This window comes from Planctopirus sp. SH287 (assembly GCF_056500625.1).
This window is the reverse complement of sequence record NZ_CM151403.1, coordinates 2,471,708-2,529,378: the sequence shown is the minus strand read 5'-3', so window position 1 is coordinate 2,529,378 and position 57,671 is coordinate 2,471,708. Positions and strand designations below refer to the sequence as shown.

The 57,671-nt window shown below is 53.4% G+C and carries 41 protein-coding genes (2 of these 41 running past the window's edge); 17 read left to right on the top strand and 24 right to left on the bottom strand.

The features are described 5' to 3' along the window. The 6 genes from pgsA to SH287x_RS09445 all read right to left on the bottom strand — a co-directional run. A protein-coding gene (gene pgsA, locus SH287x_RS09470; protein WP_479518465.1) for a CDP-diacylglycerol--glycerol-3-phosphate 3-phosphatidyltransferase crosses the window boundary here: on the bottom strand, nt 1–50 show its 5' end (the start). 556 nt of this gene lie to the left of the window's left edge; 50 of the gene's 606 nt are visible here — the first part of the coding sequence; its start codon is at nt 48–50; its stop codon lies off the left edge, out of view. A 200-nt stretch (nt 51–250) separates the two neighbouring features. Further along, entirely contained in the window at nt 251–1,294 is a 1,044-nt protein-coding gene (locus SH287x_RS09465; RefSeq protein WP_479518464.1) for a DUF1559 domain-containing protein, read from the bottom strand. Continuing rightward, a complete protein-coding gene (locus tag SH287x_RS09460) occupies nt 1,291–1,632 on the bottom strand; it encodes a hypothetical protein (RefSeq protein WP_479518463.1) in 342 nt (113 codons plus the stop codon). Before SH287x_RS09460 ends, SH287x_RS09465 begins: the two co-directional genes overlap by 4 nt. Before the next feature lie 435 nt (nt 1,633–2,067). Beyond that, entirely contained in the window at nt 2,068–2,709 is a 642-nt protein-coding gene (locus SH287x_RS09455; RefSeq protein WP_479518462.1) for a TlpA family protein disulfide reductase, read from the bottom strand. A 419-nt stretch (nt 2,710–3,128) separates the two neighbouring features. Next, nucleotides 3,129–3,710: a hypothetical protein gene (locus tag SH287x_RS09450; RefSeq protein ID WP_479518461.1), complete on the bottom strand. Its 582-nt coding sequence runs from the start codon at nt 3,708–3,710 to the stop codon at nt 3,129–3,131. 60 nt (nt 3,711–3,770) lie between these two features. Further along, a complete protein-coding gene (locus SH287x_RS09445) occupies nt 3,771–5,141 on the bottom strand; it encodes a class I mannose-6-phosphate isomerase (protein WP_479518460.1) in 1,371 nt (456 codons plus the stop codon). A gap of 390 nt (nt 5,142–5,531) precedes the next feature. Between SH287x_RS09445 and SH287x_RS09440 the strand changes: the two genes are divergently transcribed. Next, a complete protein-coding gene (locus tag SH287x_RS09440; protein WP_479518459.1) occupies nt 5,532–7,109 on the top strand; it encodes an aldehyde dehydrogenase (NADP(+)) in 1,578 nt (525 codons plus the stop codon). A gap of 309 nt (nt 7,110–7,418) precedes the next feature. Here the strand turns inward: SH287x_RS09440 and SH287x_RS09435 are convergent, their stop codons facing one another. After that, nucleotides 7,419–8,438: a sigma-54 interaction domain-containing protein gene (locus tag SH287x_RS09435; protein ID WP_479518458.1), complete on the bottom strand. Its 1,020-nt coding sequence runs from the start codon at nt 8,436–8,438 to the stop codon at nt 7,419–7,421. A 546-nt stretch (nt 8,439–8,984) separates the two neighbouring features. On the opposite strand from SH287x_RS09435, the gene SH287x_RS09430 reads away from it, so the two are divergent. The 6 genes from SH287x_RS09430 to SH287x_RS09405 all read left to right on the top strand — a co-directional run bounded on the left by SH287x_RS09430 (nt 8,985) and on the right by SH287x_RS09405 (nt 15,466). Then, nucleotides 8,985–10,259, top strand: coding sequence for a valine--pyruvate transaminase (locus tag SH287x_RS09430; RefSeq protein WP_479518457.1), 1,275 nt, complete (start codon nt 8,985–8,987; stop codon nt 10,257–10,259). A 213-nt stretch (nt 10,260–10,472) separates the two neighbouring features. Next, a complete protein-coding gene (locus SH287x_RS09425) occupies nt 10,473–11,348 on the top strand; it encodes a biotin--[acetyl-CoA-carboxylase] ligase (protein ID WP_479518456.1) in 876 nt (291 codons plus the stop codon). Nucleotides 11,349–11,775: 427 nt separating this feature from the next. Next, on the top strand, nt 11,776–12,252 hold the full coding sequence (rbp, locus tag SH287x_RS09420) for an RNA-binding regulator (RefSeq protein ID WP_479518455.1): 477 nt from the start codon (nt 11,776–11,778) through the stop codon (nt 12,250–12,252). A gap of 485 nt (nt 12,253–12,737) precedes the next feature. Further along, the gene (locus SH287x_RS09415; RefSeq protein ID WP_479518453.1) at nt 12,738–13,643 is read left to right on the top strand and encodes a rhomboid family intramembrane serine protease; all 906 of its coding nucleotides are present in this window, start codon (nt 12,738–12,740) and stop codon (nt 13,641–13,643) included. Nucleotides 13,644–13,779: 136 nt separating this feature from the next. Continuing rightward, nucleotides 13,780–14,340: an RNA polymerase sigma factor gene (locus SH287x_RS09410; RefSeq protein WP_479518451.1), complete on the top strand. Its 561-nt coding sequence runs from the start codon at nt 13,780–13,782 to the stop codon at nt 14,338–14,340. A 331-nt stretch (nt 14,341–14,671) separates the two neighbouring features. After that, a complete protein-coding gene (locus tag SH287x_RS09405; protein ID WP_479518450.1) occupies nt 14,672–15,466 on the top strand; it encodes a hypothetical protein in 795 nt (264 codons plus the stop codon). A 112-nt stretch (nt 15,467–15,578) separates the two neighbouring features. Here SH287x_RS09405 and SH287x_RS09400 read toward each other — a convergent pair whose 3' ends face one another. The 6 genes from SH287x_RS09400 to SH287x_RS09375 all read right to left on the bottom strand — a co-directional run bounded on the left by SH287x_RS09400 (nt 15,579) and on the right by SH287x_RS09375 (nt 25,161). Then, nucleotides 15,579–18,200, bottom strand: a complete 2,622-nt coding sequence (locus tag SH287x_RS09400) for a DUF1549 and DUF1553 domain-containing protein (protein WP_479518449.1) — start codon at nt 18,198–18,200, stop codon at nt 15,579–15,581. Beyond that, entirely contained in the window at nt 18,197–19,585 is a 1,389-nt protein-coding gene (locus tag SH287x_RS09395; RefSeq protein WP_479518448.1) for a DUF1501 domain-containing protein, read from the bottom strand. Before SH287x_RS09395 ends, SH287x_RS09400 begins: the two co-directional genes overlap by 4 nt. Nucleotides 19,586–19,905: 320 nt before the next feature. After that, entirely contained in the window at nt 19,906–21,204 is a 1,299-nt protein-coding gene (locus SH287x_RS09390) for a hypothetical protein (protein ID WP_479518447.1), read from the bottom strand. Nucleotides 21,205–21,610: 406 nt separating this feature from the next. Then, nucleotides 21,611–22,618 carry a cytochrome-c peroxidase gene (locus SH287x_RS09385; RefSeq protein WP_479518446.1) on the bottom strand — a complete coding sequence of 336 codons (1,008 nt, stop codon included), beginning with the start codon at nt 22,616–22,618 and terminating at the stop codon, nt 21,611–21,613. A gap of 322 nt (nt 22,619–22,940) precedes the next feature. Further along, on the bottom strand, nt 22,941–24,146 hold the full coding sequence (locus SH287x_RS09380) for a Y-family DNA polymerase (RefSeq protein ID WP_479518445.1): 1,206 nt from the start codon (nt 24,144–24,146) through the stop codon (nt 22,941–22,943). A 133-nt stretch (nt 24,147–24,279) separates the two neighbouring features. Continuing rightward, nucleotides 24,280–25,161 (bottom strand): formylmethanofuran dehydrogenase subunit C, encoded by an 882-nt coding sequence (locus tag SH287x_RS09375; RefSeq protein ID WP_479518444.1) that lies wholly within the window; start codon nt 25,159–25,161, stop codon nt 24,280–24,282. Nucleotides 25,162–25,448: 287 nt separating this feature from the next. Here SH287x_RS09375 and SH287x_RS09370 point away from each other — a divergent pair, with 287 nt between their 5' ends. Further along, nucleotides 25,449–26,564: a GNAT family N-acetyltransferase gene (locus tag SH287x_RS09370; RefSeq protein WP_479518443.1), complete on the top strand. Its 1,116-nt coding sequence runs from the start codon at nt 25,449–25,451 to the stop codon at nt 26,562–26,564. Nucleotides 26,565–26,634: 70 nt separating this feature from the next. On the opposite strand, the gene SH287x_RS09365 is transcribed toward SH287x_RS09370, so the two are convergent. The 6 genes from SH287x_RS09365 to SH287x_RS09340 all read right to left on the bottom strand — a co-directional run bounded on the left by SH287x_RS09365 (nt 26,635) and on the right by SH287x_RS09340 (nt 37,392). Beyond that, a complete protein-coding gene (locus SH287x_RS09365) occupies nt 26,635–27,054 on the bottom strand; it encodes a Dabb family protein (RefSeq protein ID WP_479518441.1) in 420 nt (139 codons plus the stop codon). Between the two features lie 101 nt (nt 27,055–27,155). Further along, nucleotides 27,156–27,578 (bottom strand): secondary thiamine-phosphate synthase enzyme YjbQ, encoded by a 423-nt coding sequence (locus SH287x_RS09360; RefSeq protein ID WP_479518440.1) that lies wholly within the window; start codon nt 27,576–27,578, stop codon nt 27,156–27,158. A 9-nt stretch (nt 27,579–27,587) separates the two neighbouring features. Then, nucleotides 27,588–28,760, bottom strand: a complete 1,173-nt coding sequence (aroC, locus tag SH287x_RS09355) for a chorismate synthase (protein WP_479518439.1) — start codon at nt 28,758–28,760, stop codon at nt 27,588–27,590. 135 nt (nt 28,761–28,895) lie between these two features. Continuing rightward, nucleotides 28,896–30,788, bottom strand: coding sequence for a hypothetical protein (locus tag SH287x_RS09350; protein ID WP_479518438.1), 1,893 nt, complete (start codon nt 30,786–30,788; stop codon nt 28,896–28,898). 164 nt (nt 30,789–30,952) lie between these two features. Next, the gene (locus SH287x_RS09345) at nt 30,953–33,559 is read right to left on the bottom strand and encodes an ABC transporter substrate-binding protein (protein WP_479518437.1); all 2,607 of its coding nucleotides are present in this window, start codon (nt 33,557–33,559) and stop codon (nt 30,953–30,955) included. A 236-nt stretch (nt 33,560–33,795) separates the two neighbouring features. Beyond that, nucleotides 33,796–37,392 (bottom strand): outer membrane protein assembly factor BamB family protein, encoded by a 3,597-nt coding sequence (locus SH287x_RS09340; protein WP_479518436.1) that lies wholly within the window; start codon nt 37,390–37,392, stop codon nt 33,796–33,798. 640 nt (nt 37,393–38,032) lie between these two features. On the opposite strand from SH287x_RS09340, the gene SH287x_RS09335 reads away from it, so the two are divergent. Further along, a complete protein-coding gene (locus SH287x_RS09335) occupies nt 38,033–39,577 on the top strand; it encodes an alkaline phosphatase D family protein (RefSeq protein WP_479518435.1) in 1,545 nt (514 codons plus the stop codon). 288 nt (nt 39,578–39,865) lie between these two features. Here SH287x_RS09335 and SH287x_RS09330 read toward each other — a convergent pair whose 3' ends face one another. The 3 genes from SH287x_RS09330 to SH287x_RS09320 form a co-directional block, all read right to left on the bottom strand. Further along, complete coding sequence (locus SH287x_RS09330; RefSeq protein ID WP_479518434.1) at nt 39,866–41,797, bottom strand: acyltransferase family protein; 1,932 nt, start codon at nt 41,795–41,797, stop codon at nt 39,866–39,868. 314 nt (nt 41,798–42,111) lie between these two features. Beyond that, nucleotides 42,112–42,828 carry a zinc ribbon domain-containing protein gene (locus SH287x_RS09325; protein ID WP_479518433.1) on the bottom strand — a complete coding sequence of 239 codons (717 nt, stop codon included), beginning with the start codon at nt 42,826–42,828 and terminating at the stop codon, nt 42,112–42,114. Nucleotides 42,829–42,930: 102 nt separating this feature from the next. Further along, nucleotides 42,931–44,277, bottom strand: coding sequence for a protein-L-isoaspartate(D-aspartate) O-methyltransferase (locus SH287x_RS09320; protein ID WP_479518432.1), 1,347 nt, complete (start codon nt 44,275–44,277; stop codon nt 42,931–42,933). Between the two features lie 186 nt (nt 44,278–44,463). On the opposite strand from SH287x_RS09320, the gene dapF reads away from it, so the two are divergent. Further along, nucleotides 44,464–45,303, top strand: a complete 840-nt coding sequence (gene dapF, locus SH287x_RS09315; RefSeq protein WP_479518431.1) for a diaminopimelate epimerase — start codon at nt 44,464–44,466, stop codon at nt 45,301–45,303. 260 nt (nt 45,304–45,563) lie between these two features. Here dapF and SH287x_RS09310 read toward each other — a convergent pair whose 3' ends face one another. Next, the gene (locus SH287x_RS09310; RefSeq protein ID WP_479518430.1) at nt 45,564–46,361 is read right to left on the bottom strand and encodes an undecaprenyl-diphosphate phosphatase; all 798 of its coding nucleotides are present in this window, start codon (nt 46,359–46,361) and stop codon (nt 45,564–45,566) included. Between the two features lie 146 nt (nt 46,362–46,507). Between SH287x_RS09310 and SH287x_RS09305 the strand changes: the two genes are divergently transcribed. Then, a complete protein-coding gene (locus SH287x_RS09305) occupies nt 46,508–46,858 on the top strand; it encodes a hypothetical protein (protein ID WP_479518429.1) in 351 nt (116 codons plus the stop codon). 82 nt (nt 46,859–46,940) lie between these two features. On the opposite strand, the gene SH287x_RS09300 is transcribed toward SH287x_RS09305, so the two are convergent. Then, a complete protein-coding gene (locus SH287x_RS09300) occupies nt 46,941–48,212 on the bottom strand; it encodes a hypothetical protein (protein WP_479518428.1) in 1,272 nt (423 codons plus the stop codon). Between the two features lie 263 nt (nt 48,213–48,475). Here SH287x_RS09300 and SH287x_RS09295 point away from each other — a divergent pair, with 263 nt between their 5' ends. From SH287x_RS09295 to SH287x_RS09270, 6 genes are all read left to right on the top strand, one after another. Continuing rightward, nucleotides 48,476–50,251, top strand: a complete 1,776-nt coding sequence (locus SH287x_RS09295; protein WP_479518427.1) for a DUF1549 domain-containing protein — start codon at nt 48,476–48,478, stop codon at nt 50,249–50,251. 43 nt (nt 50,252–50,294) lie between these two features. Then, complete coding sequence (locus tag SH287x_RS09290; protein WP_479518426.1) at nt 50,295–51,578, top strand: DUF1501 domain-containing protein; 1,284 nt, start codon at nt 50,295–50,297, stop codon at nt 51,576–51,578. Between the two features lie 54 nt (nt 51,579–51,632). Continuing rightward, nucleotides 51,633–52,520, top strand: coding sequence for a prephenate dehydrogenase (locus SH287x_RS09285; RefSeq protein WP_479518425.1), 888 nt, complete (start codon nt 51,633–51,635; stop codon nt 52,518–52,520). 86 nt (nt 52,521–52,606) lie between these two features. Continuing rightward, nucleotides 52,607–55,504, top strand: coding sequence for a phosphoribosylformylglycinamidine synthase subunit PurL (gene purL / locus SH287x_RS09280; protein ID WP_479518424.1), 2,898 nt, complete (start codon nt 52,607–52,609; stop codon nt 55,502–55,504). A 403-nt stretch (nt 55,505–55,907) separates the two neighbouring features. Next, nucleotides 55,908–56,903: a helix-turn-helix domain-containing protein gene (locus SH287x_RS09275; protein WP_479518423.1), complete on the top strand. Its 996-nt coding sequence runs from the start codon at nt 55,908–55,910 to the stop codon at nt 56,901–56,903. 457 nt (nt 56,904–57,360) lie between these two features. Beyond that, nucleotides 57,361–57,671: the 5' portion of a DUF1559 family PulG-like putative transporter gene (locus SH287x_RS09270; RefSeq protein ID WP_479518422.1), read on the top strand. 724 nt of this gene lie beyond the right edge of the window; the window shows 311 of its 1,035 coding nt (coding positions 1–311); the start codon lies at nt 57,361–57,363; its stop codon lies off the right edge, out of view.

The following is a 57,671-nucleotide window of genomic DNA, read 5'->3' as shown; positions in this document are numbered from 1 at the left end:
CGGAGCACGGTAATCGTGTTGGGAACATTGAGTGTTTTTTCGCGAGGCATCTGAATCTTTGACCTCAACCGTGTATTTAATCCATATGCCGAAGATGTTAGATGATCCGTCCCTCAGATGCACCAGCATCACTCAGCATCAGTTCTTAATCTGCGGCATCTTAGCTGATTGATTGAGGCGATGCTGTTGAGCGGAGCCGTTCATGGCACCGTCAATCGGCGTGAGCCTTTTTCCGGTAGAGGAGGAGACATCAGAAGTCGTTGTCGCCAACCAGTTCTTGTCCCGATAATGTGGCCATCGCACGATAGACCCCCAGCGAGATATTTTCATTGAGAAACCGCACACTGCCATCTCCGAAGGCAAACTGCGATCCTTGAGGGTGGCGGCTGGAAAAACCGTTCTGCCCAGCCCAATCATCTGCAGCATAGGGCGAACCATCAGGTCTTCTGGCATTGATCGGCATGGCCGCACTGGCGGTGGCTTCGATTGTGTGCGCCCAGGAAAAGCCGATGCCATAACGATCAGGCCCGGCCAGTTCAGGACGGTATATACTTTCGCCAATAATCATCGTCGCACTTGTACCATCTGCAAATGATGACCATCTCACGGGCCTTAGCCAGGACATGGCGGGCATCGCGCCATCGCCGAATTCCCAGGGTTCGCAACTCGCACCATTAGCCGCAGGATTGGCCCAGTCACCCCAGCAGAAATTGGCCCCATGGACTCCCATATAATTGGTGGCTGCGACTGAGGTCTCTACACGGAAGTAATGTGATTGTTGAAGAATAACCGCTCGATCACGAGTGAGATCGGAAGGGCAGATAAAGGTGCTGATCGCAGTTTTAGAAACCTTACCCTGGTTAATTCTCGCTTCAGGAATGTTGCCGGTTGACCAGAGTGTTGATTGATCCAGCGATGGTAAAAGTGACGCCAGCCAGCTCCATGAACTGGAGTCTTCATAGGGGCCGTTCCAGAAATGACGGTAGCCGTAATCACCGAAACGATTGATTGGCAATGTTCCAAAGGTTGATTCATAGTTATGGACAGCGAGGGCCAATTGCCTGAGGTTGTTATTACATTCCATTCGCAAGGCCGCTTGTCGCGCATGTTGAACAGCGGGGAGCAAGAGAGAGATCAGCAACGTAATAATGGCGATGACAACCAGCAATTCGATCAACGTAAATGCAGCACGATAGATAGGGACTCTCTCCTGTAATCTCATCGAACCATCCATCTCTGGTTCTCGAGGAACATCAGTCCGAATGCCATCATTGCTGCTCTTGGCGAAGATCATGGAGAAAGCTCCAGGACATGCTCTTGATGGGCTGTTTCTGAAGAGACCTGAATGACCAGAGGTGTCATTTCGGGGTGAGAATAACGGGCAGCGACTGACGAAGGCCCCACCAGCGGGTGGGTGACTTCTTCCGAGAGTTCACTGGAAGAGGCCATAATCACCACCCGATAAGACCCGGCTGGCGCACCGGCTTGATACCTTGTAAAGACTTTGAACGTACCGTCCTTCTGAATAATCCCTGTCGGCTGTGGCCGCACGATCGCCAGATTAACGTTTGAATGGAACGCTTTCCTACCGGAGGTTCTGCTTTTTTGTGCCGAAGCTTTCTCAGTCAGCACGTTCAAATCTTCTGACCGCAGAGAGATTGAGCCCGAGTTGAGGGGTTTGCCATTGACAGTGACTCTTCCTGTTACGGGGAATAATTCAAGGTCAGCTTTTCCCTGGCATCCAGTCAGGACAAATGTCCCTAAAACTAATGCGAACTTAAACCACCTCAACGACAATAATGAGTCGATGAGTTTCCGATCTTGAAGAGGGTTCGTCCACTTTGTCAGTTTGTTGATTCCTGTTGCCATAGTCAGCCGTTCGATCATTAATCCCCATTTCCCACTCTGATATCGCTCGATACGGCTTTCAATCAATCGAGCAGGCTTTAACTTTCGTGAATCTGCTGAACTCATAAAGTGGGACTAATAGATAGGCTGGAAAGATCTTTCCCTGGATCACATGGGCATTCATGGTTGATTGGAAATCACCATGATCAGTAGTCAAGGCTATGGTTTTCGCAACAGCGATTCAACCAGCGGTCCGACATCGTTTTGATAGGTGAATTTGACGTCTTCGTCTTCATCTTCCTGAGGTTGACCGTTGGAAACTGGGACTGAAGTGGGAATATACTGTCCATCAAAACGTTTGATCAGCTTCCCTTTCTGGTCGAATACATAAACGGCGGGGATCGAATCGAGTCTCAGTTTTTCAAACAGTTCATCCGCTGGCTGGTGACATAAAAGATTTAAAATGTTGGACTTCTGAGATTGCAGGAACTCTTCGACACGCGGTCTGTAGTAGTCCACAGGTTTTGTCTTGGCGCCAATATAATCACAGTTGAAGGAGATGCAGACAATTTCCTTTTTCCAACGGTCTTGAAGTGCCAGCAATCCTGGAAATTCTTTCAGGCAGGGATCACAGGAAGTTGACCAAAGATCGATCACGACCACTTTCCCCTGGTGATCGGGGAGTGAGGCCATCAATTTGTCCCAATTACTGCCAACAAGCTCGGACTTGATGACGGATGGTGCCTTTTCCTTTCCTGACGGTTTGTGATCAGCCCTCTTTTCCTGCGCCGATGTTACTGTACAAGTCACACCGACCAGCAACATCGCGATTTTAAGAAAGGCCACTGATTGACCTTCCATAAGGCTCTCCCAAAGCAAGATTCGGATCCCGATGATTCTGTAAGGCATCGCTCCCTCCGGGGGAAAAATGAATCGGCAGACTTATCCCCAGTTTATCGTAGAACCCGCTGACAGCCAGAAAGGATTTGTCTGAATTGCAAACTTATCGCTCTGAATACTGAATAAGATGTGGCGTGTTGGAATTGGCCATCAAAGTTCCCCAGTCAAGGTGGTTACCGTTAAACAGAGGAAAGCTCCCTCATCCGCAAGCGGGGGTGGCCGTGGGTTGGGTGAAGGGAGTGCGTTGCCTGAGAACCTGAGATTCATCGGCCCTCTTCCCGGCTCTCTCCCGCAGGCGGAAGAGGGAGTTCAAATCCTTTACACCGGCCATTTTCCGCGAAGAGTTTCTTCGCAGAAGACATGACCGATGTGTCGGGTGATTACGCCCGAGGTGTTCCCAGGCATTTTAACGGGAGGAGCAACATACCACCGCGGAAGAAGAGGGTTTCATCGACGTATCCCTCAAACTCAATTCGTGCTGACGTCGGGACGTCCAGGCTGACAGCACGCGTGAGGACATACATTCGTTTTCCCGTGATCTGACTCCGGTGGAATTCCAGGTCGTAGATCCCCCCGATGCCAAAATTGATGTCTCTCGCGTTAAAAGCGTGCCGCTTCACATAATAGGCAGCCGCCTGGGCAGCCACTTCAATCCATCGAGGCCCTGCCTGAACGATGCCTGTTCCATTGGAGATGAATGGGTTTCCCTCCAACTGCTTGAACCCCAGAACTTCATGCCGGCTATCGTTCAGGGAAAGGATGCCATCAAGTTGGTGCATCTCAAAACGCTGAGGATTGACGTGATGAATCTCAGCAGGGCCCAGAAGAATGGGAAGCTCGTGCCAGCAACGAGGGTCAGGAAGCCCGGTCACATTCATTGCGGCGGGAGGGATTGTGACCGCACGATGATCTTCTGCCGTTTTTTCAATGGGCGTTGAATGTCCACTGACCGTTTGAATCATCACAATCGTCCTGACTACCCGGTAATTCAGTTTTCCAGATTCGTACGGAGCCAAAAACTGCTAAACCATCGAGTTTTGAGCCTCCGTCGTTGTGAGCAATATTGATGCCGTATCATGATGCGATCGGACAGTTATTTCCAGTAATGTGGCTGGAATCAGACGTAAATCTTGAGATTGCAAGGTCTCTTGCCCATCAGCCCAACTGAGTTGGACAGTGCCCTCCAGCACAATCAGGGCTGTCATTTCTTCAATTTTGATGGTCAGACCATTGGTAGACAGGGAACAATATTCAATTTGAAATGGGTCGTCGGGATGCGTCAACGACTGACTGATGATCGACCCTGCCGTCGGCTGGGCGGCCTGATGAATCGGCGAGCCAACAGTCAGATTGAGCAGTCGAGGTAAGGACTTCCCTGAAAGAATCGCTTCTCCGGCAGCAATGGGGTGAAGTTCACGCATTGATCCAGCGAAATCAGCCCGCTGCAGATCATCAATCCGATAGGTCACATCAACGGGAGTCTGAACTTCCAGCAAAGTGACCCCACGAATGGCATGGACGATTCCTGGCGGGAGCACCATCCACTGCCCTGATTTGACGGGGATTCGTTGAATTAATCCCGATTGCTCAAGCTGCGGCGCCATCAATCCATTGGCGACGGCATTGGCCAGTGGCTCGCGCTGCGATTCCTGTATCGGGCCGACTAGCATTTCTGCATCGGGAGTCGCATCAAGAACCAGCCAGCACTCGAATTTTCCCCCAGGAGCCAAAAACGGGGAGTCGTTTGATTGCTGAGGTGATTTGAATGAATTTTCCGTGGGATGAACCTGGCCCGTGGGATGAACTTGAAGAGAGACCCAATCCCGGCAATCCAGATACTTAATCAACCAGGGGAATTCAACGACACCCGCTTGACGATGAGATATTGTCTCCCACGCATTTCCGGCCAATTGCGGAGCAAGATCCTTCCAAATGTCGTGTAAAGTTTGGTGAGCATCATCAACAGAATTTTTAACATGCGATGAACGGTCGTCTATGCCAGAAAGTTCCCACGACTCCCCAATCAGAGTCTTGGGTTTCTGGGGAAAATCGCCAGCTTGTACTGAACAGAGCGAATTAAGATCGGCACGATGACAGAGATGAGTTCCTCCCCAGATTTTGGGGATCAAACGTGGCACAAATGCCAACGGTTGCCTTGGGGCCATCGCCTCGGCGGTCAGGGATGATTTCGTTTCGCTCACGTTCCCTGTTCCGAACAGATCCATGACGTTCACTGGAAAAGACCTTTCCTTCACATCCATCATATCGGCAAACAGGATCGATCGACCGTTGCAGATGAGCATACTGAAAACGACGTCGTGATGAGATGAAGCGAACACCAATCTCCTATGAAAGAATGGTGTACATTTTAAGAATACGACAGAAGCCAGCACAAAAACCTCTGAAATCTGGTGAGATCCACAATTTCACAACGTTCAAAAGTGTCTGCTGATTTGCTCCAGGTGATGGCTTTGCTATGACCGTCACAGCTCATATTGGTTTTCGTGAATTTGTTACAAACCGCGCCACGTGGTGTACAGGAAACGATTGTGCCCATTGGGTAAAGAATTGGACGTTGAGCATATTTGAAGCCCAGCTTTAACCAAACATCTGTTGAAAATCTGCAAAGCCACTTTGAGGCCGATTGTCGGCAGGTGATTTGCCGAAAGTTTGTCAGGCAGGGAATTTTCTCATGTGTGGTGCGGCCAGCGGTAGTCGTTCGCTATGCTTAATGTCGCGAGACGCTCTCAATTTCGCATGACTTGCCCCTGGAAGGACTACGCATGCCTCACGCCAAAGTGCTGATTGACGGACATTGGATCTCGAGCGAAGGCGCTGCCAGTTTCACCGCGATTCAACCAAAGACGGGAGAATCGCTGGAACTGAAGTTTCCTGTCAGCCCCTGGTTCGAAGTCGAAAAGGCACTTCATGCGGCTGACCGGGCCTATCAGGAATGCCGCAACTGGCCGGGAGAACGTTTTGCCGCATTTCTTGATCGTTATGCCGAACGCATTGAAGCCCGAGCAGAAGAGTTGATTGCCACCGCGCATTCCGAAACAGGTTTACCTGTAAAACCGAGGTTGGCTGACGGAGAATTGCCCCGGACAGTGAACCAGTTGCGTCAAGCGGCTCATTGGGCACGCGAAGGCTCCTGGATACGAGCCACGATCGATTCAAAAGCCAATATCCGCTCGATGCTGGCCCCGCTCGGGCCAGTGGCGGTCTTTGGCCCCAACAATTTTCCCTTTGCTTTCAATAGTATTGCGGGGGGGGATTTTGCTGCTGCTGTAGCCGCCGGTAACCCGGTCATTGCGAAAGCCCACTCGTCGCACCCGCGTACCACGATGCTTTTCGCGGAAGAAGCACTGGCGGCTGCTGATGAAATTCACCTGCCAAGCGGTTTTTTGCAGTTGATCTACCGGACTTCGCATGAGGACGGCGCCAAGTTAGTCAGTCATCCGCTTTTGGGAGCCGTTGGCTACACGGGCGGTCGCCATGCGGGACTTTATCTGAAGGAAGCCGCTGATCGTGTCGGGAAGCCCATTTATCTTGAGCTTTCGAGCGTTAACCCGGTGGTCATTCTTCAGGGGGCGTTAAACGAACGCGGCGATGCTTTGGGTGCTGAGTATGCCAGCAGTTGTTTGATGGGAGCCGGTCAGTTCTGCACCAATCCCGGCGTGGTATTTTTGGTGGCCAGCACTGAGGCTGAGAAATTTATTGATCAGGTCAAAACCGCGTTTGTCTCGATTCCTCTACAGACAATGCTGGGGCCATCAGTTCAAAACAGCTTTCTGACAGGAGTGAATACGCTGGTTTCACACGGCGCAACAATCCTTTGCGGCGGTCAGGCAGGGGAAGCTCCTCATACGTGTGAAAACACATTGCTTCGCGTGAGTGGGCAGCAGTTTATTGCCAATGCGGAAGGCTTTCAGGCAGAAATCTTCGGTAACGGAGCACTCATTGTTGTGTGTGAAGATCTTGTGACGCTGGAACTGTGTCTCAAGCATCTGGAAGGCAATCTGACAGGCTCCGTCTATTCTTCGACCACAGGGGAAGACGATGCGGCCTATGCCCACGTGGCAAACATCTTGCGTCAAAAGGTTGGTCGCCTCCTGAATGACAAAATGCCGACGGGCGTTGCTGTCTCTCCAGCGATGAATCATGGTGGGCCATTCCCCTCCACAGGTCATCCGGGCTTTACAGCTGTCGGGTTGCCGGCGGCAATCACTCGATTTGCTGCTTTGCACTGCTATGACAACATCAGGCCTGCCCGTCTGCCTTCAGCGCTTGCCAATGATAACCCGTTGAATCTCTGGCGTTTGCAAGATGGAGAATGGACGCGAAATCCTGTTTCGGCGTGATGACTTTTCGTGAGAACTGGTGCTGTGAACTAAGTGTCTGCCCGGAAAGTCTCAAATCCTTCTCACTGAGTGAGAAGGTGGCCGCTGGCTGGATGATGAGGGAGCACGTGGTTTCCGATAAGGCGTTGCCTATTGCGACGAGTAACACGGATGGTAAAACGGCCCTCTCCCGTCAACGGGAGAGGGAGTCTTTCCGGATAGCCTCTGAGTGCTTCAGAGCTGATTTGACGGGTTAAGTTGGAGGTTGTGAGCAGCTCAGCGAGCCTGGGGGCAAGTTCAGGAACCTGTCAAAACGGAGTGGTTGCACCACTATCTGGCTTCTGACTCCAGATTGTAGTCGGTGATTTTCTTGTGCAGTGTATTGCGGTTAATCCCCAATCGGGTGGCTGCTTTTGTCTGCACTCCCTGGCAGGTTCGCAGCACTTGAAGGATCAACTCTTTTTCCACCAGCGTGACAACCCGATCGTAAGCATTGGTGGCGTCTTCCCCGACATCCAGTAAACCCAGTGTGACCAGTTCACTACACATGGTTTCCAGGTTATTGGAACGAGAGCGATTCAGTCGGATGGGAGCCATTCCACGGACATGCGGCGGGAACAGATCCAGCGTCAAAACGTCACTGGAAGAAAGCACAATCGCACGTTCGACATAATTCTGCAGTTCACGAACATTCCCTGGCCAGGCATATGACCGAAGCGCGACGATCACATCATCCGAAAGCTTCGGAATCGGTCGGTTGTTGGCGATTGCATACCGTTTCGCAAAGTGAACGATCAGATCCGATAAGTCATCGGGACGGTCGCGTAATGGCGGCAAATAGATCGGAACAACATTCAATCGATAATAAAGGTCTTCACGAAAACGGCCGGCGTCGATCTCGTCCTGGAGATCCCGGTTCGTTGCAGCGACGATCCGGCAGTCGACGCGGATGGTTTTTGTATCTCCGACACGTTCAAACTCTTGTTCCTGTAGCACGCGCAGCAATTTGACTTGCAGCGTGTAACTCATGGAATTGATTTCATCGAGAAAAATGGTTCCGCCGTGAGCTGCTTCAAACCGGCCCGTCCTGTTTTCAAAGGCACTGGTGAAGGCGCCTTTCACATGCCCGAAAAGTTCACTTTCCAGCAAGCTCTCGCTTAATGCCCCGCAATTCACGCGAATAAAAGGGCCTGTTGCGCGGGGACTCATCTCATGGACGGCTTTTGCAACCAGTTCTTTTCCTGTGCCGGTTTCGCCCAGGAGCAGGACGGTTGCCGAAGTGCTGGCGACCTGCCGCACCAGACGATGAACATCCAACATGGACTGGCTGTTGCCAATCATGGTGTCCATTACTGAAGTACCAATTCTTGAACCGCTTGCCATTACTGTTTAACTCACGTCAATGCCGCTGGATGAGAGGGACGCCCATTGAATAGGAGTGATGTGCCTTCATAATAGGCGTTGTTCATGAAAAACGCCAACGGAATTCAACTTCTTAACAGATTTCATCGGGGTTTTCTGTCGGATATCTTGGCGTGAGCCGAATTTGCGTGCGTTAGTGCTTGAAAAGAGTGCGTTTTGGCTGGTTTGTTTTTCATCAGAAACAAAGTCACATTGTTTCAAGGTCTTCTTTGCCTTCTTTTTGCGTCAACTCTCTCAATCGAATCGCCTTTTTTACCGAAGGTTCCCTGCTGGGGGCTGTCGGAAAGGGCGGGGGGTGTAGACATTTCCTCTGATCGAGTGCACGATATCGCATCCATGTTGTATTGACGGAATACCAAAAAAGTAAAACGGGATGGAGTCGCCTTTGATGGCCAAATCAGGTGCTTTTTAAACCAGGCTGGACTTGCGAATCTCAACTTGAAATGGTGCGTAGAAAATAAGGAATCATTCTGCATGAACATTGAATTGACCCAGGTGGGAGCCAAGCTCTCTGGAACGTCAGGGATTTTAAGCCTGATGGATGACTTGGGTCGGGCGCTGGCATCAGACCCCGATATGCTGATGCTTGGTGGAGGCAATCCTGCGATTATTCCCGAAATGTCGAAGCTCTGGCGGGAACGAGTCGAAGCCCTGCTGACTTCAGGAGCGATCGACAAGGTTCTGGGCCAATATGACCCTCCTCAAGGGAATCTCCAGATCCTTGAAAGTCTGGCTGAATTACTTCGCACGCGATACGGCTGGAAGGTTGGTGTCGAGAACATTGCCGTCACCAGCGGTGGACAGACTGCATTTTTCTATCTTTTCAACTTGCTGGCAGGTGAGATGCCAGACGGAGAGCAGCGAAAGATTTTGCTGCCTCTGACGCCGGAATATATTGGATACGCCCCTCAAGGTTTCACTGAAGATCATTTTGTTGCCTGTCGACCGCTGATCGCGACTCCCGATGCGGCTCACCCCCATTTTTTCAAATATCATGTTGATTTTGAGGCCGTTGCACAGGCTTTTCTGAACCATCGAATTGGAGCGATGGTCATCTCCCGGCCAACAAATCCATCCGGGAATTTCCTCTCCGACGAAGAAACAGCGAAGCTTGCCGTGATGGCGAAAGCTCATGGCGTGCCACTGATTATCGACAACGCCTATGGTGCCCCTTTTCCGGGAGTCATTTTCCAGGAGACGACCCCGGCCTGGAATGATTCGATCATCATGACGTTCAGTCTGTCGAAGCTTGGTTTGCCAGGGACAAGAACAGCATTCGTTGTGGCAACGCCAGACATCATCAAGGCCATTACGTCATTGTCTGCAGTCACTGGTCTTTCCCATGGCACGGTGGGGCAACAGATGGTCGCAGAACTGATCACCACAGGGGAAATTGTTGAGATTGGGCCACGTGTTCTGAGGCCGTTCTACGAGGCCCGCAGCCACTTTGCTGTCCAGACCTTGCTCGAAAATCTTCGCAAGTATGGTGTCAATGGGCGCATTCACGTCAGTGAAGGGGCGTTCTTCCTGTGGCTTTGGTTGCCAGATTTGCGAATCACTTCCACCGAACTGTATCAGCGACTCAAGCAGCGAAAAGTCCTTGTGGTTCCTGGTGAACCGTTTTTCTTCGGGCTGGATGAGCCATGGGAGCACACCCATCAATGCCTGCGGTTGAATTTTGCTCAACCACCAGAAACCATGGAAAAGGCACTGGATCTTCTGGTTCGTGAGGTTTCATTGATCGACTGAGGGTGCTTTATCGGCCCTCACCCCGGCCCTCACGCCAGCAGGAGAAGGTGTTCAAATCCTTCTCCTTGAGAGAGAAGGTGGCCAAAGGCGTGATGAGGGGATCGCGTGGCTTGCGATGAGGGGGCTCATGCTCTCGTCGTGTTACGATCAAGTGAGATACAATTCAAGCAGTGGCTTTTCATCGGGCAATAATAGAATCAGAGGCTGGCCAGCGTGGACTTCCTTAGCGAAGCGCCCAAGTGGCGACAAAATCTTCTTGCACAGACATCCCTCAAAGATGCCGAGATCTGGGAGTCATTACCGTCGACAAACACCCGCGCGATTGAATTAGCCAGTGATGCCGCCCAGGCGGTTCCCGCCCTTGTGTGGGCTATTCATCAGTCGGCAGGAAGAGGGCGGGCCGGTAAGTCGTGGCTCAGCAGCAGCGGATCGTTGACGCTCTCATTGATTTTAGAGATCCCCCTGAGTCGCCTGCCGCGTCAAGAGTGGCCACTTCTCGGATTGGCAAGCGGAATGGCTGTTTGCGACGCGATTCGCTCATTTTGCCCATCGGGACGGGTGGGGGTCAAATGGCCGAATGATGTCTATGCCGAGGGGAAGAAGATTGCCGGGATTCTTGTTGAAACGCCTTCGGAATCAGGGAGAGGAAAGTCGCCTCCGTATTCTGAAGAGGGCAGCATGTCAGACTCAGTCCCGACCAGTCGCGTGGTGGTGGGCATCGGAGTGAATGCGAATAACCAGCTTCAGTCAGGAGCAGAAAACTTTGACCGCCCCGCGATTACCATGCAGGATTTGTTTCCTTACGAAGCCGTTCCTTTAGTGGATCTTACACGGGAAATCGTTGTGCGTGTCCTTTCGGGGTTATCGCATTATCCGCTGGATGAGCACATTTTCAGCCGCTGGGCGGAATACTGTCTTCTTACTGGTTGCGAGGTTGAATGGAGCGGTGCTGATCTTCAGGAACAGCGTTCAATCATCCGTGGGAACTGCCTGGGAATCACTCCGGATGGCGAGTTGCAAATTCGCCAGGTTGACCGGAGTGTGTTTGCAACCAGCCGCGGATCCGTACGCCTGTTGGCGGATCAGTAGAAACGGGCAAACCTTCCGTCGCCCAGCCACTCTTGCGAGTACACCAAAATTTCGCTGAAAGGGCTTTAATCTTTCGGCAGAACGTGCGATAAAACTGAGCGGTGGTCAAGGGTACGGTCTCTGACCACGGGAAGACAACGAGAAGTATCGGCAATCCACAATCAGGCGAATTCGATCAGCAGATCTTGCTTGAGAGATCGTCGTGGCGAGTCGGCAGATTTCGGGACGCGTTTCGGTGCAAGGCCATCAGTTTTTTCTCGGTCAGGTCGAGCGAAGGCAGATTCCAAGCGGGCGAGTCGGCGGTCTGGTTTGCAGTCAGTCGGAATCTTCCACATTTCGCCGTAATTTCGCGGCGGGATCAACGACCTATCAGTAGAAATTTCGAGCATCTGTTCGGGAACCCCCCAGGGGTTCGCAAAGGAAGACTATGGCCAAGAATTTGTATGTTGGAAACCTGCCTTACAACACGACTGCAGATGACCTGCGGGAAGCCTTCTCAGAGCACGGCACCGTGACGCGTGCTCAGGTGGTCTCTGATCGTGAAACCGGTCGCTCGCGAGGATTCGGTTTTGTAGAAATGAGTGATGGTGCCGAGCGCGCTGTCGAAGCCATGAATGGTGCCACATTCCAGGGCCGGACTCTGACCGTGAACGAAGCTCGCCCACGTGAAGAACGCGGCGGCGGCGGTGGTGGGTACGGCGGTGGTGGTGGATATGGCGGCGGTGGTGGATATGGCGGCGGTGGCGGAGGCGGTGGATACGGCGGCGGCGGAGGCGGTGGTGGTTATGGCGGCGGCGGTGGAGGTGGCCGTAGCGGTGGTGGTGGTGGCCGCAGTGGCGGCGGCGGTGGATATGGTGGCGGCAGTAGCGGCGGCGGATACGGTGGTGGCGGCGGTCGTTACTAATCCCCTGGAATCGAGGCATGGACTGTCTTCATTCATGCTGATGCAATTTGTGTTTGAGCCATTAAAGCTGCGGCATTGCCAGATGTCGTGATGCCTGATTCTGATTCGCCCCCTCGACTGACTTGACCAGTTGAGGGGGCTTTTTTGCGTTGCGACTTTGTGCGAACACTGAGACTTTGCTTTGCTGAGGCTCGCAGTTCCTCTCTGTCAGCACTGTGGCCGCTGGGTTGAAGGTGACCACTGGATTGAATAGTGAACGCTGGGTTGAATTCAGTGACGATGTCTGGTCATGAAGGACTTGGTGGTGCATCAAAACCGAGGATTTCTCTTCAACTTAAATTGAATCACGAGAGGGCCTTTATTCCCGCGGGATAAGCCGCAAATGCCAGAAGGGATTCATCTCAGGGGGAATGGCCTTGCGCTTTTCTACAGAGTGGGCTATAACTAAGTTTTAGACGATTTTCTGACTCGGGATGAGTAAGAGCATGGCCCTTTGGACTCGCGACTACTACCGCGATGGCGATGATGACATGGTGTGGAACTCGGACGCTCCGGCGGTTCGAGGAATCATACTGGCCACACTCATTGTCCTGATTCTCCAGTTAGTTTGGACAATTCCCAATTCCACCGCTCCGACCCTGGGAGGCCGGGAGTCGGTTTTGGAATTGTGGTTCTCTATGAATACGTCAGACGTCCTGCATGGGCAAATCTGGCGATTGGTGTCGTATGCCTTTCTTCACGACACCGCCAGCCCCTGGCACTTTCTGTTTAATATGCTTTTTTTGTGGTGGTTTGGCCCCACATTAGAACGCATGTATGGCAGTCGGGAACTGATTGGATTCTATCTGGCAGCGGCTTTAGCCGGCGGACTGGGATTCGTGGGGTGGGATCTCCTGATGCGGCAGTCCGGAGCCATGATTGGCGCTTCGGGAGCCGTTCTGGCGACGACAATGCTCTTCACAATGCACTTCCCCACTCAGAAAATCGGCCTGTTCTTCGGGTTGCTGACTGTGGAGATGCGAGTTCTGATGGCCTTTATCGTGTTCATCGATGGGTTTTACTCTCTGGCCCAATTGGGAGGACGTGCAGGAGGGACTGGCGTTGCTCACCCCGCTCACCTTCTGGGAGTGGCATTTGGATGGGCCTATTACCACTGGAAATGGCGGATCAGCCGGATCTTCTCTCTTTGGGACTCGCTGCAAAACTCGTGGAAACAGTACCGCGCCCGAAGGCGATTCAAGGTCTATGTTCCAGAACCCGAGAGTTCCCCTCTGGATGATGATGTCGATCGTATCCTGATGAAAATCCATGAACAGGGGGAAGCCTCGCTGACGCCGCGAGAGCGGGAAACACTCAAAAAGGCGGCAAAAGCCTATCGCGAAAAACTTTGAGTTTTGATGACCCGCAACGGCTTGACGACCAGAAAAAAGTGGATGTTTCCGATCAGATCCTGCAACATCTGAGAAATCTTTGAAGACCTGAAACTGGCGAAGGCGGGAGCAGGTATTCTTTGCGGGGATCGATTTCATGGGTGAAACTTCAGATATTCAACTGGTCGACCGGTGCCTCGAAGGAGAGCCTGCCGCTACGACTTTGTTTGTACAGAAGTTTGAGAAGCTGATCTTTTCCATTGCCTTACGAATGCTTGGGCATCATCAGGATGCCGAAGATGTGGCTCAGGAATCGCTTTCTCGGGCGATCAGGCATTTGGGGCATTGGAAGCAGAATCGCCCGTTGAAGCCCTGGCTGCTGGCCATTGTGGTTAATCGCTGCAAATCCCGCCTGGGAGTACGCAGCCGGGCTGCGACTTGCATGGATGCTGACTGGCAGTATGACATCAGTGTTCCCGCGACTCAGACAGAAACGGCGGTTCAGGCTGAACTGGCTGAAGAGCTTAATCGGGCGATGAGCGAGCTTAAACCTGAATATCGTCAGGTCTTTGAACTGTACTATCGGGAAGAACAATCGATAGAGGAGATCTCACTCGCCCTGTCCATCCCTGAAGGGACGATCAAGACCTGGCTGCACCGCGGTCGAAAAACTCTGGCGGGAATGCTTCGTCAACGCGATCTGATTTCTTCCAGATAGTTTCCTGTTTTTCCTTTCAGCCTTTTTGAGTCGTTGATGTCTGACAGGTGATTTTTCCGTCTATTTTAGTTGCTGGTGATTTGTGAATTGCACCGATTTCACCGCTGAACTCGAAAGTCTGGCTTTGGCCCGCCGGCAGTTTTCTGTCGAGGATCTGAGTGAGGATGCACAGTTCCATCGAGAAGAGTGTCTTCACTGCCAGGCATGCTCTGATGGAGAAGTCCACCTCAACGCAGCCATTTGTGCCTGGCGGCAGTCCCCGGATTTACCAACTCCCTCGTCTGCGACGCATATCTCATTGATCGATTCCGATTTAACAGATCGATCGGTCATGCCATTTTCTGAGAACCGCTTGTCAGTGACTGAACGACGATCTCGTTCAGGGTGGCGCGATAATTTGAAGCCTGTCGTGGCTGCGGCCTTGCTGATCGGTGTGACCTGTGGTGGGATTTCTGTGACTCGCTCCACGCCATTCCCTGGCGCCCAGTCATGGTCATTAATTCCTCGCGCGATCTCCAGCAGTGTGACTTACAGTGTGCCAGTCTGGATTTCTTCCATGGCATCCCGCTCTGAATTCTTACCATCGCGCAGTTCGTCACCCGCTGCCCCAGATGGCCTTTCACCAGTAGCAGCTTTGACAGAGACTCTCTCAACAAATGAGCAGCCTGCGTCCTTGCTTGTTGCTGGTACATCGGAGTCAAAGTGGTTGCCTGAACCTGGTTCACGGGGTGAGGCTGTCTTGTTACTTAGTGTGCTGGGGGATCTCAGCAAAGCCCGTGTTCCTCATCCTCCGATGATGATTCCTGGCTTATTGCCGGAAGCTCTTTCGCAACTGGATCATTGGCAACAGCCGGTCAATGCGTGGAATGATCGATTGAGTGGTCGCCATCAAGGCCCTGTTGTGGAAGCGCCGGGAGGCGTCAAAGTCCCTCTTCCCGGAGTCCCTTTTGATCAATGGGAAGCCGTCAATTTGAAGGTGGCCCCGTTGAGTGCCAATCTGGTTGGCGCTTTGGCAGTGATGTGGTCTCCCTTTGAATCTGCGGACGTGCCCCCCACTGGCACGCCTGAAGCCAGCCTCGCTCCCACGCGGCGTTTAGAAGCCAGTGAGCAAGCCGTTTCCATCTGATGCGAATCGCAACTTGAAATGTCGCGTTGATGATCTCAAAAACATGCTTGCCCAAAGCTGCGAACATGGCACACAGAGCGCTATTTCAAATTGAAATGCGTCTCATCGCTCATTAATGCTGGAACAGAAATTCGCGACTGGTGAGCAAGCTCCAAAGGAGATCTTGAAAGGCCGCACGATGTTCTGCATGCGGGGTGTTGCCGATGACTTCATGGATTTGACGCAACTCGTCTCCTGAGGGATAGCGACTGAAGGCCGAGAGATAAAATTGTGTCACAATGGCCGTCACATCGGCGTGGCTCAATTCAAATTGATTGTCTGTCGCAATGGCAGAAACAGGAATCGTCTCTCCTGCTTTAGTCATGTCGGATGGTTGAGAAGCCGCGTTTTTTCCCAGTCCATCGTTAACGGAATTGGTCAGGAACGAGTTGATAATGCACTCGGGGTTCTCCAGCTTCTTCATGAGCGTGTCACCGTTCATGAGATGAAGAACCTGTGTCATGCTAGGCGCATCCGTCCGTTCGCATTCACACGTAAGAAGTCTGGCTGGGCGACCGAATGTGCTGAGAAAATAGGAACTGACAGCCGCATCCCTGAGTTGTAAGGCTCGCGTTCCTTTGGGGTAATCTTTGAACTCTGTGGGGACAGCCGTTACTTGGGAAAGAGCGTCCAGCATCACTTCAGCCGACAGCCGGCGTGGCTGGAAGCAAGAGTAGAACCTGTCATCGTGAGCATTTTCCACCATTGACTGACTCGATCGGCTGTAAGCCTCAGACAGGACAATTTGCCGCATGAGGTGTCGCAAATCGTAGTGATGATCGACCAGGTCATTTGCCAGATAAGAGAGAAGGGCTTCGTTACTGGCGGGGTTGGTAAGCCGGAGATCATCCACGGCTTCGACTAACCCGGTTCCCATGAAATTCGCCCAGACACGATTCACAATCGCCCGTGAAAAATAAGGGTTTTCGCGAGCGGTTAACCAAAGAGCCAGATGTTCCCGACGATCACCTTCCTGATCAAACGAAATCGGAAGACCATCCAGGGGCTGAGGACTCTGGGCTTTCCCGGTGCGTGGCTGAATGATCTCTCCCTGGTCGGCCAGAAAAATCATCCGATTCCCATCACCTGCCCGGAAATCACCTCCCCAGCCTTTGCCACGGACTCGGGCAAACAGGCTGGCCATGCCGTAGTATTGGTCGTTCGTCCATTTTTCCAGGGGGTGATCATGACAACGGGCGCAGTTGATCGACATCCCCAGGAAAGCGGTTGAGATGGTTTCACTCATATCGAGCGGATCCTGATGCAGCGAATAAAAGTTTGCCGCCCCATGAGTCCATGTGCTCCCCTTGGCCAGAAGAATGTGGCGTGCTATTTCATCCCAGGGGGTATTCTTTTCGACCTGCTCACGAATCCAGGCGGAATAAGCTTTGACGGCTTCTGGCCTTAACCGTTCGCCGCTCACGAGAAGGAGATCGCTCCATCGGTAAGTCCAGTAATCGACAAACTCAGGGCGAGACAGATACTGATCCACCAGTTGCGTGCGTTTATCAGGGGCGTCTGATGCCAGAAATGCTTCCGCCTCAGCAGCGGTGGGTAGCACTCCCAGTAAATCCAGTGAAAGCCGCCGAAGGAACTCGCTATCGCGACAACGCGGGCTGGGGGGGATATTGAGTTCTTCCAGTTTGGCAAGAATCATTTCATCAATCGGCCCCAACTTCGACCGGCGGGCAAGTGCCTGTGCGGGGATGTCCTGGACAGCAGGAACAGTGACGGTTGCGATCACGTTCTGTGCCAGATACCACGCGATCACGGAGCCTTCGCCCTGGCCGTTGACGGTCACCAGACCTGGGGTTTCTCCTTCATTGACGACGGTGCAAACGGCGTGATGAGTCGCTGTGAACTTCGCCCAACGAGTGACATCTTCAAATCGGCCGTTGGTGAATTCGGCAATGACCAGCAGTTGTTGCTGATCACCGGTCTGCAACCGATTGAGCGGGGGGTAGACGTGTAATTGACGAATCCGTGCGTCATCGGCCACTGGCCCGCCATGTCCCTGGGCGATCCATTCGGAAAGAACACGATATTCGGGAGATGTCTCATTGAATCGAACGCCCCCTTTGTGAGCAATCGCTCCTGTCGGCTTGGTCAATAACAGACTGCGACCAGGATCATGCGCCGTGATTCTCCGGCCCCGCGCATGGCGTGTCATCAGGAGGTAATCTCCTTCAGGGTCATACCCTCTTAACGAGAGCCGGAATCCATTTTTCCCGGCCACCGCCCCATGGCAGGCTCCCATGTTGCAACCCGTCTTACTCAGCACCGATTGCACGTGATTGCGGAAATTCCAGGGAGTATCAGGATCAAACCCTTCAACGATCACTTGAGCTTCAGCAACGACCTCTTCCGCCCGAACCTCAGATTTCATGACGGCACGGAGTGTCGTTCGCCCATTCTTTTTGGCGACAACGCGACCAGATTCTACCGCACAAATCTCTGGGTCAGCGATTGACCATGCGATAGAATTTTGGTCAATCACCGGCCCTGAAGAGACCTTTCCCGTCATCCGCTGTAACAGCAGCTGCTGTGATGGCAGGGGGGAGGAAAGTCGAATAGTTTCCGGCAGTATCGCAATACGAATAGACTCCTCGGCGATGGCCGAGTTGTTATTGGCCATCACCTCATGAGTCAGGAGGGTGAGGAGCATCAACAGCGGAACGACTTGAAACCGTGTCATGCAAACAACTCCCGAATCGGCTTGGTGCCAAAATCGACCAGCGGAAACGGACGACCGGCCGGCCCTGGCAAATGGTCTTCGATGTTGAATCCCAGGCTGTGAAAAATTGTTGCCACGACCTCAGGAGGCGTGACTGGTCGCTCTGCGGGAACTCCACCAATGGCATCGCTCTTGCCGACGACCTGCCCGCCCTGAACACCACCACCGGCAAAATACATGCTCCAGCATTGTGGCCAATGGTCTCGTCCTCCCGCGGGGTTCACTCGAGGAGTACGGCCAAACTCCGCCAGATTGCAAACGAGTGTCTCTCCTAACAGCCCACGTTCGTCAAGATCACGAATGAGGGCTGCATAGCCCTGGTCATACATGGGAGCGACAATGTTCTTCATTCCTTCGATTGATGTGAAGGGAAGGGTGCCATGGATATCCCAGGTGATCTCATTGAAAACGGTGAGAAACGTATTGATCGTGACAAATCGCACGCCGGCTTCGACTAATCGGCGTGCCAGCAGGCAGCACTGTCCGAAGCGGTTCATGCCGTAGCGTTCGCGAACTTCCTGCGGTTCACTGGAAAGATCGAAAGCCGCCCGCGCTTGAGGGCTGCTGATCAATCGGAATGCTGCTTCAAAGTTACTTCCCAGCAGGTTTGCTGACTCGCTGTTTTCAAACTGAGAGAGGGAACTTTCGACAATGGAACGCAGTTTTCGCCGGCGGTCGAGTCGAGCTTCTCCCAATTGTGGAGGCGGCAGAAGATCGGGCACTTTGAAGTTGGGTTTCGAGGGATCAGCATTGAGGGCAAAGGGATCGTGAGCTTTCCCTAAAAAGCCACCAGCTTGTCCGTTAGGAAGATTTCCTCCGCCCGATCCCATTAACTCAGGCAGAACGACAAACGGTGGCAAGTCGGTACGGCGTCCCATCAGATAACTGGTCACGCTTCCGGCATGAGGTGTCTGCACGCCACCGGTAAAGAAACGCCCCGTTTGCAGATACTGCCAGCCCGCATCATGTACGGCAGGAGCCGAGTGATAACAACTGCGGACAATCGAGAACTTGTCGGCGATCTCAGCATGTCGGGGAAGAATTTCGGTCAGCTGAATATCGGGGGAAGCGGTGCGGATTGTCTCAAAAGGGCCGCGAATCTCGCGAGGTGCCAATGGCTTGGGATCGAATGTATCAATCTGGCTGGGAGCCCCCAGATTGTAGATCATGATCACAGAACGTTTGTCATTCCCTTTTGTCCGACTGTGTTCCTGTGCTTGTGATTCCATCTGCATGAGGTCGGCGAGCGTCAATCCTGCCGCGCCGAGCGTTCCTACCTGCAAAAAATCCCTCCGGTTGACACCGTTACAAGTGTGGGCAGAACCGTCGCCGGTCAATGAAAGCATGCCAGATCTCCCGAGATGAGTTTGCCTCAGCACAAGTGATGCCGCCAACAACCCATCAATAGGGATCGATGTTAACATCTTTGCTGAGAAGGTCTCCAGTCAGGATTGCCGGAGATTCCTGATTTGCAGGGAGATTGCAAACGGAGAAAACAAATGGGCGTTTATCAAAAGCGAGTGGCCCGGAGACAGGATATGCCTCCGGGCCATTCGCGTAAAAATATCGTGGAATTGAGCGTGCTTAACAAAACCCGTTGTGATACTCGGAAAGTATCAAAGCGTGATTCTTTCCTGAAACGCACCAGTGGTTTTGTTCGAGCTTGTTAGAAGCCGGCTGGGATCTTGAGCAGGCCACCCTTGGGCTTATCGCCCGTCTCTTTTCCGGTACCGAAGACGGTCACGTAGGCATTGCCTTCTTTATCAAAAGTCAGCGAGGTCGGACGATCCAGAGAGAGGATCTTCTTGGGCTTGACTTCTTCACCTTCAAAGACCATCTCGAACAGGCCACCTTGAGTGGCGTCTGGCCAGGCGAAATCAACGGCGTACAGTTTGCCATTCGGGGCATAGGCCAGGCCGGTGATGTCATGCAGGCCGGTCTTGTAGTTTCGGAGCAGCTTGCCATCTTCAGGGCTATAGAAAGTGACGAGGGAGTCACCCGCCACGTTCACTTCACCACCTTGGCCGATGACCAGTTCTTTACCATCGGGAGTTGATGTGGCTGCGATGGGAGCGTCAACGTTGACCGCTTCCTTGGTAGCCAGCCATGGAGTCAGTTCGCCCGGCTTACCATCCGTCACAACCGACTTGACGACCCATCCCTTGGCATCGTTGCCGTTGGAAGTGATGTAAATCGCGTTGCCAATGACAGCGACGCCGTAATAGTTGCCTTCTCCCTTAGGGCTGGCTTCGCCTGGAGCGATGGGGCCGAGCGTGACCTCTGCATCGGCTTCCTTACGAGGTGGGCCAGGAACCTTGTCTTCGATCTTGTAAACACGAACAAGTTCTTCACCATCAGGCCGGCTGCCATCAGCAACGATCAAACGGTCGGTACCGAGCAATGCCACTCCGAGAGGGCCGATGTCGTACTTGGGGCCTTTGCCATAAACATCAGTTGGGAAGCCTTCGACTTCCAGATAAATCTTATGAGGCTTTCCTGGAACCAGGCGGAAGACTCCCTGCTTTGAGACGATAAAGACGTGGCCGTTACCGCCGTGAATGGCCACACCGGTGGGGTTATCGAGATGCTCGACAAGTTCCACGGGCTTAGGGCCAACTGGAGCATCAGCAGGCTTGGTTTCGGCTGGTTTGGTTTCAGCAGGTTTAGTGTCGGCAGGTTTGGTTTCGGCAGGTTTGGTTTCTGCAGCAGGCTTGTCATCTGCTTTAGGAGCTTCGGCTTTGGGGGCATCTGGCTTAACAGCTTCAGCTTTGGGAGCTTCAGCAGCGGGGGCCTCGGCCTTGGGTGTCTCAGCTTTCGGAGCCTCAGGCTTCACTTCCTGAGGAGCGGGTGTTTCCGCCTTGGGCGCTTCAGCAGCGGGTGCTGCTTCTTGAGCCGTCACAGAAAGGCCCGAGAAGGCCATCGCTGCGGCGACCAGTGCAGAGGCCACCATCGGCTGACTCTTCATTGCATGGAAATCATTCAAACAGAAACGCATCCGTCGTCCCTCTCAACAGAAATTCGGTTGGAAGTCTTGTCACGATGTCAGACAATCCGAAACAGAACCGATTGGCCATGGGGAACTTCCCTCCCATCTCCTTCCGATTCCATGTGTCGTATTCATTCGCAGGAAACACACAAGGGGTTTCCTGTCGTACAACGAAATACGATTGGCTGCTGATGCTACTACTCTCGCAAGATGATTGCAAAGCCCTTGTCTTCTCCAGACTTGTGATCACACCCGCGATGATCTTGTGATGGCCAGGATTTATGGCTCCACCTCACTTGCTAAAAGTGGCCTGAGTGTGATCGAAGGGCCTTCTCTCTTTAACAAAAAAAGAGACCGAGTTTATCCCGGATCTTTTTTCCCGAATCTATTTGGGGAGTTCAGGCTTCTTCACCACAGGGAAGTCGGGGCTGGCTAAGCCATCTCGCATGAACGTCACCAGGTCGGCTTTTTCTTCGGCGCTCAGTTTGAGTTCATAGATTTCTTCATCCAGGTAGTCGTTAGGAACCCCTCCCTTGTTGTAATGATCCACTACCTCTTCCAGCGTTTTTAATTGGCCATTGTGCATATAAGGAGCGGTACGCTGGGCCTCGCGAACTGAGGGAGTCTTGAATGCTCCCCGATCTCCTTCAATTTGGGAGATCTCAAAGCGGCCCACATCTTTGTCGCCGATACCAATGTTATGGAAGGCGTTGTCTGTGAAGTTCGGCCCGCTATGGCAGGCACTGCAATTGGCTTTTCCAAAGAAAAGCGTCCGGCCACGTTCCATGGCCGGTGTCCAGGATGACCGGTCACCTGCGAGATAGCGATCGTAGGGAGAATTGTTTGATACGATTGTCCGCTCAAACGCCGCGATCGCCCTGGCCAGATTGTCGGGCGTCACGTCAGTACCAAACACCTTCTGGAATTGGTTGCGGTACCCTTCAATTTTATTGAGTCGTTCAATCAATGGTTCGAGCTTCATTCCCATTTCAATCGGGTTCTGCATCGGCCCCAGCGCCTGATCTTCCAGGGTTTTGGCCCGGCCATCCCAGAACTGAAATTTGTGATAGGCACTGTTGATGACCGTGGGGGAATTGCGACCTCCCTTTTGCCCTTCAACGCCGGTTGAAACGCTTTCACCATCGCTGTAACCCTTCTCGGGATCGTGACAGGTGGCGCAGGAAATCGTTCCACTGGATGACAGCCGAGGGTCAAAGTAAAGCTGTTTCCCCAGTTCAATTTTTTCGGGCGTGGCGGGGTTATCAGCCGGATGAACCTCTTTGGAGAGAGTCTGTGGCGCGGCTGCCGATTGCGCATGGGACTCTGTGATCAGTGCCATGAAACAGACGGCAGTCACACCATAACTCAGCAGCCAATTTTGTCTCATCAGCATTCGACCGGACTCCATGTAAGGGGGGATGACCGTTCCATCTTAGACTTTGATGGCGAAATCATCCATCCGGAGAAGCCACTGTTTCCGATCAAAGAATCTGCGTTTTTCGCAGGAAAAAACGTGAAAAACAGGAGAGGAGCTTGTCCAACGTGACCATCTATTCTCCACGATTACCCACAGACGGATGGTTAATTAACCCTCACCCCGGCACTCTCGCGTCAGCGGGAGAGGGGGAATTCCCGGACTGGCTGTGAGTTGATCGTGCCTGCTCAGAGTGATTGGCAGCCGTGTGATCGGGAACTGTGTGATTGGCAACTGTGAATTAATCTGAGTCATTGGGGATGCGACCAAAGGCGATTTTATTTTCCATCGGTTGGCGGTAGTGATGGAGTGAGCCGATGTAAATTTTGGATGGCCCCCATTGCAAATTGATGCGATCCATCACTTGTGAAGCCCGCTGTCGCTTCTCGATATCCTCAAACAGAGGGCGTGCCACCTGTGTGGCCAGGATCAGTCCGGAGACTGTCACATCGACTTTGCGTGGAGGCGGCCCGCCAGATTTTCGTCGCTTCCACAAGCCCTCGAAGGCGTTGAGCAGCGTGTAAGTGTCATCAATCGTCGGAAGATGGGTTTCAAAAAAGACGTGCCCGCCACGAACGTCGCCCACAGACAATTGTAAGTGACGCGCCAGGTAACCGCTTTGCCGTAGTCGTTGCCCCAACTTGCAAACCAGGCGTTGGAGAATTCCGTGCGCGCCCTCTTCTGTGCGGAACTGAGGATCAAGGACGTTTCCATGAGTCATCGAGCGGCGGCGAGTCGTTTGTTCGGGTTCGTCTTCGCCGTGAAATCCAGCCCACCAATAGGCTCCTGAGATCGATCCCCAGATGCGGATGGCGTCATCGCGGGTGATGTTCCACAGATCCCGTATGGAATGAATTTTGTTTTGCTCCAGTCGTGCCAGCATGCCTTTGCCAATGCCCGTCAGCTTTGAAACCGGGAGATGATCCAGGCGGCCAGGAAGGTCTTCGACGGAAAGAATGGTAAGTCCATTCGGCTTATCCAGACCACTGGCAATCTTGGCGAGCAATCGGCTGGGAGCAATGCCAATCGAGCACGTCAGCCAGGGGCTGAAGTCTTGCGCCAACTGTTGCTTGATCTGATGAGCCAACTGTGTGGCGTGCTCGGGTTGCTTGTGCTCGCCCGTCAGGCGCACTGTCCATTCATCAATCGAGTAGACCTTTTCGATGAGAGCGACGCGATCGATGCTTTGAAGAATTTGCTGATGAACTGCGACATATGCCGCCGGGCGGGCTTTGATCAACTGGATTTTCGGGCAAATTTGTCGGGCCTCTTTGACCTTCATGCCCGTTTTGGCCCCAAACCGCTTGGCTTCATAACTGGCCGCAATGAGGCATGTATAGTCGGACTCGACAGGGATAATCCCCACGGGTCGCTGGCGTAATTCGGGTCGCAAATGCTGCTCAACCGACGCAAAGAACGAGTCCATATCCGTCATCAACCAGTTCATAGTGCAAACCCCTGAAGTGAACTTAAGATCAAGTGTACCTAAGTTCAATTTTTCGGCAAGGGCAGAGTGAGAACTTGACCAAATGGGGGACGTGACTGCGTGTGGAAACCCAAGAGAAAGCCGTGGCAAGGCACTACTCGGGAAGCAAAGAAGCTCCTTTGCTCAGCGTGATTAATTCACCTCGTCCCAAGGTCAGTTGATCACCGAGAAATCGTTCAAAAACACGTGGTTCTTGCGCGTGGCTCTGCCAGAAATCGGCTGAGGTCTGATCTTCGCCCTGAAAAACCTGGGCGAGATGCCGAAAGAGCATGCGCAAATAGATGGACTCCACCTTTCCCGCATGCTTCCACAACAGGGATTTCAGCCGGGCGTCTTCCAGAGAAACAGGTGTTTCCTCAGATTGAAGTGAAATCAGCGTGGCACGCTTCAGCCCAAAGCCAGCGGCTTCGCCAAACCCTTGACCAGCCACGATGGTTCCTGCAATCGCTCCTCGTCCTGCCATGCGTCCCACACGGCCGCCGGCAGCGATCAATCCTCGTCTCATCAGATTTCCCGCCAGATCGCCTACGTTTCCGGTGACGGCAATCTCGCCTCCCTGCATGCCCATCATCGCGCCATCCCGTGGGCCACCCAGACGATCTTTTGCGTTGCCATGGATGCGGAGAAGTCCTCCCTGCATCCCTGCTCCGGCATCGTCGCCCACATTCCCTGCGACCACAACGCGGCCACCGCTCATGTGGGCTGCTGTCCGATAGCCGCAGGAACCGTGAATGAAGAGGCGGCCCTGCGACCAACCTTCGCCCACGCGGTCGCATCGCGACAGGTCTCCGACAATTTCCAGATCGTCCAGGTAGGTGCCTTCGCAGTGAAACCAGTCACTCAGTTTTCTCTGCTGTCGACCTTGCCAGACCATTATCTCAGCGACATCTTGCGCCGTCATTCCGGAAGCAAGCTTTCGCGTCAGCCCATCCATTGCCAGCGGGATTTCTGGCTGATGTTTCAAAATCAGTCGCATGGCTGGGTCAACCGCAAGGGGGAGTTTGGGAAACAGAAGGGGAGGACAGATGTTGCTTTTTCGCATCACTGCTGATGTGGCTCAGCAAAATCGTGTTTCTGAGCATGAGCCATGTCACCATTCAAGTCGAGTCTGTCGCTTCAAAATGACCTTGTTCTGGCAAACGCGCGGCCGATACCTGTCACTCTCGAAAGCTTGATGCTTCCGGCTCTCAAGGCCACGTTTCTGGTATGGGCCTTGCGTTACATCGCCGAGTATTCCCCCCCCCTAATTGGAAAGGCTCGGCAATGTATCAAGTGATTCCGGTCACAGAACTTGAACATCTGGCTCCCTACCGTGAGGCGTGGACTCGCCTTGTCAAAGAGGATCCACGAGCCCAATTTACGCAGTCACTGGAATGGCTGGAAAGCTATTGGAAGGCGTTTGGCCAAGACAAACTTCTGGAGTGTCATGTCGTCCTCTTTGGCGATGAGCCTGTGGGCTTTGCTCCGCTGGTTCTCAAGAAAGTTGCCACACGGCTGGGGGCTGTTCGGGTCTTGACGTGGCCGCTGGATAGTTGGGGAGTGGGTTATCGACCGATTGGGCGAAACGTCACGAGTACGCTGTTTCCGGCCTTTCGCGCTCTACACAATTCCAACGACTTCGATATTCTCGATTTGCGTTATCTCTCTGAAGATGCCGGCCTGCGTGACCGCTGCATTAGCGCCTGCCGCCTGGCCCGAGTTCCCGTCAGTGCCAGTCGCTGGCAAAAGTATGCTGCGTTCTCGGCGGATTGCTTCAAACATTGGTCAATCTATGTTTCTCGTGATCTGGAGATCATTGAACATAGCCGCTCTCATAGCGAGAAACTGGAACTCCTGCGTCTTCGCCCGGACGAAACTTCTGCTGATGTCCTGAGCCTGTGGGAAAGCGTCCGACATTTGTTTGATGAGTCACTCCAGGAGTACCTGACGGGGTGTGTCCGAGGCTCTCTCCAGTTGGGGATGCTGGATCTCTCCATCGCGATGAGCGGGGAGCGTCCCGAGGCGGTGGTGATTGGTCACCATCATGGAGTTCAGTATGAAGTGCTGGCGATATCGACACCGCGTAACGCCAGCCAGCAGGCGTCACGTTCCTGGCTGTTGGGACAGATCCTGCTGGAACTTCCCTGGTCGGGTGACAGCGTGGCCTGTTTCCGTGAAGAATATGTTCCCTGCGTGGCCAACTGGAGTCCGAGCATCAAGTGGACAATGCGGCTGACGAACTTCCGGACTTCTCACCCGAAAACCCGCCTGCTTCATCTTTCACGGAAAGTCTTTGGCCCGCCCGCTCCAGCCAAGAGCCATCGCCCTTACCAGTTGAGCAAGAACAGCACCAACACCGAATTGCGGCTGGCTGATTTTGAAAGTATCTACGGCTCCTGACTGAAGCCTCAGGAGCCGGTCAAGAATCGATTCATACTTCAATAAAATGTGAGATAACGGCCCATGCCACTCACTTTTTGACCCAGTAATCAAACACCAGAACATTCTTGAGACGTGGGCCGACCAACTTCACAAATTCCTTATGCTCGGGATGGGGAAGGTAGTTGTCGCGATCTTTTGCGGTCTTGAAGGTCACGACATACCCGTGTGTGAACCCACCGGCTTTCCCTTCGACGCTGACATCGGTTCCGCACTCGAAATCGACGATCTCAGAGATCTTTCCCTTTAAGCCGGCAAAGGCCTTGGTCACTTCTTCGATCTGGGCAGGGGTGGTTCCTTCTTTGTATTCAAAGAGTACCACATGCCGGAGTAACTGGGGAGCAGGCTCATCTGCCATCGCGGCTTTCTGTGATCCGAAACTGAAGGTCGCTGCGACCAGAAAGAGGCCGACAGCCAGAAATTTTATCGCAGGGGAGGTCTTGAAGCTCATTGATTGATCCTTAGCTGGAAAAACGGGTTGATTGATAACGGGTTGATTGACAGGGTGCTGTCTGCAAAAAACTTTTGCAGGCTGGTCATGGTTTGGCTGGTCTATTGGGAGGTCATCAGAGTGAGTGAGATCCGCCGGGGGCCTCCGTGATCGCGGTGCTCGCAAAGGTAAATCCCTTGCCAGGTTCCCAGGATGAGCCGCCCTTTCGCAACGGGAATTGTCACACTGGCCCCCATGAGCGAGGCCTTCACATGTGCGGGCATGTCGTCCTCGCCTTCCAGCGTGTGGACGTAGGGCCATGACTCGGGAACCAGGCGGTTGAGTGCCATTTCAAAGTCAGTCCGAACATCGCGGTCTGCGTTCTCGTTGATCGTCAACGAGGCGGATGTATGCAGGATAAAGACAAACAGCAACCCATCACCGGCCTCGGGAAGCTCGGGTAATGCCCGCAGAACCTCATCTGTCACCAGGTGGCAACCGCGTGGCCGGGGAGTGAGTTGAGTCAGCGAATGACGAACTTTCATGGCACCCCCTTATTCCTTTTGACTGGATAAGCCTGGCTGAGAGGGCTTCCAGTTGGTCTGGCCGCACCAGCGTAGCCAATGATCGGCGATAACAATGGCGACCATGGCTTCTGCCATCGGGATGAATCGGGGCAACAGGCAGGGGTCGTGTCGACCTTTGGTACGGATTGTGGTTTCCGTTCCATCGCGTGTCACGGTGGGTTGTTCGAGTGGCAGGCTGCTGGTGGGTTTGACTGCGGCCCGAAGAATGATCGGCAAGCCGCTGGAAATCCCCCCTAACATTCCTCCATGCCGGTTTGTTACCGTGGTGATTCGCTCTGCCGCTACCAGCTTTTGATCGGCATGTGCCTGCTTGGGCACAAAGTGATCGTTATGTTCGCTGCCACGCATGGTCACACAACCAAACCCAATGCCATAGTCGACCCCCAGCACGGCTGGCAGGCTGAACAGGGCTTTGGCGAGATCGGCCTTCAACTTGTCGAAGACGGGTTCACCCAACCCGGCGGGAATTCCCGTGGCGACAATCGTGGCGGCACCGCCGATTGAATCCTGTTCTTTGCGAACGGTCTCGATCAACTCAATCATTTTTTCACCGGCCGCATAGTCCGGGCAACGAATAATGTTTGGTGAGCCATCAGGCAAGTGTTCCACTTGCTGCTCTGTCACAAGTTCAGGCTGTAAGACCTGAGCGACAATGTCTCCCACCTGATGGACATAACCAACAACTGTGGCGCCCAGGGCTTCTTTCAACAGTCGCTTGGCGACGGCTCCAGCCGCTACGCGGGCTGTGGTTTCGCGAGCACTGGAGCGACCGCCCCCCCGGTAATCACGAAAACCATATTTGGCATCAAACGTAAAATCGGCATGTCCGGGACGGTAGATGTCTTTGATGTTGCCATAATCCTTACTCCGCTGATCGGTATTACGGATGAGAATGGCAAGGCTGGTGCCTGTGGTTCTTCCCTCAAAGACACCTGAGAGAATTTCTGGAAGGTCAGCTTCATCACGCTGGGTAGTGATATGGCTTTGTCCGGGACGGCGGCGGTTCAGATCGACCATCAGGTCATCGACGGTCAAGGGAATTCCCGCAGGGACGCCATCAATGATGACGAGGTTGCCGGGGCCGTGACTTTCACCAGCCGTAGTAATGCGAAACGCCTGACCAAATGTGTTTCCCGCCATAATGTCCTTAGTCTACACGTTGTCATCGCAAGAGAAAACTGGTCGATATCCCCAAGGGTCGGCCCTGATGTTTGTTTGCCTTGTTTTCAGCAAAGTGGCGGCAGAGTGCAACCCTTACTGCGGAATGATTGATGGTTAATCGGCTGCAGGAGTTTGGGGGGCTTCGGCATGATCCACTTGACGTAACTGGGTGATTTCTTCGTCCAGAACCCGCAAGGCCTCGCTGCTCAGATGTTGAGCCGATAATTGCAGAATGGCATCGCATTGGCGTTTAATGCGTTCTGTTGCTGATCGGCTGGGGATTTTTTGAGCCGCTTCAATGCTGGTGGAGCGAATGGCCGAAATGAGAGCCGCGACGTTCTGGTCTGTAGGTAATTCCGACATCGATTGACGAAGCTGTTCCACCACTGGCCATTGCCGTTGTTTTGAGGCATTTCGAATTCGTGCCAGCAGTGAAGTCCGCTTGACGGTTGCGAGCATGATTTCTTCTCCCAGTGTGGCCAGGCGCGCTTCGGCGTCACGTCGTGGCAGGTCATCTGGAAGCAGTAATTGGGCTTCAGCGCGCGACCCTGTGATCAGTGGGACACGTGCCAGCAACTGATCACCTCCGAAGATATTGAGCCAGAGCAATGCGGGCGAAGGGGATGACGGCATGCTGCTGATCCGAATGCTTCCCCGAAGATTCGTGGTCAGTAAATCCCGTACCAGACCAGATTCTGTCTCCGAAGCCGTTGACTTGGGATTTGCCGGAGCGGAGTTGACTTCTGGTACGGTGTTGACTGGTGACTCGGGTGGCACTGTGGGAGTTTTCAGCAGTCTTTCCAGTTGAATTCGTGTGGCGGCGGGTAAAGGTTTGGTCGACAGAAAGACATCCAGCCCGATCTGAGGCTGTTTGGTTTGTGTGGTCAGAATCGTGACTTCCGTTGATTCCTGATGAGGGGGAACCAGTAAGCCACGAACTTCCACCAAAGAACGGGATCGCCCTCCCAAGCCGGCACGCGCTCCTGAATGAACGGTCGGTTTTCGTTGCTGATCCAGTTCAATGACTGTCCAGTCGACTCGAGTCCTCCGAGTGACTTTTCGGTGATCATCCAGCTGGCAGATCCATGGTTCAGCAAAAGATCGCTGTGCAGGCTGCCAGGGAGCTGGCAAAAGATCGGAGCGATCGACACCACGTTCAATCGCGCGAAGATCTCCCCCGCTGCGAGTGATCAGTTTGACTTCGGGAGCAAAGAGTTCCAGGGCTGTGGTGACCAGCAATCTTTCGATCGCCGCACGAGTGGCCTGCCTGGGTAAAACTCGCCGAATAGTTCTCTCGTATTGAGGCTGTTCACATTGAAGCGAGGCTTCAAATCCCTCGCCGACTTTTTTCAGTTCCACGCTGAAAATTCCATCCACGTCCTGCGGAAGAACCACCGTCTCGGCACTCCATAATCCTCGACTCATTTGCCTGGCGAGGCGGGGCAATGAGACTTCAGACAGAGACGCGATCACCGGACGATTTAACGCATCATTTTCGCGAATCTGCCACACAATCTGATAAGGGGTTTCTTCCCAGGGTTTGATGGTTGCCGTTAGGCGAGACTTACTTGTGGCTGGCTCTGTTCCCTCAGCGAGAGCAGAACTGAAGCATCCCAGAACCAGTAAACAGACCATCGACCACTGAATGGCTGCCCGAGAACGCTCAAATCCTTCTCCCACGAGGGGAGAGGGAGCCTTGCCGGACAGGCTCTGAATATCGTGTCGATGGGGGAGAGACGCTGAATTGGTGCATTTCGTCGGAACTTCATGCACCCTACCTGGCTGAGAACGCTCAAATCCTTCTCCCTCTGAGGGAGAAGGTGGCTTCAGGCCGGATGAGGGGGTTGGTATTGGCTTTGGTAACACGGACGGTTCATCGGCCCCCTCACCCAGCTTTCTCATTCCGGGCCTCTCCCACGAGGGGAGAGGGAGCCTTGCCGGGCAGGCTCTCAATATGGTGTCGATGGGGGAGAGACGCTGAATTGGTGCATTTCGTCGGAACTTCATGCACCCTACCCGGCTCACGAGGGGAGAGGGAGTCTGACCGGACAGGCTCTGAATGTAGTGTCGATGGGTGGGAGACGCTGAATAGGTGCATTTCGTCGGAACTTCATGCACCCTACCTGGCTGAATGGCGGATAAATGCAGCGAATAGCCTGGAGCAGGTGTCATCATGGGCCACCTGCATCAATCGTGATCCGCCATTCGTTCACATGGTCATAAGGCCCGATCAGATCTGCGGGCAATTTGGAGAGACGCTTGCTTCCGACAGCATGGTCGTGGATTTCCACGAGAGGAATAAGCCACCCTGTCAGCCGGACTTCTCGTTCGAGTCTCAGGACAACTTCCATCGCGAGTTGATCATTCCCCGCCGATGCCAATGACTTGGAAAGGAAACGAATTGTCGGGGAAATCAGGCTCCATTCCGCTGATTCCCAGTGATGTTCATCCTCCGGTTGATCATTCGATGCCAGAAGATTCCACCGGGGCAGACGTGAGTGCCGAGGTGATGGTGCAATGACGGGCATCCAGTCAAAGATCGGATCAGCCACGATCACACGTTCCCATCTCAGGTCAGCCTGGGGGCTTCCCCAAGGGACTTCTTCGGTGATTATTCCCAGTCGATTCAGCGAGTCAGCGACGAGATCCTGGCAACGTCGGGCCATGTCTGAATCCGGGCGTTCAATACGGAGGGGACGCAATCGATCTCCTGATTCTTTCCTGGCCATCGCTAGCAATGTGGCCGCGGCGACAGGATCAAAACCGTTCTCGGAACTGGTCGTCAGAGCATATGAAGAAGAGGCTTGTTGACGTCCAAAGAACTGATAGGCTGGTCGAACGCTTGCTCCCGCGTCAGTTCCCTCGACCGCTGCAGCGAGCTTTTCACGAGGCATCAGCAACGCTAATCCACGTCTCAGATAGGTGTTTTTTGCGAGGTCGGAGTCCGTCGCCCACCGAAGCGTGAGGGTCGATGGCGTGGCGTAGGGAATCACATGGAAGCGGCTGTCACGCCGAAACCGTCCCAGATCCTGAGGGTCGATTACAGGAATCCAGTCGGCTTCACCCCGCAACAGCTTTCGTACAGCGATGGTCTCCGAATGGACTCGCTCTTCATGGATCCAGCGAATCGGCAGTGAGGTCGATGAGATTCGATCATTCAGTGAATGTCGCGGTTGGGTTGATTGGAGGACGGTTATTGATGAGAGGGAGGTCACTGGAACGGTTGGCGCAGCGTCGTCTTCTCTGTTGTTCGTCTCCGTATTCCCGCCTGCATGCTGGTCAGAATTTATGGAAGATTCGGCAGGGGATATCGGCTGATGTTGCCAATTCAAGAACGCCGGGGCTTTGACTTGAGGGCTGTTTTTTTCGGAGTGAGGCAACGGCATTGAGGCTGACGGCCTCAACATATCAAGGGATGTCTCTGGGGAAACCGTTTGCCAGCCATCCCCTTGATAGTGATCTGCTTTGAACGGTGGGATGCCAGATAACAGGGCTTCAATTGATCGCGGCGGCTTTCTTAAATCAATCAGCAATTCAGAAGGGCTAGCGACCCGGTAGCCTTTCAAAAACGACCGGAGCGGCGATTGGTCATCTGAACTGGCATCGCGTAGCCAGAGGGCAAGGAGATCGGCACTCCAGCCTTTTTCCATGGCCTGCCGGTTGATTGTCAGCCTTAATTGCCTTCCGAGATCCGTCGGCTCCCAATGTTGAAGCAGGGGGGATGTCCACACGAGTTCCGGCGGTGCGGAGGAGGCTGTGCGTGCTCCTTCCCGACTTCCCAAGGCCAGGGTGCGGTTAAACAAATGAAGTTCAGTGAGGCGGGAGAGCAAATCACGGCCATCATCGGTACGCACGACTCTGAGCAAAGGGGCCACGCGCTGATTTTCTTTCCATCGCGCTTGAACATCAGGCAGGCCAAGTGCTGATTGGCGCGATTGCAAGAGGGCATCCCAGGCTTTCCACGTTCCTGTTTCATGGTTGCCAGCGCTGAGCTTCTTTAAAGCCTCATCGACAAGCTGCTGTTTCAACTCTTCGTAAGGTTTTTCTCGTTGCAGTGATTCTGGAAGACTGGCCAGCAGATCCCAGGCGCGTTGGGGCGAATGGCTGTTTCGTGCCTTTTTAAACTCGGATTGAGTGGTTTTCCAAAGCTGTTCACGATCGGAGCTTGAGGCTTCTCCCCGTTCGACTAACTGAAGTAAATACAGGCGGGCCATGTCGACATTCGACTTTTCCAGAGCAACCTGGGCCTCTACACGTAACAACTCGGTGGAGCGTTCCCGTAAGCCACGCCAGGCGGGTGCGATGTCGGCCAGTTCCGCCAGAAGTTCAAACGCCGCTGTGGTCTCTTTTTTTTGAAGCAGCAAATCGACGCGCTTTAAGATCAAATCCTCGTGATAGATGATTTCACGAATCAGCTTCACGTCAATTCGATATTCCGACTGAAAGTCCGCGGGGTCAGCAAGTGTGATCTTGAGTGTCCCCAATTCCCGGCGGCGGGCTTGCTCTAGCTCCATGGCTTCCTTCAAAAAAGGTAAAGGTTTGCGCATGGCCACCAGTTGCTGCTCGATTTGTGATTCAAGTGCTCCAGGCCGAGGTTCCAGCGGTTCGATGACGATCACTTCATCGGTCTTCAGGACAAGCCAGTCGACAGCGGATTTTTTGAGCAAGGTGGCCGCTTCGGGAATGGGCATCTGTTTGAGTGTGGGAAGTTTTTCCTCAGGTTCAGTGGCGTTTTCGGAACTGGTGATATCGACTTTTGCTGTCTCGGTTGAAGACAAAGGACTCTCATTCGGTTGTTGCGCCTGGGCGATCGAGTGCCCCAACAAGATGATCCCGATGAAGAGGCAAAATCTGAAAGAGGAAGGCTTATCGGACAAGCTCTCAATGTGGTGTCGATGGGGGAGAGACGCTGAATTGGTGCATTTCGTCGGAACTTCATGCGCCCTACCTGGCTGAAAGGCCCAGATTTCTACGGCTTCAATCGGTGATGTTGAATCAGAATGGTCGCCCTCCTTCATGGTGCCACCTCTTGAAGGAGGTTGTTATCTGAGGCTTTGGTATCAGCACTGGTGGTTGTGCCCTCGCGGTCTTGAACTGTCAGTGTGGCGACAAATTCCAGGGCCTGGTCTCGCGAGACAGCCAGCAGGAGATCTCCTGAACGGATGAGGCTGTCAATTTCCATTTGTGTCTGGATTGTCTGCTTGACCTCTCCCGTTTCACGCAATACACGGCTGACGGTTCCTGGTGCAGTGGGAATCCAGAGGGAGGTTTGATCCGCGATCAGAACTAATGGCGCATTGCTGGTTGTGGGTAATTGCCAGCGTCCTTTTGTTGATGGGTTGCCAGCCGCTTCGTCTCTGAGTTGTGATTGGGGATAGTGCGCGATCGTATGATTTCTTCGCACGAGCAGGGAGTTTTGATCCGCCGCGAGTTCGCGGGCTGGCTCTGGTTGTGGAAGTTCCCCTAAAGGATCGAGTGTTCGTCGATCACAAAGCTTGACCCGTCCTTCACGAGTCAGGTCAACGAGAACATCGCCCGCATGAACAATGGCAGACAGAGCTTCTGAACCGAGCTGGGTTGTCGCGACACGCTGTAACTGTCCCGATTGTACCGACAACAACCAGAGGTCTCCCGTGGAAGTGCTGGCAATGACCGACTGATCGGTAGTGGTGGCGCTTGTCCAGCCGTTTTGAACAGATGTTTCAAGATCTTCAGACCTTGAAGGTAACACGATGCGAGACATCTGCTGGCTTTTCAGATCCAGCCAGACTCCCCCCAGACTCTGGAGGAGCAAAACGCCTTGCCCCAGTGCCAGTGGCGGAAGATCGGTCAGTCCTTCCAATTCACGATATTGAAGAGTCCCGACGCCGCCTGTGAACTGCCAGATGCGGGTGACGCCCTCATGATTCTTGCCGGGGTGCGGTCGCGTGGCAATGAGGATCAGCCTGTCGTCGGTCGCGGTGGCCATCAATCGCCAATTTTCCAGCAGGGGAAGATCAATGGCTGCTGTGGCTTCGATCGTTGATGACTGACCTGCGGGAAGGGCACCAGAGTTTTGCGGGAGACGATCGGTTGGCCAGGTCGTGAAAACTCCCGCGTCACTGACGGTGAGTAGCTTTCCGTTGATTGTTGTCGCAGCCAGCAGTTGCCCGCCGAGGATGGTTCTCCAGCTTCCACTACGGGCAGCGAGATCTGTTGTCCCGACGACGGCCCCTGAACTCCACATGGGTCGGCGCGCCATGAAGACACGATCACCGGCAGGGATTATTGGCCCTGATGTCCAGCCGGGTAATGAATTTCCTGAAAGGAGGCCGATCCCGTCGGAACTGATGGAGAATCGTTTCAGTGTCGCTCCCTGCATCCAGATTTCATCCGTCGGAGTCAACCAGAGTTCCACGGGGCCATCATGCGAAGAACGCACAGGGTATCCGCCGGCTGGAGTGAACGGTTCCTGCCCGGCTTCATCCGTCACGTTGAAAAGAGTCAGACGCTCGCCCGTCAAAGGGATGGCCAGCCTGGTTCCACGAACACGACTGGCTGCTGCCACCACACCAGGGACGCGCAATGTCTGACGAAGTGGGAGTGCCTGAGTGGGGGCGTCTGTTCCGAAGACCAGCAATCTGGCGGAATCGAGTTGATCATTCTCACCCACCATGAGCAACTTACCGCTGGCTAATTGAGGAATGACGAGCGACGCCGCGTGGTGTCCCGTGTATGTGGCAGCCACGACATCGAGTGGCTGGCGACTGAGTGTGTAAAGCAGCGACCGGTCACCGCCGACGACAAGATAACCTTCGTTACGCAAGAGAACGGGCTGGGATGCCAATCGCTGCGGGAATGTCAGCACGGCATTGGGCTTTCCCGTTTCAAGTTCAATCCGCCAGACTTCCCCCTGAGACAACGAGACGTACAGGGCGTTTTCGACAATGCAAGGGAGTCCTTCGGCCAATGCTCCGATGGGACATTTCCAAAGAGGTTGACCCTCTTTGGCATTGAATAAGATCAACGATTTTTCATGTTGGCTGTAGACGAGCCAACGCTCGGTATTGCCGGAAATGGTGCTGACAAACCTTGAGCCTTCCCCATCCCCCAATGGGTATTGCCATCTCACGCTGCCGCTATGAATATCGACTGAAGCAACAGAGGAAGGGAGGCGGACCGGGAAGTCGGTCGTTGCGACCTGTTCTTCAATACGACTTCTGAGACGGTGAAATGGCAGAACGCTGCGTGCGGGTTCCAGTAATGTGACCTTGGTTGCGGCAGGGGCCTCAGACCGTGTCACACGCTGTTTTTCGGCAAGCAGGGCTTCTTCGACAAGACGGCGTAACTCCGGGCGACGTTCCAACTCGAGATATCTGGCAACAAGATCCTGATGGATCGACAATGCGGCCAGTGCATCGCCCTGATCGATCAGCTTTCTCATCTCTGACTGGCTGTTCTCCAGCGACTGTTTTCTTTTAATTGCGAGAGGAGCGGCTTCTCGCAATTGATCAAGTCGATCAAGGATCGCTTTGAGTTCGGCGCGGTCTTCTGTAAACCGCTCGATGATCCGTGTGGCTTCTTCGCTGATACGCAAGAGGTCAGGGCTGGCCTGGGCTGCCGCCGCCTGAGCGCTCCCTGCGGCAATGCGTTCGGCTGCGCGTCTTAAGTCGGATTGGATGTCTTTAAAGTCGGCAGCATTGCGATCTTCTGTGAGCCAGTTTTGTAATTGTTCCAGGGCCTGGGGATATGAAGGGGCTGCTCCAGCCAGTTCCCCTTCAATAGAGGCTCGCCAGGCATATCGACGTGCTGTGGGTGTGCGCTGGGTTCCCGGATGATGCTGAACAAATTCCTGGAAACGGGCGTATGACTGGGCAAATCGCCCTTCACGAAAGTCCGCTTCTGCCAGTCTGAACTCCCGTTCGAGCGACCGCTGTTGAATCAGGTAGACGGTGACTCCTCCGCTGACCATCAGGACACCCAGAAAAATGATCATTCCCAGAACCAGGGGTGATCGCAAAAGATCCTCTTCGCCAGGACGAACTTTTCCGGCAGGAGTCTGTCGTGATTTGCCACTGGCAACAGGGCGTGGTGGATTAGTGGAGACGCGAGCGGCCGAAGCATGACTGGGGCGACGTCCGGGTACGATGTCTTCTTTGGGCCGACTGGGGAGAGAGGGGAGTTGACTGAAGCTGGCCGAAAGCTCCTCGATGATTATTGGTCGCTCGGCCACAGCCTTGGAGGAAGTCGCTTTGGCTTTCTCGGTCGGTGCAGGCAAAACCGATGGCTTTCCCCTGGTGGAAGGAGCTGAAGTGGGAGATAGCGGTTCAGCGGGAAGCCGGCTCTCAGCATCTTTAAAACTGATTTTGGTGCTACCGACAATGATGACATCGTCGGTCATCAATGCTGCCCGTGCGACAGCGCTTCCGTTGACGTTGACGGCGGAAACCCCAGCGGCTGTCACCTCATACTCTTTTCCACTCCAACTGATGCGGCAGACGACCGACGGGATGTCGCGATCGCGCACGACAATTTCATTGAATTCCAGAGAACCGATCATCACCGGCTGTGTTTTGCTCAGTGGAACTGACCGTGATTGGCCCGAACCATCCATCACCAGGAGTTCCGGCATCAGGACAACCTTTCCGCAATGGGAATTGTCAGATGGCTGGCCTGCTGACAGAGAAGCAAAAGACGGCCTGGCTCTTGGATCGTAAAAAAATCAGTCAAAGAAGACATGTCAAAATCAAAGCTTTCAGGAGGAACGGCACAATACGGTCAATGATACCACCACCATGAACACCCCGGGCCACTTTCCTCATTGGGAGCCGTCCACGCAAGGCACTGATGTTACGCCCAAACGATTATAGAAGACGACGATGATTCTCCCTTTTCAAGGGCGGCAGACTCCCGGTTAGTTCCTGATGAGTTCCGTGTTCCTGAAAATCGTCCCCACGAGAGAATGCCAGCGTTTCGTGTCCTGCTGAACGTCAAGAAACGTTGAACCTGAATTCTGAATTGTCATGGTGCCTTCGATCCTGACTGAGCTTGGCGTTCAGGCTAAAAAACATGAGGCATCTGTCTGTTCTTCATGTTTTTTTCACTTTGGCGGTGTTTCATGCCTCTTGAATCAGGTAGAAACACTTAGCTTAAAGTTCATCTTTGACTCACACAAATGGGCAGAAACTCACAGCGATTTCTGAGGACTTGCAGTGGTAAATCGATTTGGCAATAGCTCTGGCAACCATGATCTCTGCTCTGGAAGTCTGCCGTTGAAATGGACGAGACGAGAGATTCTTGTCGCTGGGGCGGGGACTCTCCTTTGGCCCTCATTGGCAAAATGGAGTGAAGGGTCAGTTTTGAACCGCCGCTATCGTGTGGGATCAAATCCCTTCGCTTTAGGAGTGGCGTCTGGTGATCCGACGCCTTCAGGAGCCGTTCTTTGGACGCGCATAGCTGCAGATCCTTCAACCGGCCAGGAAATGGAACCTGTGGCCATGCCTGTCACCTGGGAAGTGGCCCACGACGAGAAGTTTACACAGGTCGTTCAAAAAGGAACGGCCATCGCGACGCCTGATCTGGCACACGCGATTCATGTCGAAGTCAAAGGGCTGGCTCCTGATCGTTGGTACTATTATCGATTTATCACCTCAGGTGAGGCCAGTCGCACCGGGCGGTTCCGCACAACCCCGCTGGTGAATGCGACGCCCGACAAACTGAACTTTGCCTTTGCTTCATGCCAGCACTTTGAGCAAGGGCTATTTAATGCCTATGACCATCTTGCGAAGGAAGATCTGGATCTGGTCTTCTTCCTTGGGGACTATATTTATGAATATAAAGGGAAAGATAAGTTGGTGCGCAAGCATCTGGGCGACGAAATTCAATCGCTAGCGGATTACCGGCAGCGACATGCTCAGTATAAGTCTGACTTATCACTTCAGGCAGCCCATGCCTTGTGTCCCTGGATTGTGACTTGGGATGATCACGAATTTGATAATAACTGCGCTGACGATATTTCTGAAGAAAAGAACGTCGATCCGGCTCAGTTTATGGAACGCCGTGCGAATAGCTATCGCGCGTATTATGAGCATATGCCGTTGCCGATGGCGTGCCTGCCTGAAGGCCCGCAGATGATGATTTATCGTCCCTCAACATTCGGCCGTCTTGCCGATTTCTCTGTGCTCGATACGCGGCAGTATCGTTCGGATCAACCCTGTGGAGATGGCAATAAACCACCTTGTCCGGAGTCACTTTTACCTTCACAGACCATTCTGGGGCCCACGCAGGAGAAGTGGTTGGCTGGCCGTCTTAAATCTTCACGGAGTCAATGGAATGTGCTGGCTCAGCAAGTGATGATGGGGCATGTTGATCGTAAAGCGGGCGAGGAAGTCGCTTATAGTATGGATCAGTGGCCGGGTTATGAAGCTGAGAGACAGCGCGTGATTGGTTTTCTGGAGCGAGAGAAAATCTCTAACCCGGTAGTGCTGACTGGAGATATTCATAGCAATTGGGTCAATAATCTTGCAAGCGGAGCGAATGATAACGGCGCACCGGTCGCGACTGAGTTTGTCGCCACTTCGATTAGCTCTGGAGGCAATGGGTCTGAGAATTCCAAATACGCCAGGACTGTGCGTGAAGAGAATCCTTTCGTGAAGTTTTATAACGCTCAACGTGGCTATGTCAGTTGTACCGTTACACCAAAGAACTGGACGTCTAAATATCAAGTCGTCGAGTATGTCGACAAACCCAATGCTCCGCTGGTGACGCGAGCGACATTTGTTGTTGAAGCCGGCAAAGCGGGAGCGGAACAAGTTTAATCGCATTAATCATGGGGGAATGAATACGCGAACTAAAGCGTAACTACCGGCTGAAAGCCGGTAGGTTTGAAACCGTGAGCTACGGACTGAAGTCCTTCCGCTCACTGTCATATTTCAAGATCCATTGAAGACAAAGAGTTTGAATTCAATCTCACATCAAGAACAATTCAGATGACAACCTGAAGGTTTCGCCTGAAGGCGAGGGTTTAAATCCCATTGTGGGGATAATGATATGTCGCCGGGCAGTCATTGAGGCAAATTGGAAATTGTGAACGACTTGAACCGTGGTTATCGAATTTCCGTGTACTTGACTTGCTGCACCACCATGGGCGTCAGGAGGTCACGGAAGAATGGTTCAAGAAAATCCCCTCCACTGAGGCTGAGGTGGTTGTTGTCGCGATAGAGGCATACCTTGTCATGAACAATCCGGCATTGGCCGTCTTCATCGACAAAGCAGGGGGCCGGATCGACGACAGCCGCCAAACCCGAAGCCGCCCGATCAATGATCTCATTGACACGTTGCTGTTTTCGTTGATGTTCATCGAATGTGATGCCCAGATCGTCGAGTTCTATTCCTTTTCGGAGTGCGGTGGCGACGGTCGATCGGACATCGACTTCCTGAAAAGGGATGTCTCGCAGGACGACGACGCGGATATTGGCTGCCGTTAATTCAGAGATGGTTTGTCGCAGCGCGGAATAGAGTTTCGGATCATCGTCTCTTCGCGACCAGAATGCCGATAACAACACAAGATCGAATTTTTCAGCGATTGCCAGGTCGAGAACCGCCCGATTGTAGCCGATGAGCTTTGCTTCGGAACCGGGGCTGTTCGGGTTGAAGGTGAACCCCAGGACGGGCAGTGTTCCCGGTCGAATGGCCTGATAGACTTGAATTCCCTGCTGCATGCAGATGTCGTCCATGCCGGCGGACAAATGCAGGGCGTGACTGTCTCCCCAGAGCAGGCATTTGAATCGCCCCTGGGGATCACCAAAGCAGGGCAATTTTTTTGCCGTGATATCTGCGATATCGAGGTCGACAGGTTTCGGCTTGCCATCCATCGTGGCAAGGAACTGATGCAGTTCAGGCTCGAATCGGCTGGGCAGTCCTTTTTGTCCCATGATATAAGCGCTGACGCCCACCAGAAGGCTGGTCGTCACGATGGCCGACCCAAAGGCTGTCCAGCGTGTTTTCATGAATATTCCCTGACGGAAAGGGATTTCCACAAATCGCCAGGAGAGAGCGGCAACTCCGATGGTGGTTACCACGGCAATCAAGCGGACGTTCAATTCCAGATTTTCTCCCAGATTGTACTTGGCATACACAAGAATCGGCCAATGCCACAGATAGAGCGAATACGACAATAAGCCCACGACGACCATGGGCCGGATCGACAGGATTCTCCCCACGATGGTTTTTCCCCACGTCTGAGTTTGAATCACTATTGCGGTTCCGGCACAGGGCAGAAGTGCACACCACCCTGGAAATGGTGTCTGTGAAGTGAAGTAAATCCCAGGGAGCACGATGGCCGCGAGGCCCCCTAGCGACAGCAGATTGAGTTGCCACGTGCTGAGGCGTGCTGTCCTTGGCAGGCAGCAAATGACTCCTCCCAGCATCATTTCCCACGCGCGATACGGCAGCAAAAAGAACGCAGCGCTAGGAAAGTGGTTCACCGCCCAGACGCTCAGGGCCAATGAGAGGCAGGCGATGCCACCGATAATCCAGCCGATCTTACGCGGAAAAAAGCGGGCAAGCCCCATCAGCAGTAAGGGATAGATGAGATAGAACTGTTCTTCTACTGAAAGCGACCACGTGTGCAGCAGGGGCATCAAGTCGCTGGAGCCGTCAAAGTAGCCCGTGTGTTTCCAGAAGTGGACGTTTGAAAACATCAATTGCTGGTTTATCGCCGATTTGGCGAGATCATGAAAATCATAGGGAAAGAGCACCATCGCTCCCGCCGCAAGAGTGACGAGCACCATCACTGTCGACGCGGGGAGAATTCTCTTTACCCGGCGAAACCAGAAGTTGGGGAGGGAAAAGGATCCGTTAGATTGCTCTCGCAGAATGATTCCCGTGATCAGATACCCTGAGATCACAAAGAAGACATCTACCCCGACGAAGCCGCCGGAGAACCCCAGCCCCGCGTGGAAGAGGATCACAAGTGTTACGGCCAAAGCACGTAAGCCATCGATATCGGCACGATAGCCCGACGACGTTGCGGACATGGTAATCCTTCCCTGGATTGTCAGAACGCTACGCTTTCTGCAAAGTGCATCCAGCACCTGCTCATCGGTTCATATCGGGCTGTGATAATCAGATTCTTCAGATTCTTACACTTTTTTTTCTGATTGGCCTATCTTTCTTAACAAATTGCCTTCAAGAGTCGGCTGAATATCGAAGAGGGTGTCACATTAGGCTGCTTAGAAAACCCAGGGGAGCTTCCAGTTACAGTCTTCGCATCGATCAAGAATGATGCGAAGACTGCCGTTTGTGGTGTCGATCGCAGCTTGTTGTGGGTCGCTCAAGAGACGTTAAGAACTCAAGCCGTTTCATCGCTGGGGTCAATGTAAAGCAGGCGCGCACAAGAACGACAAAAGAGAGGCTTGCCGGATCGCACTTCCATGAACAACTGTTGGGTCAACTGGAGGTAACAGGAACTACATGAGCGATTTTCGATGGGGGCCAGAGCATCTGCACCATGCGCCTGAATCTGTCGACGATAGGCTGGAATAATGTCAGTTGGCAGGGAACTTTCTGCTCCTGCAAGTTCCACAACGAGCTTGGCCTTCTTTTCTTCCAGCCCGGGCAACTCCCCTGCAAAGAGTTCTTCATGACGAGCTAATTCGGCCTGAGCGGAAGCCACATCTTTTTCTCGATCGAGGATATCAGACTGGCATTTATCAATCTGTTCCAGCGTTTCGTAGATTTCATCCTCCAAAACGCTTTTGGACATTTCGTCCGCAGCGATCTGGCTTTTGATAATGTCGTATTCGCGATTGGAAGCTGCCGTATTCTGTTTGGCTCGGTAATCAGCAATCCGGGCTTCATGCGTTTTGAGTTGCAGGTTTTTCTGGTCAGCCAGTAAACGAGTCTGCTTCAGCCGATCTTTGGCTGCATCCAGTTCGATTTGCCGTTTCTGAATCAGTTGTTTCTTGGCCAAAGACTGCTTTGGCCCGCGATCAATCAGCCCCTGCACATCTCTGAGTGCGAGATGAATCCGATGAAGTCCCTTCAATTGCCTGCCTGACTGATCCATAGCTTCTCCTCAAGATGATCGCCAGTCATTGACTATAACAGAAATGAAGGGCGTGCGACTCTCGGTTGGCGGTATTTCAAGAGCGGGTTGCAAACCTTGATGTTAACGACGAGGGATCGCTCTGATTTCCACATCATCAACCAGCAATTCTCCCGTTGCGCCGTGCAGGCCGATGTACATAATTGCATCTTTGGCGCGCGTTGGTACCGCAAAAGACTTGCTGTGCTCTTGCCAGTCCTGAGTCCCAGTAAACGGCCCCAGTGTCACTTCCGCGACAGTTCTTCGCAGTTCATCAAAAAAGAGGATTGTGACCTGCGGTCGTTCAGATCCTTCACGGCCGGGGCGTAAACTTTTGGTTTTAGCCGCCAGTTTGACTTCTATCGTTCCCAGCTTCGAGCCGTCAATTGGGAAGCCTTGAATCAACTGGGCCATGCGTCCGGGTTCGTCATTGCGGAGAGAAAGGCTCACTTTTCCGTTTCTGACATCCATTGTTTCCCGCTTAACCTGCCGCTGGTAATACCAGTGATCGGCCTGATCATCCCCGTTTTCATCGCTCTCAAAATCACCGTTGATCAATGTGGGATTCAGTGGATCAGGCTTAATCTTACGCTCGTCTTCCGCAGCACCGGTCATGGGGACAAAGAGAACCGGAATGAGCTTCTGGCTGATCATCTTCCCATCTTTTTTTTCCATCAAATGGAAGACTTGCTGGTATCGCTCGCCAAGGGGAATGATCATTTTTCCACCTTCCCGCAATTGTTGAACCAGCGGTTCGGGGACATCTTCCGGCGAGCAGGTCACCAGAATTTTATCAAACGGCGCATGCTCGGCCCACCCTTGATAGCCATCACCGACCTTAACATTGACATTACTGTAGCCCAGTCTTTTGAGCCGCTCTGCCGCACTCTTTCCTAGTGGTTCCACGATCTCGATCGAGTAAACTTCTTTCACAAGATTAGAGAGAACGGCTGCCTGATAACCGCTGCCGGTGCCGATCTCTAAAACCTTATCTTCAGGCTGGGGATCAATCGACTCCGTTTCGTAAGCCACGATGTAAGGTGGCGAGATCGTCTGTTTGTAACCAATAGGGATCGCCTGATCCAAATATGCCTGATTTCGCGTCGTGGGCAGGACAAATTCATGACGAGGCACCTGCCGCATGGATGCGAGCACGCGGGGATTTTTCACCCCTTCCCGCTCGATATATTCCTGCACCATTTGCTGGCGTGCGGCCAGGTAGGGATCTCGCGGCTGAGCGACGGCCAATTCCCCTGAGAGCAAGGAAAACAGCCCTGCCAGAACAGCACAGAGTGATCCAAGCATTTTTCTTGAGGCAGCGTGCCAGGCTTCGTCGCAAAGAACCATCCCTGCTGTGAACGAAACTGGCCAAGTGGTGTCATTCCCATCCTGGAGTAACCGGCACATCTTCAGTTTTTTTATTTCGGGCATGCCGGTTCAATCTCCTTCTGAGGGTTTCCTCGACGATTTCTTGAGACGGGATTCATTTTCGACTGGGAACATGATCGGTTACAACAGGGAGGTAGGGCAAGAGCAGGTCGGATCTCTTGAGAGCCAGCCGACTGCAGTTCTGACCTCAACTGGCATCACATCTTTTTTCAGTGATAGAAGCCTCCTATGCGATTCACCAAGATGCACGGCATTGGTAACGATTACGTCTATGTGGATCTTTTTTCGGAACAGATTCCGCTCCCTGCCAGCGAATTAGCCCAGCTTGTCTCAGATCGTCATCAGGGAATCGGGGGAGATGGTCTGATTCTGATCGGGCCTTCGGAGCGTGGTGACGCTCGCATGCAGATGTTCAATGCCGATGGTAGTGAATCGGAAATGTGCGGCAATGGCGTTCGCTGTGTTGCCAAGTATGTTTACGATCATGGCATTGCTACAAAGCCAGAATTGAAGATTGAGACTGGCCGAGGTGTTTTGACTCTTCAGATGTTTGCTGGTGCTTCTGGAAAAGCCGAACGAATTCGCGTGAACATGGGGACGCCGATTCTTAAGAGCAGCGAGATACCGACCACTCTTCCGGGTGACCCTCCGGTGAATGAAGCTCTGGTGGTGGGTGACAAAACCTTACAGGTGACCTGTGTTTCGATGGGCAACCCGCACTGCATCACTTTTGTGGATGATTTGACTGATGACTGGGTGTTGGGACTGGGGCCGCTGGTCGAGCGACACACCGCTTTTCCTCGTCGGGTCAACGCGGAATTCGCGCAAGTGATCTCGCGAACTGAAATTCAACTGCGTGTCTGGGAGCGCGGGAGCGGCGAGACCCAGGCTTGCGGTACAGGGGCTTGCGCCACACTTGTTGCTGGTGTGTTATCGGGTCGTACCGACAATCAGGCACTGATCCATCTTCCCGGAGGTGATCTGGAAATTGAATGGCTGGAAGGAAAAGACGTTTTCATGACCGGCCCCGCCACTGAAGTCTTCTCTGGTGAGTGGTTCCCGAATTAGTGCCCTCAGTTCTTAATTCGCTTACAAGCCTTGGCGATGCGGCTAAGGTTCAGGTCGACGGCCGCCGGCGTGTTCGTCAGGCGCGGCTGCACGCCAGGGACTGGCTGCTCTTGGGACGCCGTGCCCAACGTTGCGGCGTTTCGGGTTCTTCGTCCGTCGAAATCAACTCGGTTTTATCTTGAGGTTTCATGAGCAGTCACGTCCTCCGTTATCGGACTTGACTACCTTTTCAACCCCGCTTTTAAGCATTTGAAGATGCACTACGGAGAAACGATCTGCCAGATGATCGCGAATGTTCCCATTGCGGCGCAATAGATCGCGAAATACTGCAAGCGGTTGGTGTTTAGCATCTTGAGCAGCATCTCTAATGAGAGCACTCCGACAATAAAACTGACAATAATTCCCAGCCCTAAAAGATCCCAGCGAACAGGAGCGGCCGAGTCCAGTAGCGCTTCTTTCAACTTGATCATGCCCGCTCCACCAATGGCAATAATCGCCAGGAAAAACGAGAATTTGGCAGCCGATTGCCGTTCGACACCAGCGATCAGTGCGCCGCAGATTGTGCTTCCAGCACGGGAAATTCCCGGAAGGAGTGCTGCCATTCCTTGGAATAGCCCAATGATTAAGGCCACTGGGAAGGGGAGTGTCTTCAGGTCAAAGCGATTGCGCTCGACTTTTTGAGCGACGATCAGCAGGCAGGCGGTGATCAGCAGGCAGAACCCGACCATCATGCGACTGGAGAAATAACTGGTTCTCAGGTCACCCAGGAAAACACCAGCCAAGCCGGCAGGGATCGATCCCACAAAGAGCAGTGCCAGCAATCGGGGTTGAAAGAGAAGATTCCAAAGATCCCGGCGATAAACCACGACGATTGACCCCAGTGTTCCCACATGGAGGGCGACATCCAGCGTGATATCTTCCAGCGAAAATGCGGGGGTGATACCCAATTTCTGGATAGCAAACTTGGCCAATACCAGATGGCCTGATGAACTGATCGGAAGAAACTCGGCAATCCCCTGCAAGATGGCCAGAAATATCACTTGGAGATACGCAGACATTACAACTCCCGTTGACCTTGAAAGTGCCGGACGCTATCACGCAGCGGTTGATCAGGTCGAGATCAATCTGTGGCCAGTTTTCGTTCGTCGAAATGGATTGGTCAGGCACGTTTGTGCTGGCAAATTGACCCCATAAGGGCTTTGGTATGCAGACGCCGGAACAACGTGCTGGGGCAATTGCTCAACCATCAGTTAAAGAAATTGCCCGCTGGCTGCGTTGGTGGCTCCCCCTGTTAATTGCGGCGACTCTCGTGCTACTGCTGCTTTGGGCGGCCACCTTGCTGGTTGGCATCGCGTTCTGGCTGTTGAAAGCGGAGCCACTGCTCTGGGGTGTGGTCGGATTATTCTGTGTGATGAGTGTCACGCTGCTGTTCTCTTTGCTCAGCATGCTGTTGACATTAGCGATCTTGGAAGTGGAGCGAGGATCAGGGACTCCTCACCAACAACTTCCTCCCACGATGGCTCCCGAATCAACAGAAACGCCTTCCTTTGACTGAGTGTTGGCAATACGTAATCACCCTGTTGAAGAGTTGCACCTGAAACGGCCCGGCCAAATGTTTTGCAATGTCTCTTCTCGTCTTATAAGGGGACAGGCAACATTAATAGCGGATGTTCAAACAGAACCTGCCGCCCATTAATACCAATGGCTGGTGCAAAAAATATCAGAAAGACGTAGACAGAAAGTGCTGCCAGAAGGAGCACTGACCACAGCCATCGCCATAAAAAATTTGCGGGGCGTTCTAATGACAATGCCCTTGCGTGAACACGTGCGATGAGAATTCTGGCGGGGTAAATCGTGACAATGAAGATCAATGAAAACATCCACAACAGATCGTTGGGAGGAGCGAAGGTTTTGAATAGATAAAGCGGGAGCGAGAGCGCATAACCCGCGACGAGCGCCAGCGTCCAGCACATGGGAGAGCGGGCATAGAGTTGCCTGATGGCTGGGAGTTCAAAGATCGCTCGCCAGCGTCTTTCTGTGGCCAGCCGGGACTGCAACAGCGGCAACCAGGACAAAACGACCACCAGCAGAACCCCGCCGATCAATGTCAATAAGACCTGCCCCGGTTTCTGCCGATCATTAAGAGCAGCAAACATCAGCGTCGGGATCAGTAACCAGAGCACGGTTCCCAGAAGTGCGGTAAATCCCAGCTTCCAACTTTTTCCCAGTTGCAACGCCATGATGAATTCACGAATGGCGGCTCCTGCATTCCGCCAATATTGAGTCGTAAAGCATTGCGAGAAAAAGCTGGTGAGGTTTTTGATCGGGCGAAAGAACGACAAAACATGCCCGCCCCGCGCCAATGTCGCCAGCGTATGTCCCGTCATGATCACTGTCAGCACGATCAGAGCAGTATTCCAGAAGCGATCCTTTGCTCCTCCTGGGGCGATCAATCGGGCATCGGCAGCAATGTCGGCCACGATGATCACGGGAAACAATCCCATCCCGAGGCAAAGCACCAGCATCCCCCAGCGCGGTGCCAAGGCCATCAGCGGAAGGGCATATCGCAATTTTCCTGTTCTTGCCACCCGCCCCTGAGCTTCCAGCAAGTAGCCTAAAGCAAAAATGTTCACGATGGGGATTGCTGCTAACACCGCCAGTAAAAGGACAAGACTGGCCAGACCAAATCCCAAACGAACGATCCAGGCCAGGCAACGAATCGGGTGCCGCCAGAGGAGGGGACAAGGCTGCCATTCATGGAAATCAAACTGAAATTCGTGGGGAGAAAAATCATCGATTGTCAGAACGGACTCTCTCGCAGCCACATGGGCGACTGACTTTGGTGGAGCCTCAGGACACTCTGCGTAATGGCTGGCTGTACCAGAAATCATTGAAGATGCAGCCACCATAGGGAACTTCCCGAGGACATGAACCGCTTTCACAGCGTTTGGATGCGACCATCGCGAACGGTCTTCACTTCGCTTTCCAAAAACCGACTTTCCAGAGAATGACCTTCCGAAGAAAGCCCAAGTTTCAAAGAATGAAACTTAAAGTCACAATCCAGGGTAAATTTGATTGAAAGAAACCCGGGCAGTCACAAGTCGATTTCCGGCACGACCAAAGCCCTGCTGTTGGCCAGAGTCTACTGATGTTTGATTCAGAAGCTTACAGAGTGAACGCGCCTGTGAATGACATTCGTAAACAGTCAGATGCTTCGCCACGCACGGGTTGGCGCACCACTGGGCGAGTGGTCTTGCCCATTCTGGCGGTATTGGCATTGGTGATCGGACTGTTTGCCTTTGCGGCTCGAACAGATCTCGACTCGGGAGTATTGACCCGACAAGCCACTCACTCTCAACTCCACACCATCCCTACCAGTGTGGCTGCGGTGAATGCTCGTCTTTTGCGACAAGATTCGTCTGTTCCAAAAACTGGCACGATGGAGCTGATCAATTCAGCCTCTTCCCAATCAACTCGGCCGGTCGTCGTGGCAGAACGAGCGGACGACTTGCTGGTTTTGCGACGGCTTCATCTGGCTTTAATCGGCACCGCTCCTTCCCTTGAGGAAATTCGGGCTTATGAAAGCTTGCCGTCAGAGGAACGGCAATTCCACTGGACATCCCGCTTGCTTGGCGATCCACGAACAGGGACTTATCTGGCTCAGCGCCTGGGAAAGGTTTTTGTCGGCACCGATGATGGACAGTTTATTATCTTTCGCCGAGACCGTTTAACCCAATGGCTGGCGAATGAATTGCTGGCCGATCGTCCTTATGACCAGATTGTCCGCCAGATGATCGCTGAAAAAGGTTTGTGGACGGGTCGACCTGCGGGAAACTTCATCACCGCTGCGGTTGTCGGAGAGGATGTCGACGAAAACAAGCTGGCAGGTCGTATGGCACGGGCGTTTCTTGGCCAGCGAATGGATTGCGCCCAATGCCATGATCATTTCTTTGCGGAGTGGAAACAGCACGATTTTGAAGGGCTGGCGGCCTTCTTTGCCCCGGTGCGAATCTCAGCGGTTGGCCTCGAAGATCAACGGAATTTCCAATACTCCGTGGATGACGCCAAGGCTCCCAATGGTCGAAGAATGGTCGCTCTGCGTGTTCCCTTCGGAAGCGAATGGATTCCCGATCAGGGGACGGAACGAGAAAAAATGGCAGTCTGGGTCACCCATACCGACAATCGCCGATTTGACCGTGCGATTGTCAACCGCATCTGGGGACTGATGTTTGGAAAAGCCCTGGTGGAACCAGTGGATGATCTGCCCAATCCGCCCAGTGAACCTGATGGAGCCAGTGAACCGGATGAACCCAGTGAACCCGATGATGATCTGCTGGAAATTCTGGCCCGTGATTTCCGTCATCATGGCCGCTCACTGCATCGGTTGATTCATGTCATCACTCAATCAGAAGCGTTTCTCAGAGAATCAAAACATCCCGCTGCCAACAATGGTGAAAACCTTGAACGTGCCAGTGAAAGCTGGGCCATGTTCCCGCTGACAAGGCTCCGCCCGGAGCAAACGATCGGCAATATGCTGCAAGCCTGGTCACTGCAAACGATTGATCAGGATTCCCATGTCTTTGTCCGACTATTCCGCATCTTCCGCGAACGGGATTTCCTCAAAGAATACGGCGACATGGGCGAAGAGGAACTGGCCCTGTTCACTGGGACAATCCCTCAAGCATTGCTGAGGATGAATGGTGAATTTTCCAGAGAACTCAGCGAAGCGACCCCCTTGAGCGCTCCGGGACGGCTGGCGGGATTATCCAATTCACCACAGGAACTGATGACCGGGGTCTATCTTGCCTGCCTGACCCGGCGTCCGACACCAGAAGAAATGCAGCATTTAGAGCAGTTCTTCAATGATCACTCGCTGACTAAATCTCAATTGGCGGAAGATCTCTACTGGATGTTGTTTAACTCCCCGGAATTTTCCTGGAACCACTGAACGTCATGACCCAGAGAGTCATCAGTACGGAATGGATCGAGCCATGGCCTCTTGCACATCACTCTCCTCTCATGATGAACTTTCCCGTCGGCAGGCCCTGGCCCTGGCCCTGATGGGAGGGGGAGTGATTGCGTTTTCTCTGGAACAATTGGCTCCCAAACTGGCCTATGCCCGTGGTGGTGATCGTCCCAAATCCTTGATCACCATCTGGCTTTCCGGTGGCCCCAGCCAATTAGAAACCTGGGATCCTCATCCGGGGACAAAAATCGGCGGCCCCACACAGGCCATGAGGACTTCCCTCCCCGGAACTCAGATTTGCGCGTGGTATCCCCAGACAGCGAACATCCTCAAAGAATTCTGCGTGATCCGATCAGTCGTCTCAAAAGAGGGAGATCACGAACGGGGAACTTATGCTGTCCGCACAGGTTTTCGACCGGAACCAACCATTATCCACCCCTCATTGGGAAGCATCGTCTTTCATCAATTGCCGCCCGAGAACCTGGAAATTCCCGGACATATCAGTCTGGGCAATGGGCAGTTCGCAACGAAAGGTGGCTATCTGGGTGAAGAAACAACTGCTTTCCGGGTCTTTAATCCGGGAAGAAATCTTCACAACCTGGAAGCTCCGGTGGAGGCCTCGCGGCAAACACGCCGGTTGGAAGCCATGGAAAATCTCTCGCAAGGTTTTTTAGATGGCCGACGTTACCAGATTGAAACCTCGCTACATCAAAAAAACATCGAAGCCGCTCTCAAGATGATGACCTCAGAGCAGCTTCAGGCATTTTCTCTCAAAGACGAACCTGCTGCTCAACAGGCCGCTTATGGGGACAACCCTTTCGGTCGCGGCTGTCTGGTCGCACGACGGTTGATTGAAACCGGAGTTCGTGCCATTGACGTCACTTTGGACGGATTTGACACACACGCGAACAACTTTGGGCTTTGCAAAGCCCGAGCCGAGCAACTCGACCCGGCTCTGGCTTCGCTGGTGCACGACCTGAAACAGCGTGAACTTTGGGATTCGACAGTTGTTCTGGTCTGCGGTGAATTCGGACGAACGCCCAAAATCAACCCGTTGGAAGGGCGAGATCACTGGCCGGCCGGGTTCTCGATTCTGCTGGGAGGAGGTGGGTTGGCGGCAGGCCGAGTGATCGGTGCCACAGATCCAGAAGGAAGCAAATCGGTGGAAAATCCTGTGGAGATCCCCCAAATCATGGCCACGATTCTGAATGTTCTTGGGATCGATTTTCGCAAGGAAATATTTACTCCGATTGGTCGCCCCATTCGTCTGTCCAGCGGGGTGCCGCTGGCAGACCTGTTGCCGTCGTGACTTGTGCCGGCCCGATCGCTTTTGGAGTCGCCGAAACTCCGCTACACTGCCTGTATGAGCAGTGACCCGCAGCGATCTTCATCATCTGAGCCGTTTCTCCTCAACACGCTGGCCGTCTATGGAGTCGGACTGCTGGGTGGTTCTGTTGCGCTGGCAGCCAAACACAAGAACGTCGCCCGGCAGGTCATCGGCGTTGGCCGGCGTGTGGATCGACTTCAAGCCGCCATGGAAGCCGGTGTGATTGATCGCATCTGCACCGATTTTGCTCAATTACCTGACACGACCGAACTGCTGATCGTTGCGGCTCCTGTGAATGCCATCGCAAAAATCATCCGGGAGGCTGTTCCACACTTACCGGCTAGCTGCATCATTACTGATGTTGGCAGCACCAAAAAAGAACTGGAAGATGGCCTTGGTGATCTGACGGGCGACAACCAGACTCACGCATTTGTTGGCTCGCACCCCATTGCTGGTGGTGATCGGGCTGGCTTTGAGTTCTCGACCGCCACACTTTTCGAGAACCGTACCTGTGTGGTCTGTCCGGGAAATGCCATACCGGCAGCGGTATTGCAGGTTGATGACTTCTGGCAAGCACTTGGGATGAAGACCGTCACCATGTCGGCTGCCGACCATGACGATGCGCTGGCTACGACCAGCCATCTTCCCCATGTCGCCGCTTCAGCACTGGTTGGTGTTCTCCCGGAAATGTGGCAACCTTTGACAGGCACCGGGTTTCGAGACACCTCCCGTGTGGCGATGGGGCCTGCTGATCTTTGGGTGACGATTCTGGAGAGCAACCGGGATCCTGTCATTCGCAGCTTGAAATCATTGCAATCTCAATTGGGCGACTACATCACGGCACTCGAAACTCATCATCAAGACCAACTCTTCCAACTGCTTCACCAGGCGGAACTGACCCGCAAGAAGCTCGAATCAGAATAATTTTATCACGATTCTTGCAGCACCGAACATTTTCCCTCCCGACTGCCAATATCCGCAGTCTCTCGTTTGCATAAAAGGTTCCTGAAATGCTCTGGGAAGTTGAGATTCTGCCGCGGCCTGAAGAGACTGACCGCGAAGGACTTCGGATCGTGGGTGAAGCCCGCACACTGGGCTTGAAGTCCATTCATCAGGTTCATTCAGGACGCTCGTTTCTTCTGGAAGGTGATCTCAGCGAAGCCGATATCCAGAAAGCCATGAAGCTGCTCCTCGTGGACGGTGTGGTGGAAGTTGCCAATGTCCGGGCTTTATCGGGCAGCAGCAGTTCGGCACCGGCACCGTCTGGCCCTCTGCTCAATGTGTTGTATAAGCCTGGCGTGACTGACAATACCGCCCTGAGTGCCAAGCGGGCGCTGGTGCAGTTTGGTCTGGCGATCGATGAAGTGGCGACCTGCCGCAAGTATGGTTTCGATTCATCCGCCACATCTGCTGATCTTGCCGTCCTGGCCAAGCGGGTACTGGCCAACGATGCTATCGAGCGGATCGTGGATGGCCCGCTCACGCTGACGACGCTCAGCTTCGGACGAACCTATGCGTTCGATCTCAAGCATGTCTCGATTCGTGATTTGAACGATACTGAACTGGCTAAACTCAGCAAAGAGGGGCAGTTGTATCTCAGTCTGACCGAGATGCAGACAATCCAGAAGCACTTCCAGGATTTGGGGCGCGATCCGACAGATATTGAACTGGAAACTGTGGCTCAGACGTGGAGCGAGCATTGCTCGCACAAGACTTTAGGCGGTCGCATCCGCTACACCGATGAGCAGGGAACCCGGCAATTCGGCAATATGCTGAAAGAGACGATTTTTGCCGCCACACAGCAGTTGCGGAAAGAATGGGGCAAAGACGACTGGTGCGTGAGCGTCTTCAAGGACAATGCCGGGATTGTCACTTTTGAAGAGGGCGAGAACGTCTGTATCAAGGTCGAGACGCATAATCATCCTTCGGCGATCGAGCCATATGGTGGAGCGAATACCGGGATCGGCGGCGTCGTCCGCGACCCACTGGGGACAGGACTTGGGGCCAAGCCGGTCTGCAACACGAATGTCTTCTGTTTCGCCCCTCCAGAGACACCGCACGAAACCTTGCCACCCGGTGTTCTACATCCCCGACAGGTGGCTTTGGGGGTCGTTGCTGGTGTGCGGGATTATGGCAACCGGATGGGGATTCCCACGGTGAACGGAGCCGTCTTCTTTGATGAACGATACCTGGGCAACCCGCTGGTTTATTGCGGCACTGTCGCCATGATTCCTGCCAACCGGTGCGAGAAAAAAGTTTCCCCCGGTGAATTGATTGTCGCTCTGGGAGGACGCACGGGACGCGATGGCATCCATGGCGCCACATTCTCTTCGGCTGAGCTGACACAGGAAAGCGAAACGATCTCCGGCGGTGCTGTCCAGATCGGGAACGCCGTCACTGAAAAAATGCTGATGGACGTCCTGTTGGTGGCTCGCGATCGCGGGCTTTATTCAGCCGTGACGGATTGCGGGGCAGGCGGATTCAGCAGCGCGGTTGGTGAAATGGGCGAAGAGACCGGCGCCATCGTCTGGCTGGAAACAGCGCCACTGAAGTACGCTGGCCTCACCTATACAGAAATCTGGATTTCCGAAGCTCAGGAACGCATGGTTCTGGCTGTTCCCCCAGAAAACTGGGATGAGTTCCATGCGTTGTGCGCCTCAGAAGGGGTTGAAGCCACAGCCATCGGGCAGTTCACTGACGATCATAAACTGACGCTGACTTACGATGGAGCCTCTGTCGGCGAACTCTCGATGGAGTTCCTGCATGGGGGCCGGCCCCCGGTGATTCGCGAAGCGACATACTTGCCAAAGAACAGTGACGAAACAGCGAATTTCCCAGCTAAAACTGATTACACCGGTGATGTGCACAAGATCCTCTCTTCGCTGAATGTTTGCAGTAAGGAATGGATCATCCGGCAGTACGATCATGAAGTGCAGGCCGGGAGCGTGGTGAAGCCTCTGGTTGGTGTGATGTGCGATGGGCCATCGGATGCGGCGGTTATTCAGCCGAACCTTGGTTCAAAACGCGGGCTGGTCGTTTCCAATGGCATGAACCCCCACTACGGCGATCACGATCCGTACTGGATGGCTTACGCCGCTATCGACGAAGCGCTGAGGAACTGTGTCGCTTGTGGAGCCGATCCTTCCAAGATCGCGATTCTCGACAACTTCTGCTGGGGCAACACCGAACGCCCCGAGACGTTGGGTTCACTCGTACGGGCGGCGCTGGGCTGTCACGATGCAGCCCTTGTCTATAAGACGCCGTTCATTAGCGGTAAGGACAGCCTCAACAACGAATTCAGCTTTATCGACGATCACGGAGTGAAGCAGACGGTCGCCATTCCTTCGTCGCTACTGATCAGTGCCTTGGGCCAGATTGCTGATGTGCAGCAAGCCGTGACGATGGATTTGAAAGCTGCCGGCAATCTGCTGTACCTGATTGGCGAAACGAAATCTGAGTTCGGCGGCAGCCACTATGCACTGGTCAATGGCAGCCAATCCGGGAGAGTTCCTCGCGTTAATGCTGTACTGGCTCCGCAAGTGCTGACCAATACACACGCTCTCATTTCATCTGGTTTGGTGAAGAGTTGCCACGACTTGAGTGAGGGAGGTCTGGCGATCGCGATTGCAGAAATGGCCTTTGCCGGCGAACTGGGTGTCGACCTTGATCTGGGGCAAGTCGATCCCCTGGTGACGCTCTTCTCGGAGTCCACCACCCGGTTTGTGATAGAAGTCACTCCAGGCCATCAGGCACAAGTCGAGACATTACTCAGCGGCATCCCTTATCAGAAGTTGGGGAAGGTCACCAACACCAACCGCGTGGAAATCCGCGGACAAGGCCAACCACTGGTGAGCGCGGCGATTGAGGACTTAAAGCAAAGCTGGCAATCGCCTTTGGCCTGGAGTTAGGACTCCTTTGTGGAGAGCTTGAAGTTAGTACGGCCTCGAGTTAGAAGCGGGTGCGGCTGTCTCAAAAAAAACAGCCGCACTCGCTTTGAGAGCGGATGCGGGAATTAAGGACACGGCACTCGACGACAATTAGAACGGCACCACCACGTTGTTCGTCGGCCCTGATCATGCTTGGCTCACTCGAACTGCGCGGGACGCACAGGCTCCTGCTTTCGTGAGGAAGGGCGACTCTTGTGTGCCACTGGCACGCAAGTCGCTCAAAGACGAACAACTTGGGCCACCCCACGGTGCACAGGCATCAATGCCCGTTGGAATGCTTGAAAAAATGTTTCAACGTTTGTCCAGACAACTGATAGAATCCCCAATGCCTCAAACTCCCCATCTCACTGATTGAGATTGATCGATGAATACTCTGGATCAAATCCTGGCTCGTTGTCAGGCCCTGCAAGCTCCGGAAAATCTGAAAGAATACCACAACACTCCGGCCCGGTTTAAAGATCGGCTTTGTGCTGTTGATATTGTTTCGTCACGGGATCAATCATGGACTGTGCGCGAAGCCGTTGCCTCTGAGGCTTTCTGTAATGGCACCGAAGAAGAGTTTGGCCTCACTCTTTTGGTCAACAGTTGCGCAACTTTGCCACTGGAAGTTGGGCACGGTGGGGTAGGGAAGTATCTCCGACACAACGAGCCAGGCAATCTGGTATTCCTGGATCTCTCGACTCTGGAGCAATTGCAAGGAGCCTCGGGGGGATTGCTCAATTCCATCAGCTTATCGATCAGCAAATCAGCTTTACACAGCAGATTCTGCTCGATCTCGGATCGAGAGCCACCATCGATGGAAAAGCTCCTTTCTCATGCCTTTCGAGACGACAGTCTTGGGCTGTTGCTGAAACAGCTCTTACGAGAGAGCCGTAAAAGCCAGAGCACTGAATGCTGGGAAGAATCCGAACACATTCTCAACCGCCTATGTGGAAGGCTGCTCACTTTAGCCGGGCAAAAAACTCCTCAAGTCAAACAAGGGGCCAAGCTTCCAACCCCATCGGTTCAGCGGGTTCTTGACTACATGCACGAACACTTGGGGCAAGACATCTCACGAGACGAACTGGCAGCGGTCGCTGGAGTCAGCGTGTGTCATTTTTCGCGTCTCTTCCATCAATCGATGGGGCAATCACCCAAGAGTTATCTGCTGCAACTGCAAATTGAACTGGCTAAAACGCTGCTGAGAACACTTCCCCAGGAAACACGCCTGGAAGAAATCGCCCGTAAGTGCGGCTTCAGCAACCCGACTCGCCTGAGCGACACCTTCCGTATGAAACTGGGAGTCGCTCCCGGTTTCTTTCGCCCAAACGCGGCCTCACAACCTATTCCCCTGAGTTCACAGAAACCAGCCATCGATTAATTCTCGATCGGGCAGTGATGTTCTCTGGCAGTATGCCCGGATCAGATGGCATGCCGTTTTTCCCTCCAGATGACGGTCATTTGGCAATCTCCTGAGCCATGAGCCACGCTAACACAATCAACAGAACACTGATTAACCGGTTCTGAATGAAGCATTTCTGCTTAGTTCTTCTGCATGAAGTTCGCTTAGCAAATCAGCGATGCGCAACAAAAACAGTGGCAGAAGATCGTGAGAACGGCAGACTCGGATCTTGCTCCCAAAGATCTATCACAGTTCTGTTTCTGTAACATGATTCCTGTAAACGAGTTACACAATACAACGTTCGCAGAACGTCTTCCCGTCAACCGCGCTGAGGCATGTGGGTTGCTATCAAGCTCGTTGCCAGCCCACTTCCATTTTTTACGGTTGTTCCGTTGAAGTGAGCCTGGAGTGGTTTGTCAAATTGACGGGGAAAATCATGCGTCAGCGAGGCTTTACGCTCATTGAACTGCTCGTGGTGATTGCCATCATCGGGGTTTTGGTGGCGCTGCTGCTCCCAGCCGTTCAGCAGGCCAGGGAGGCAGCACGAAGAACTCAATGTCGAAACAATCTGAAGCAGTTGGGATTGGCTCTCCATACCTACCATGGAACTTTTGACCGCTTCCCTCCGGGTGTCTTGATCCCGCGATTGCCCCCAGGTGTGCGACTTCCTGCCAGCTATGCAGAACTGACATCCTCTTCACTCCCAGGCGGGGGTTACACCTTTCAAGCTCAACCTTATGCCAATTC

Excerpts from the sequence above, each read along its gene's own strand:
- SH287x_RS09465 (WP_479518464.1), bottom strand. The coding sequence starts at position 1,294 with ATGATCTTCGCCAAGAGCAGCAATGATGGCATTCGGACTGATGTTCCT.
- SH287x_RS09455 (WP_479518462.1), bottom strand. The coding sequence starts at position 2,709 with ATGGAAGGTCAATCAGTGGCCTTTCTTAAAATCGCGATGTTGCTGGTC.
- SH287x_RS09450 (WP_479518461.1), bottom strand. The coding sequence starts at position 3,710 with ATGATTCAAACGGTCAGTGGACATTCAACGCCCATTGAAAAAACGGCA.
- SH287x_RS09440 (WP_479518459.1), top strand. The coding sequence starts at position 5,532 with ATGCCTCACGCCAAAGTGCTGATTGACGGACATTGGATCTCGAGCGAA.
- SH287x_RS09435 (WP_479518458.1), bottom strand. The coding sequence starts at position 8,438 with ATGGACACCATGATTGGCAACAGCCAGTCCATGTTGGATGTTCATCGT.
- SH287x_RS09430 (WP_479518457.1), top strand. The coding sequence starts at position 8,985 with ATGAACATTGAATTGACCCAGGTGGGAGCCAAGCTCTCTGGAACGTCA.
- rbp (WP_479518455.1), top strand. The coding sequence starts at position 11,776 with ATGGCCAAGAATTTGTATGTTGGAAACCTGCCTTACAACACGACTGCA.
- SH287x_RS09415 (WP_479518453.1), top strand. The coding sequence starts at position 12,738 with ATGGCCCTTTGGACTCGCGACTACTACCGCGATGGCGATGATGACATG.
- SH287x_RS09410 (WP_479518451.1), top strand. The coding sequence starts at position 13,780 with ATGGGTGAAACTTCAGATATTCAACTGGTCGACCGGTGCCTCGAAGGA.
- SH287x_RS09405 (WP_479518450.1), top strand. The coding sequence starts at position 14,672 with ATGCCATTTTCTGAGAACCGCTTGTCAGTGACTGAACGACGATCTCGT.
- SH287x_RS09400 (WP_479518449.1), bottom strand. The coding sequence starts at position 18,200 with ATGACACGGTTTCAAGTCGTTCCGCTGTTGATGCTCCTCACCCTCCTG.
- SH287x_RS09395 (WP_479518448.1), bottom strand. The coding sequence starts at position 19,585 with ATGCTTTCATTGACCGGCGACGGTTCTGCCCACACTTGTAACGGTGTC.
- SH287x_RS09390 (WP_479518447.1), bottom strand. The coding sequence starts at position 21,204 with ATGAAGAGTCAGCCGATGGTGGCCTCTGCACTGGTCGCCGCAGCGATG.
- SH287x_RS09385 (WP_479518446.1), bottom strand. The coding sequence starts at position 22,618 with ATGCTGATGAGACAAAATTGGCTGCTGAGTTATGGTGTGACTGCCGTC.
- SH287x_RS09380 (WP_479518445.1), bottom strand. The coding sequence starts at position 24,146 with ATGAACTGGTTGATGACGGATATGGACTCGTTCTTTGCGTCGGTTGAG.
- SH287x_RS09375 (WP_479518444.1), bottom strand. The coding sequence starts at position 25,161 with ATGCGACTGATTTTGAAACATCAGCCAGAAATCCCGCTGGCAATGGAT.
- SH287x_RS09370 (WP_479518443.1), top strand. The coding sequence starts at position 25,449 with ATGTATCAAGTGATTCCGGTCACAGAACTTGAACATCTGGCTCCCTAC.
- SH287x_RS09365 (WP_479518441.1), bottom strand. The coding sequence starts at position 27,054 with ATGAGCTTCAAGACCTCCCCTGCGATAAAATTTCTGGCTGTCGGCCTC.
- SH287x_RS09360 (WP_479518440.1), bottom strand. The coding sequence starts at position 27,578 with ATGAAAGTTCGTCATTCGCTGACTCAACTCACTCCCCGGCCACGCGGT.
- aroC (WP_479518439.1), bottom strand. The coding sequence starts at position 28,760 with ATGGCGGGAAACACATTTGGTCAGGCGTTTCGCATTACTACGGCTGGT.
- SH287x_RS09350 (WP_479518438.1), bottom strand. The coding sequence starts at position 30,788 with ATGAAGTTCCGACGAAATGCACCAATTCAGCGTCTCTCCCCCATCGAC.
- SH287x_RS09340 (WP_479518436.1), bottom strand. The coding sequence starts at position 37,392 with ATGCCGGAACTCCTGGTGATGGATGGTTCGGGCCAATCACGGTCAGTT.
- SH287x_RS09330 (WP_479518434.1), bottom strand. The coding sequence starts at position 41,797 with ATGTCCGCAACGTCGTCGGGCTATCGTGCCGATATCGATGGCTTACGT.
- SH287x_RS09325 (WP_479518433.1), bottom strand. The coding sequence starts at position 42,828 with ATGGATCAGTCAGGCAGGCAATTGAAGGGACTTCATCGGATTCATCTC.
- SH287x_RS09320 (WP_479518432.1), bottom strand. The coding sequence starts at position 44,277 with ATGCCCGAAATAAAAAAACTGAAGATGTGCCGGTTACTCCAGGATGGG.
- dapF (WP_479518431.1), top strand. The coding sequence starts at position 44,464 with ATGCGATTCACCAAGATGCACGGCATTGGTAACGATTACGTCTATGTG.
- SH287x_RS09310 (WP_479518430.1), bottom strand. The coding sequence starts at position 46,361 with ATGTCTGCGTATCTCCAAGTGATATTTCTGGCCATCTTGCAGGGGATT.
- SH287x_RS09305 (WP_479518429.1), top strand. The coding sequence starts at position 46,508 with ATGCAGACGCCGGAACAACGTGCTGGGGCAATTGCTCAACCATCAGTT.
- SH287x_RS09300 (WP_479518428.1), bottom strand. The coding sequence starts at position 48,212 with ATGGTGGCTGCATCTTCAATGATTTCTGGTACAGCCAGCCATTACGCA.
- SH287x_RS09290 (WP_479518426.1), top strand. The coding sequence starts at position 50,295 with ATGGCCTCTTGCACATCACTCTCCTCTCATGATGAACTTTCCCGTCGG.
- SH287x_RS09285 (WP_479518425.1), top strand. The coding sequence starts at position 51,633 with ATGAGCAGTGACCCGCAGCGATCTTCATCATCTGAGCCGTTTCTCCTC.
- purL (WP_479518424.1), top strand. The coding sequence starts at position 52,607 with ATGCTCTGGGAAGTTGAGATTCTGCCGCGGCCTGAAGAGACTGACCGC.
- SH287x_RS09275 (WP_479518423.1), top strand. The coding sequence starts at position 55,908 with ATGAATACTCTGGATCAAATCCTGGCTCGTTGTCAGGCCCTGCAAGCT.